Consider the following 56,735-nt stretch of genomic DNA (forward strand, 5'->3'; position numbering starts at 1 on the left):
GCCCGTGCTCGGCTCCCACGCCCAGGACCACACCTCCTGACCCGGTCCGGCCGCCCGCAGCGCCTCGACGGTCTTCGCCGCGCCCTCCGCCAGCCAGGCGTCGAGGGCGGCGGGGTCGTCACCCTCGGGCGAGGATCCCGGCACGCGTTCCGGCGGGAGCGCCTCGGTGGCCCGGGTGCGTACGATCTCGCCGACCCAGCGATGGGCTCCGCCCACGTGCACGGCGAGGTCGCGCAGGTTCCAGTCGGGGCAGGTCGGCACGGTCGCGGAGAGGTCCGCGCCGCGAAGCACGGACCTCAGCGCGTCGGTGCGGCTGATGATCTCGTCACAGTAGAGGTCGTGCGAAAGTGATCCCATGCCCCGACCCTAACGAATGGGCCGCGCCAAGCAGGAGCATGGTCCGGCGAGTTGGGATGCGCTGGGCACCTGGTCCTCGATCACGGCCCCGGCGCCGCGTCCCGTGCCCTCGACGTTGTCGATGACGTCCCGGAAGGCACCGATGTCGCCCCGGCCCGCCCGGCCCCTGCGGAGCTTCTCACCGCGTCCCTTGAGCGACTCGATGCCCGTCGTGAGCGCTGCCACCGCCTTCGACAGCAGCGGGTCGCCCGCACGCGTCTGGCCAAGTCCGTGCACGACGCCGGATGGTCGGCGTTCGTCACCATGCTGGAATACAAGGTCGCCCGGTACGGACGCACCTTCATCAGGATCGGGCGCTTCGAGCCCACCTCCCAGCTCTGCTCGCAGTGCGGCGTCAAGGACGGCCCCAAGCCCCTCCACGTCCGCGTGTGGACGTGCGGGGCCTGCGGGGCCGTCCTGGACCGGGACATCAACGCGGCGGTCAACATCGCCAAGGCGGCCGGACTGGCCGTGACAGCCCGTGGAGCGCAGGTAAGACCGGGACTCGTCCCGGCACCGCGCAGCGAAGCGGGAACCCACCCGACACCGCAGCCTTCAACGGCGCGGTAGACGGGAATCGCCCTCGTTCACGGGGGCGAGGATGTCAATTCGAAGGCTCCCGGCAGCAGTCCGGTTCCAGTCCGTGCGGCAGGCGTTCGCCGCCGAACACGGCGGTGGTGGCCTCGTCGCCGCCGAGCGCGGCGACCGCGAGCAGCAGCGAACCGGCGGTCCAGGTGGTGAGTTCCTGGGGCCAGAAGTCCCGGTTGCCCTCGAAGACGTACCCCGTCCAGTACAGGCCGCCGTCCGCGCGCAGGTGCCCGATGGCCTGGAGGATCTCCAGCGCCCGGTCGGATTCGCCCATCACCCAGAGCGCCAGGGCGAGTTCACAGCTCTCGCCGCCGGTCACCCACGGGTTGGGGAGCACGCAGCGCACTCCGAGACCGGGAACGACGAAGCGGTCCCAGCCCTCGTCGATCCGTTCCTTGGCCGCCGCTCCGGTGACCGCGCCGCCGAGGACCGGGTAGTACCAGTCCATCGAGTAGCGGCTCTTGTCCAGGAAGCGCTCGGGGTGCTCCCGGATCGCATGGCCGAGGGCCCCGGCCGCCAACTCCCAGTCGGGCTGCGGCTCCTCGCGCCGTTCGGCGATGGCCAGCGCGCAGCGCAGGGCCTGATGGATGGAGGAGCAGCCGGTCAGCAGCGCGTCGTGGACGGGGGTGCCGTCGGCCTCGCGCTTCCAGCCGATCTGGCCGCCGGGCCGCTGGAGGCGCAGCACGAACTCGACGGCGGCGTGGACGGTCGGCCACATCCGGTCGACGAACGCGTCGTCGCCGGTGGCCAGGTAGTGGTGCCAGACACCGACGGCCACGTAGGCGCAGAAGTTGGTCTCCAGGCCGCGGTCGGTCGGCTGCTCCGGATCACCGTCGTGGTAGGCGGCGTACCAGGAGCCGTCACCGTTCTGGTGCCGGGCCAGCCAGGTGTACGCACGTTCCGCGGCGGCGTGTTCGCCCGCGGCGTCGAGGGCCATGGCGGCCTCGACGTGGTCCCACGGGTCGAGGTGGTGGCCCCGGAACCACGGCAGGGCGCCGTCCTCGCGCTGCACGGCGAGCAGGGCGGAGACGGTCTCGGCGGCCTGCTCGGCGGTGAGGACCCCGGGCAGGACGAGGTGTTCGGTCTGCTCGGGAGTAGTCACGCCTCGGCCCTGGACAGATCCTCGGCGGCATCGCGAGCGGTACCGGCGGTGGCGGCCGCGTGAGCGGTCCCGGGCAGGTGCGGCTTGGTCGCGTACGCCACGAAGCTCTTGCCGACCACCGGATTGAGCAGCTGCTCGGTGATCCGGGTGAGGGCGGGCTTCTTCATGATGTCCCAGACCAGCAGCTTGTGGTACGCGCGGACGGGCAGCGCCTTGTCGTTGTCGACGCCGAACGCGCACTTGAGCCACCAGTACGGCGCGTGCAGGGCGTGGGCGTGGTGGGTGCCGTACGGCTTGAGACCGGCGCCGCGCATCCTGGCGAGCAGTTCGTCGGCCCGGTAGATGCGGATGTGGCCGCCCTCGACCTCGTGGTAGGCGTCGGAGAGCGCCCAGCAGACCTTCTCGGGGCCGTAGCGCGGAACGGTGACGGCGATCCGGCCGCCGGGCTTGAGGACCCGCACCATCTCGGCGAGCACGCCCTTGTCGTTGGGGATGTGCTCCATGACCTCGGAGATGATCACGACATCGAACGACTCGTCGGGGAAGGGCAGGTTGAGTGCGTCGCCCTCCATCGCGGTGGCGGTGGCGCCCTCGGGGGCCTCCCCCGCCTCCTTCATCGCGGCGAACCACTTCGCGACCTCGCGGATCTCCTCGCCGTTCCGGTCGAGGGCCACGACCCGGGCGCCGCGCCGGTAGCACTCGAAGGCATGGCGTCCGGCGCCGCAGCCCAGGTCGAGCACTCGGTCGCCTGCGGCGAGCGGGAAGCGGGTGAAGTCCACGGTCAGCACGGGTGCCTGCTTTCGCGGTCGGGAGACGGTCGGAGGTGATCGGGCATCGGGGTGATCAGGGATGATCGGAGGGGATTTCGGCGGGCGGGACCGCGGGGCGGGGGCGCCGGGGCGGTCGCGGGGGCGGGGTCAACGACGGCCGCCGGCGCGCGCGGTACCGGCACGGGCCGCCGCGATCGCCTCGCGGTAGCGGGCGGCGGTGCCGATGGCGGCCTGCTTCCACGTGAACCGGGACAGCACCCGGGCGCGGCCCGCCGCGCCGAGCCGGGCCCGCAGTTCCGGGTCGTCGAGCAGCCGGGCGAGCGCGTCGGCCAGCGCCCCCGCGTCGCCGGGCGGGACGGCCAGACAGGTCTCGCCGTCCGGCCCGGCGACCTCGGGGATCGCACCGCCGGTGGTGGCGACGAGGGGTGTGCCGGTGGCCATGGCCTCGGCGGCCGGCAGCGAGAAGCCTTCGTACAGCGAGGGCACGCACGCTATCTGGGCGCCGCGCACCAGGTCGACGAGTTCGGCGTCGCTGACGCCCTTGACGAACTCGACGGCGTCCTGGAGCCCGTGCCGTTCGATGGCCTGCGCGACCGGCCCGTCCTCGGCCCGTCTGCCGACGACCACGAGGTGCGCCCGCGCGTTCCCGGTACGGAGCTTGGCGAGCGCCTCGACGAGGTGGACGAGGCCCTTCAGCGGGACGTCGGCGCTGGAAGTGGTGACGATGCGGCCGGGGACCTCCGGGACGGACGGGTCGGGCGACCACAGGTCGGTGTCCGCGCCGATGTGGACGACGTGGATACGGTCCCCGCGCACCCCGAGGTGGTCGACGATCTCCTGCTTGGAGGAGCCGGAGACGGTGAGCACGGAGGGCAGTCGGCGCGCGACCCGCTTCTGCATGCGGGTGAAGCCGTACCAACGGCGTACGGAGGCACGCCGGCGACGGCTCTCGGCGGCGTCGAGCTCCAACTGACGGTCGACCGTTATGGGGTGATGGATCGTCGTGACGAGCGGCGCCCCGAGATCCGCCAACAGCCCGTAGCCCAGGGTCTGGTTGTCGTGGATGACATCGAACTCACCGCGCCGTTCGGCGAGATGACGCCGGACGCGCAGGCTGAAGGTGAGCGGCTCCGGGAAGCCGCCGGTCCACATGGTGGCGACCTCGGCCGCATCGATCCAGTCCCGGTACTCGTCGCGCTTCGGGGTACGGAACGGGTCGGGCTGACGGTAGAGGTCCAGGCTCGGCAGCTCGGTGAGCGGCACGCCCTCGTCGAGCACGGGGTACGGCTGGGCGCCGATCACCTCGACGCTGTGGCCGAGGCGGGCGAGTTCACGACTGAGGTGACGTACGTAGACGCCCTGGCCGCCGCAGAAAGGATTGCCCTTGTAGGTGAGGAGTGCGATGCGCAACGGGCGTTCGTCGGCGCTGCCCGACGGGTCGCCGCTCGCGCGGGGGCCGGTCTCTATGGCCTCGGCGGTCACACTCGGCCCCCTTCTGACTGCGTTTTCGCCGGAGCGTAACCGCTCGCGCTAATCTAGAACAAGTTTCAGACTGGATCGTTCAATGAGCTACGAATCTACCGGCAGGTAGCGTCGGGGCAACGGGCGGACCGGGTGATTCGCGCCACGACCGGCGCCCTGGCATGCTGTGCGCCGCCGGGAGACCGAGCACCTCCTTCCGGCCCTGGACGAAAGCCATGGATGGGGGACACATGACAGCGGAAGCCAGACCGGCATCGCCGCCCCTGACCGAGCGCCAGGAGGCCCGCCGCCGCCGCATCCTGCACGCCGGCGCCCGGCTCGCCGTCCGGGGCGGGTTCGAGGCGGTGCAGATGCGCGAGGTCGCGGAGGCCGCCGGGGTCGCCCTCGGCACGCTGTACCGCTATTTCCCCTCCAAGATCCATCTGCTGGTCGCCACCATGCAGGACCAGCTCCAGCAGATGCACGCGACGCTGCACAAGCGCCCGCCGTCCGGAAACGATCCGGCGCAGCGGGTGGCCGACACCCTGATGCGGGCGTTCCGCGCGCTCCAGCGCGAACCCCACCTGGCGGACGCGATGGTGCGGGCACTGACCTTCGCGGACCGTAGTGTCAGCCCGGAGGTGGACACGGTCTCGCGGATCACGACGGCGATCATCCTGGACGCGATGGGCCTGGAGGACCCGACGCCGGAGCAACTGTCCGCGGTCCGGGTCATCGAGCACACCTGGCACTCGGCGCTGATCACATGGCTGTCCGGGCGGGCATCGATCGCCCAGGTCAAGATCGACATCGAGACGGTGTGCCGGCTGATCGACCTGACGGCTCCGGAGCGCGGGAAAGGATCCTGACGGCTCCGGAGCGCGGGAACGGATCCTGACGGCTCCGGAGCGCGGGAAAGGATCCTGACGGCACCGGAGCACGGGAACGGGCCCCGTGCCGCACCGAAAGGCGGGCGCAGGGCCTGCGTGCGGGGTCCGAGAGCCTGACCGCGCACGGCTTCTGACGCCACATCAGTCCGCGTGGACGAGCGACGCACCGAAGCACCCGCACGGCCCGGCCCCGCCGTGAGCGCGGGCACGGGGCCCGCGGCACGCGTTCCCACGGCACGGGCCCGACGGCCCGGTGGCCGGATGTCCACCGGGCCGCGGGCGCGCCGCGGACCGGCCCATGTGCGACCGCCACATGTCCGCCGCGTCAGGTGGGGTGCCCTGCACCATGTCGACGGCGGCGCGGTGTTCATACGGTTCGGCGACATCCCCCGAAACTCGCCGAGGAGCCGGTCATCATGCGTCCCAGAGCCACAGGCACAGGCACTGTCCGCCGCCGTCCCAGATCCCTGTCCGCCGTCGCCGTGCTGGCCTCGGCCGGTCTCCTGCTGGCCGGGTGCACCGCCGCGGGAAAGGCGGGCGAGGAAGGTTCCGGATCCGGCGGGGACGCGAAGGACCGCAGCGTGAAGGTCGGTCTCGTGTACTCCCGCACCGGGCTGCTCGCCGACTACGGGAAGCAGTACCGCGACGGGTTCATGGCGGGCCTGGACTACGCGACGAAGGGCACCGGGAAGGTCGCCGGGCACAAGATCGAGGTCACCGAGCAGGACGACGCGGGCGACCCCGGCAAGGCGGTCTCGGCGGCCAAGAACCTGATCGGCAAGGGCCACAAGGTGCTGGCCGGCACCACCGATTCCGGCGTGGCCCTCCAGATGGCGCCGCTCGCCGCCCAGAACAAGGTCCTCTACATCAGCGGACCGGCCGCCACCGACGCCGTGACCGGGATCAACGACTACACCTTCCGCTCGGGCCGGCAGTCCTACCAGGACATCCTCACCGCCGGGGCGATGCTCGGCGGGGCCAAGGGCAAGAAGGTCACGGTACTGGCCCAGGACTCCACCTTCGGACAGGCCAACGTGGCCGCGGTGAAGGCGGTCCTCGGCGGCCGGGGCGCGAAGGTGGGATCCGTGCTGGCCCCGCCCAGCGCCACCGACCTGACGCCGTTCGCCCGGCAGGTGAAGGCGGGCGCGCCCGACCTGGTCTTCGTCGCCTGGGCGGGCTCCACGGCACCGGCGCTGTGGACCGCGCTGGACCAGCAGGGCGTGCCGGCGGCGAGCAAGGTCGTGACGGGCCTCGCCGGGACCGCCTCGTACCCGGTCTTCGGGGACGCGGGCGCCAAGGTGTCGTTCCTGGCGCACTACTTCCCCGGCGCGGGCGGCGGCAACGCCGTGGAGAAGGCCATGCTCGACGCGGTCGGCAAGGCCGGCGGCACCCCGGACCTGTTCACCCCCGACGGCTTCACCGCCGCGCAGATGGTGGTGCGGGCCGTCGAGAAGGGCGGCGCCACCGACACCGCCGCCATGGTGAAGGCCCTGGAGGACTGGACCTTCGACGGGGTGAAGGGCGAGGTGCGGGTCCGGGCCGAGGACCACGCCCTGCTCCAGCCGATGTTCGTCGCGAGGCTCGACGGGAAGGGCGCCGACGCGAAGCCGCGGCTGGTGACCACCGAGCCGATGGACGTGGTGGCGCCGCCCGCGAAGCCCTCGGCGGGCTGACCGATGCCCGTACCCCACACCACCGCGCACCACCCGGGCGGTGCCGCGGGTGGCGCCCCGGCCCCCGCCCCGGTGCTCCGGCTCACCGGCCTGGGCTGGCGCGTCGGCGGGGCGACGATCGTCGAGGACGTCTCCCTGGACGTCCGCGAGGGCGAGTTCCTGGCCTTCATCGGCCCCAACGGGGCGGGCAAGACCTCCCTGTTCAACCTGATCAGCGGGCTGGCCCCGGCCACCACGGGGACCATCGAGCTGGACGGCGCGGACATGACGGACCGTCCCGCGCACGAGCGGGCGAGGCGCGGTATCGGCCGTACCTTCCAGACGTCGAGCCTCTGGCCGGGGATCTCCGTCGCCGACCATGTGCGGCTGGCGGCGCAGGCGGCCCGCGGCGGCTCGTACCGGCTGTGGCGGCGCGCCTCCGCCTACCCCGCCGAGGTGGCCGACGTGCTGGAACGCACCGGTCTCGGCCACCGGGCACGGGCGCTGGCCTCCGAGCTGTCGCACGGCGAGAAGCGGAAGCTGGAGCTGGCGGTGCTGCTGGTCGGCGAACCGCGGCTGATGCTGCTGGACGAGCCGATGGCCGGGGTGAGCGCGGAGGAGGTCCCCGCGCTCACCGAACTCATCCGCACTCTGCACCGGGACGAGGGCCGGACCGTCCTGATGGTCGAGCACCACATGGACGTCCTGCTGGGCCTGGCCGACCGGCTCGCCGTGATGCACCACGGCAGTCTGCTGGCCCTGGACACCCCCGAGGCCGTGACGGCCGACCCGACCGTGCAGCAGGCCTACCTCGGGGAGGAGCTGTGACGAGCGGACCCCTGCTCGCCGTACGGGACCTGCGGGTCCTGATCGGCGGCCGGCACATCCTGCACGGCGTGGACCTGGACGTCGCCCGGCACGGCGTGACCGCGCTCCTGGGCCGCAACGGCGCCGGGAAGACCACCACCGTGCGCGGCGTCCTCGGCCTCGTCCCGCGCACCGGCAGCGTGCGGCTGGACGGGACGGAGACGGTGTCGATGCCCACCCACACCGTGGTGCGGCTGGGCGTCGGCTACGCCCCGGAGGACCGGGGGATCTTCGCCGGGCTGACCGTGGCGGAGAACCTGCGGCTGGCCGAGCGGCCCGGCGCGGGCGAGCCCGCCTACCCGCTCGTCCACGAGCTGTTCCCCGAACTCAAGCGCCGTGAGCGGCAGTTGGCCGGGACACTGTCCGGCGGTCAGCAGCAGATGGTGGCGATCGGGCGCACACTGCTGAACGGCAACCGGCTGATCATCGCCGACGAGCCCACCAAGGGCCTGGCGCCCAAGGTGGTGACCGAGGTCGCCCAGGTGCTGGAGCGGGCCGCTGAGGCGGTGCCGGTGCTGCTGGTGGAGCAGAACCTCGCCGTCGTACGACGCCTGGCCGCGCACTGCGCGGTGCTCGCCGACGGCCGGACGGCCCACCAGGGCCCGGCAGCCGAACTGCTCGCCGACGCGGAGGCGGCACGGCGCCTGCTGGGCGTGGGACACGGCCCGGCCCCCCACACGTCCTCCGTGGGGTCCGGTTCGCCGTCCGTGGAGGCCGATTCACCTTCCGTGGAGGCGGATTCCTGATGTCCACCGTCGTTCTGCTCACCATGACCGGACTCGGCCTGGGGGCGCTCTACTTCCTCGTCGCGTCCGGTCTCTCCCTGATCTTCGGCCTGATGGACGTGCTCAACTTCGCGCACGGGGCGCTGCTCTCCATCGGCGCGTACGGCACCTGGTGGGCGGCGTCCGGGAACCTGCCCGGCGCCGGGCCCGGCGGCGCGGGCTTCGTCCTCGCCGTGCTGTTCGGTACGGCTGTGGGCACCGCGGCCGCCGTACTGCTGGAACTCACCGTCGTCCGCCCGCTCTACACCCGCCCCCGCGAGCAGGTGCTCGCCACGGTCGGGGTGGGGCTCGCCGTCCCCGCGCTGCTGTCGGGGATCTGGGGCTCGGACGCCCGGACCTTCCCCGGACCGAAGGCGCTGTCGGGCACCTTCGAACTGCTCGGTGCCCAGGTGCCGGTCAACCGGCTGGTGCTGGTCGGGGCGGCGGTCGTGGTGCTGGTGGCGCTGCGGCTCTTCCTCGGCCGCACCCGGCACGGCCTGGTGGTACGGGCCGGGGTCGAGGACCGGGCGATGGTCACCGCGCTCGGCATCGACGTGCGTCGGGCGTTCACCCTCGTCTTCGCGATCGGCGGCTGTGCCGCCGCGCTCGGCGGGGCGCTCGGCGGCCTGTACTTCGGCTCGGTCGACCCCCGCCAGGGGACCTCGCTGCTGATCTTCGCCTTCGTCGTGGTGGTCACCGGCGGCATGGGCTCGGTGACCGGCGCCGCGGTGGCGTCCGTCGTCATCGGGCTGGTCCAGCAGTTCGCCAACTACTACACCGCAGCGGGCCTCGGCGACCTGGCCGTCGTCGTCCTGCTCGCCGCGCTGCTGCTCGTCCGGCCGCGCGGACTGACCGGGAGGCTCGCGTGAGCACCGTCACCGAGACACACGACCGCACCGCCGACGGGCGCCGCGGCCACCCCGCCGCCCCGGCCGGGTCCGGGAACGCGGCGCGGGTGCTGCGTCGCTGGTGGCCCGCCGCCGTACTGCTCGCACTGCTCGTCGCGCCGTTCAGCGCGCTCCCGCTGCCGGGCCTCCTGGACGGCCCGGTGGGCAGTCCGGGAAGTCTCCAACTCCTCGCCACCTGCCTGCTGTTCGGCGCCCTGGCGACCGGCTACGACCTGCTGCTCGGCCGCACCGGGCTGCTCTCCTTCGGGCATGCGCTGTACTTCGCGACGGGCAGCTACGCCACCAACCTGTTCCTGCTGGAGGCGGGTCTGCCGTTCGCGGTGTCCGCACTGCTCGGCCTCTGCTCCGGGATCGTGCTCGCGCTGGTCCTGGGATCGGTGAGCCTGCGGGTCACCGGTATCGGCTTCTCGATGGTGACGCTGGCGTTCGCCCAGGCGGGCTCGATCCTGGTCTCCCGCAACCCCGGCGGGCTCACGGGCGGCGAGGAGGGGCGGGCCGCCCCGGCCGAGCTGCTGCCGTCCTGGCTGGTGGGCATCGACCACACCGCGAACCTGTACTGGGTGGCGCTCGGCTATCTCGTCCTCACCCTGGCCGTCGTCCACTGGGCAGTCCGCTCCCCCACCGGGCGGGTATGGGAGGGCATCAAGGAGAACGAGCGCCGGGTGGAGGTGCTGGGGCTGAAGCCGTACGGGTTCAAGCTGACGGCGTTCGTCCTGGCCGGGGCCCTGGCCGCGCTGGGCGGTCTGGTGCACCTGCTGCTCACCGGCGGTTCGACCCCGCAGACGACCACCTCCGACTTCACCCTCTCGCTGCTGGTGATGGTGGTGCTCGGCGGATCGGGCACCCGCTGGGGCCCGATGGTCGGCGGCATCCTGTACACCTGGGCCGATCACCGGCTCGGCGATCTGGCCGGATCGGGCGCGGTCGCGGACCTGCCCGCGGTGCTGCGGGTGCCGCTGTCCCAGCCGCTGTTCCTGCTCGGTGTGGTGTTCGTCGCCGTGGTACACCTGCTGCCGGGCGGCCTGGCCAGGCTGCCCGCCCGGCTCGGCGCCGCACGCCGCGGACCGGCCGGACCCCCGTCCCCGACCCCCGCCCGGAAGGACAACGGACAGTCGTGAAGCCGTACGAAGAGATTCAGGTCCCCGTGACCGGGGGCGAGTTGGCGGTCCTGCGATGGCCGGCCCGGCAACCGGACGCCCCGGTGGTCATCGCCCTGCACGGCATCACCTCCAACGCCCTGAGCTGGGGCCCGGTGGCCCGGCTGCTGGACGGCCGCGCCACTCTGATCGCCCCGGACCTGCGGGGCCGGGCCGGGAGTTCCGGACTGCCGGGACCGTACGGAATCGCCACGCACGCCGACGACGTCGCCGCCCTGGCCGAGGCGCTGGCCCCGGGCCGGGTGGTGCTGGCAGGGCATTCGATGGGGGCGTTCGTGACGGCGCTGGCCGCCGTACGTCACCCGGACCGGTTCGGACCGCTGCTGCTGGTCGACGGCGGGATCGGCTTCCCCGCACCCACGCACCTGTCCCCGGACGAGCTGATGACCGCGGTGATCGGCCCGGCCATGGACCGGTTGTCGATGACGTTCCCGGACCGGGCCGCCTACCGCGCGTTCTGGCAGGCGCACCCGGCGTTCGCCGCCGACTGGTCGGACGAGGTGGACGCGTACATCCAGCGCGATCTGACCGGCGAGGAACCGGAACTGCGCTCCACCTGCCGGATCGAGGCGGTGCGCACCGACGGCATCGGTCTCTTCGACGAGGAGGTGCTGACGGCGGTCCGGAAGCTGCCCGCCCCGGCGACGCTGCTGTGGGCGCCGCGCGGGCTGATGGACGAGGAGCAGGGCCTGTACGACGAGACCCGCCTGGCGGCGGCGGATCTCGGGGGCACGGGGGTGGCGCCGGTGCGGGTGGCGGACGTCAACCACTACACGGTGCTGACCGGCGAGCAGGGCGGCCGGGAGGTCGTGCGGCATCTGCTGGAGCTGTGCGGCGCCCACTGACACCGAAAGCGGACGGGTCCGGCCGGGCGGGCGCACGCCACCGGCCGGATCCGCCCGCCGCCGGTCCGGGGCGGAGCCCCCGCCGGCCTGAGATGGGTCGGGGCGGTCCGGGGCTCCCCGGACTCATGGCGTTTCAGAGGAAGTCCGCCGACCCCGCCAACTGCTGCAGCTTCAGGGCGAGCTGGATCTCCAGGGCCCGTGCCGGCTCGTTCCAGTCGTGCCCCAGCAGCGCCTGGACCCGGTCGAGCCGCTGCACCACCGTGTTGACGTGCACGTGGAGTTCGTCCTTGGCGCGGACGAGGCTCCCCCCGGACCCGAAGTAGGCGCGCAGGGTCCGCACGAGGTGGGTGCCGCGCCGCTCGTCGTACTCCAGCAGCGGCCCCAGCGTCGCCGCCACGAAGCCGTCGACGTTCTGCCCGTTGCCCAGCACCACGCCCAGGAAGCCGAGTTCGTCGACGCACGCGCCCTCCCCGGCACGCCCCAGGACCCGCATGGCGCGCAGGCAGCGGGCGGCCTCCTCGTACGCGGCGGCCAGCTCCCGGACCCCGCGCGCCGGCCCGGCCGCGGCCACCGTGACCGGGGCCTGGACCAGCTGCCCGAGCTGGGACGCCGCCGCCCGTGCCACGCCACCGGCGCCCGCCCCGGTACCGTCTCCGAAGCCCGCCCCGAGGCCTTCGGCAGCGGTCAACAGCACGACCTGGCCGTGGTGTTCGGCGCTCACCCCGTGCATGTCGCCGCCGAAGAGGTAGCGCACCGCGGCCGGGGCCAGCCGCCCTCGCGCCCCTCCGTCGGCCAGCAGCAGCAGATGCGGCCGGTCGAGGTCGATACCGAGACGCCGGCCGCGTTCGACGAGCCCGGCCGGGTCGCGGTCCGCGTCCGTCAGCAGGTCGGTGATCAGTTCCCCGCGCACCCGGTTCTCGGTCTCGGCCACCGTGCGCCGCAGCAGCAGGAGCAGCCCGGTGACGACGGAGGCCCGCTCGAACAGCCGCCGGTCCGAGTCGTCGAGCGGTGCCCGCCGGTGCAGGACCAGTCCGGCCATGAGCTCCTGCCCCGCGAGGACGGCGCAGATCCACCGTCCGTCCCGGTGCACGGCGCGGGCGCCCGTGCGGGACTCCTCCGCGGTCTCGGCCAGCCATCCGGCGTCCATGCTGTCCGCGGCGAAGTCCTCGCCGCCGGGCCGGACGGCCGCGAGGGGCCGGCCGCCCGGATCGTGAATGGTGAGTGGGGAGTCCAGCAGTGCCGCGACGGCGGCGGCGACGTCCTTGACGTCCCGGCCGCGCAGCACCAGGTCCGTCAGCCGGTCGTGGGACTCCTCGGCCCTCCGCATGGCCGCCGAGTGCGCCCGTACGGCCGCGTTGGCCTCGGCCAGCTCCGCGTTGGCCTCGGCGAGTTCGTCGAGGGCGGAACGGGTGTCGGCGAGCGCGCGGGCGGTGTCGATGGCGATGGCGGCGTGCGCGGCGAGCGAGCACAGCAGGGCGACCTCGTCGGGGCTGAACACCCGGGGCGCGCGGTCGGCGGCGAACAGCACGCCGATGACCTTGCCCGTGCCGCCGCGGCTGGAGCCCAGGAGCAGGGGGACGCCCAGGATGGCGACGAGCCCCTCGTCCAGCACCCCGGCGTTGATGTTGCGGGTGTGGCGGAAGCGGTCGTCGGTGCGGTAGTCGGGGGTGGCGTACGGGCGGGCGGTCTGCGCCACCAGTCCGCCCAGCCCGTCGCCCAGTTCCAGCCGCAGCCGCTGGAAGAGCACCGACACCGAACCGTCGGTCACCCGCATGTACGTGTCCCCCGCCTCCTCGTCGGGGAGCGTGAGGTACGCGGTGTCCGTACCGAGCAGCATCCTCGCCCGCCGGACGATCGCCTTGAGCACGTCGTCCAGTTCGCGGGAGGCGGCCAGGTCGCCCGCCGTGTCGAAGAGCGCGGTGAGCTGGAGCTCACGGCGCCGGTGCTGGCGCAGGGCACCCCTGATCCGCAGGGCGGTGGCGGTGGCCCGCTCCACCTCCGCCAGATCACCGGCCCGCACCCCGGCGGCCCGCGCCCGCGAGGCGACGGCCCCCAACTCCTCGGCGGGGGCGCCGTCGGCCAGCAGGTCGAGGAGACGCCGCAGATGGGGCGCGGCGGAGGCGGCGGAGATACCGACAGCGAGGTCGGCGGGGTCGGCGGACTGGGACGGATCAGACATGGCGGCCGGAATTCATCGGGGTCGGTGGGTCAGTTGGCGGTCCAGCCGCCGTCCATGGCGAGGGAGGTGCCGGTGATGTGCCCGGTGTGCGGCCCGCAGAGCCACAGCACGGCCTCGGCGACCTCGTCGGGTTCGATCAGCCGCTTGATCGCGCTGCGTTCCAGCATCACACGTCCCACCACTTCCTCCTCCGAGATGCCGTGCGTACGGGCCTGGTCCGCGATCTGGTTCTCGACCAGCGGTGTGCGTACGTAGCCGGGGTTGACGCAGTTGCTCGTCACCCCGTGCTCCGCCGCTTCGAGCGCCACCACCTTGCTGAGCCCCTCCAGTGCGTGCTTGGCCGTCACATAGGCCGACTTGTAGGGGCTGGCCCGCAGACCGTGCACGGACGAGATGTTGACCACGCGCCCCCAGCCGCGTTCGTACATGCCCGGCAGGGTGCGGCGCAAGATGCGGAACGGCGCCTCCACCATGACGCGCTGGATCAGCGCGAACCGCTCCGGCGGGAACGCGTGCACGGGGGCGACGTGCTGGAGTCCGGCGTTGTTGACGACGATGTCCGCGTCGGCGGGCAGCGCGTCCACCTCGTCCGGGACGGAGAGGTCGGCCACCCACACCGTCCCACCGATCTCCTCGGCCAGGTCCCGGGCGGCGTCGGCGGTCCTGTCCACGACGTGCACATGGGCACCGGCGACGGCCAGGGCCCGGGCGCAGGCCTGCCCGATCCCGCTCGCGGCACCGGTCACCAGGGCGGTGCGCCCGGCGAGCGGCGGACGGTCCGCCGCTCGGGGCGCGTCCGCGGCGGCTGACGGCGTGGCGGGCGGAACGACGTGCGGGGCAGCGTGCGGGGCCGCGGTCCCGGCGGGCCCGTGGTCCTGGCTCTGAGGAGTCTCCATGGCCGTCACCGTAAGGAGACCGGAGCCCGGGTCACACGGGGCCGGTGCACACACCGTCGTACAGCGGCATGGTGGCGGCCTACATGGTGCGGTGCCGCACGGGCCCGGGGACGGCCCGGAGCCGGGGGCCGGAGCGGGTATACGGGTCCGGTGCCGCATGGGCCCGGCGCGCGGGGCCGGGGACGATCCGGAGCCGGGTGAGCCGGATACAGGTCCGCGCGGGCGTCCATAGCGCAAGAGCGCCCGCGCACACAGCGGGGACCCGGGAGTGTCCGCCGGGCCCATGGGCGGCGAGGACACCGGCTCATAGCGTCCGCCCCGCACCCGACTCGCCCAGCACCCACCCAACACCCACCGACTCGCGCCACTCACCCGGACCACCCGGACCGCCCCAACCACCTGAGACACCTGGACGAACGCCCCGCACCTCGTCCGGGGCCGAAGCGCCCGCAACCGTCCGACCGGCCGGAAGACCCCGGTCCGCCGAGCACAGGGAGGCATCCGTGCGCCCATCGATCCTGCGACGCCTGCTCCGGCGCGTCGTCCCCACCGCCGCGCTCGCGCTCGTCGCGGCGACGCTGAGCACCGCGGCGACCGCCCCGCCGGCCGGGGCTGCGGCTCCCCCGGCGGCCTCGGCCGCGGCCGCGGGCGGCCTGCAAGAGGTCACCGGCTTCGGCACCAACCCCGGCAACCTCCAGATGTTCGCGTACGTCCCGGCCGGTCTGCCCGCGAACGCGCCCGTGGTGGTGGCCCTGCACGGCTGCGCGCAGACGGCCGACGCCTACTACGCCAACTCCGGCTGGCCGAAGTACGCGGACCTGTGGGGCTTCGCCGTGGTCTTCCCGCAGACCACGGCCGCCAACAACGCGCTGTCCTGCTTCAACTGGTTCGATCCGGCCGACAGCGGCCGGGGCAGGGGCGAGGCCGCGTCGATCGCGCAGATGGTGGAGTACGCGAAGCGGCAATACGGCTCGGACGGTGGCCGGGTGTACGTGACCGGCCTGTCGGCGGGCGGCGGAATGACGGCCGACCTGCTGGCCGCGTACCCGGACGTCTTCGCGGGCGGCTCCGTGGCCTCTGGACTGCCCGCCCAGTGCGCGACGAGCCAGACGGGCGCGTCCGCCTGCCAGACGGGCACGGTGAAGCTGACGCCCGCGCAGTGGGGCGACAAGGTCCGCGCCTCCCACCCGGGCTACTCGGGCCCCTGGCCCCGGGTCGCGATCTGGCAGGGCACGGCCGACTACACGGTCAACCCGGCCAACGCCACGGCCCTGCGCGACCAGTGGACCGACGTCTGGGGCATCGGCCAGACCCCGTCGTCGACGGACACCCTCCCGGGCAACACCACGCGCAGCACGTACGACGACGCCTCCGGGCGGCCGGCCGTCCAGACGTACTCGGTCTCCGGCGTGGGTCACGGCCTGGCGGTGAGCCCCGGTTCGGGCACGGAGCAGTGCGGCTCGACGGCCGCGTACTTCCTGAACGCCATCTGCTCCACGTACCACACGGCCGTCTTCTGGGGCCTCGACCAGGGCGCTCCCGGGGGCGGCGACCACCTCCCCGCCCCGTCCGGCCTCCGGGTCACGGGCGTCACGGCGGACAGCGTCTCGCTCTCCTGGAACGCGGTCGAGGGCGCCGCCTCGTACGTGGTCCACCGCGACGGCGCGAAGGCCGCCTCCCCCACGGCGACGACGTACACGGACCCGGGTCTCACCGCCGGTACCGCCCACCGCTACACCGTGACCGCGGTCGACGCCTCGGGCACCCCCGGCGCGGCCTCGGCGCAGGTCACGGGGACCACGACCGGCTCCGCACCCGCCCGCTGCTTCACGGCGAGCAACTACGCGCACGTGGCGGCCGGAAGGGCACACACCACGCTCGGCTACGTCTACGCCAACGGCTCGAACCAGAACATGGGCCTGTACAACATCTTCATCGCCCACACCCTGCGGGAGTCACCGACGGGCCACTTCGTGCTCGCGGACACGGGCTGCACGCCCTGAGCCTGCTCGCTTCCACCCGGGGTGGCCGTGCGGGGTCCGCACGGCCACCCCCCGGGCCCCGCCGGTCTTGTCCGCACCCATCGGCCCCGGGCGTCGGCTTGGCCGGCGCTGTCGGCCGCGGGCGGCCCGGCGACGCGGCTTCCGTGATCCGGTACCGGAAGCAGGTCCCGGTGGTCGCCCTCGGCGTCACGGTGCGGACGGAACCGTCCCTCGATCCGGGTTCGTGGCGAACCCGGGGGCGGGTCGGCTACTCCTCCGGCGGGAACACCACTTCCCCCGAATCGGCGAGCGTGATCAGGATGGCCTCGACCGGGCATCCCTCGGCCGCCGCCAGGACCCGCTCGTCCGCGTCGGTCTCCGGGGAGGCGGGCCGCGACTGACGGGCGGAGTCCAGCGCGAAGGTGTCCGGGGCGTGGTTCACGCACATCGCGGAGCCGATGCAGATCCTCCGGTCGACCTCCACGGCCCAGCGGTCCCCCATCACGCGCCTCCCTCGTCAGCGGCGCCGGCCCGGTAGCCGGCCGGCAGGTGGATCATCTTGTGCTCGAAGTACTCGCCGTACCCCTCGGGCCCGAACTCCCGTCCCAGGCCGGAGTTCTTGTAACCACCGAACGGGCCGAGCATGTCCAGGCTGAAGGTGTTCACACTGTACGTGCCCGTCCTGACCCGGCGGGCGATGTCGATGCCGTGCTCGGTGTCCGCGGTCCAGACGCTGCCGCTGAGACCGTAGTCGGAGTCGTTGGCGATGCGTACCGCTTCGTCCTCGTCGCCGTACGGGATCAGGCAGATGACGGGGCCGAAGATCTCCTCGCGGGCGATGCGCATGGAGTTGTGGACGTCCCCGAACAGCGTCGGCTCGACGTACCAGCCGCGCTCCTGGGAGGCCGGACGGCCGCCGCCGGTGAGGATCTTGGCGCCCTCGTCCTGGCCGATCCGGATGTAGTCGAGCGAACGCCGTCGCTGGCGTTCGGCCACCAGGGGGCCGAGTTCGGTGGCGGGGTCGAGCGGGTCGCCGATCTTCAGCGCCGCCGCCGCGGTGGCGAACGCCTCGGCCGTCTCGTCGTAGCGGGAACGCGGGGCGAGGATGCGGGTCTGGGCCACGCAGGCCTGCCCGTTGATCATCCAGGCGAACGGGACGAGCCCGGCGACGGCCGTCTCCAGGTCGGCGTCCGGGAGGATCAAGGCGGCGGACTTCCCGCCGAGTTCCAGCGTGACCCGGGTGAGGTTGCGGGAGGCGACCTCCATCACCCGGCGCCCGGCGGCCACCGACCCGGTGAACGACACCTTGTCCACGCCAGGGTGTCCGACCAGGTACTCGCTGACCTCCCGGTCGGCCGGCAGGATCGACAACACGCCCTCGGGCAACCCGGCTTCGGCGGCGATCTCGGCCAGGACGTAGGCGTCCAGCGGGGATTCGGGCGACGTCTTGAGGATGGCGGAGCACCCGGCGAGCAGCGCGGGCGCGAGCTTGGCGGCGGCGGTGAACTGCGGAACGTTCCACGGCACCACGGCCGCGACCACCCCCACCGGCTCGCGGCGCACCAGCAGCGGCCCCAGCGCCCCGTCGCGCCGCTCCTCGTACGGGAAGGCACGGGCGACGGTGATCGCCGCGTCCCACACCATCATCGCGGACAGCGCCTGCACCATCACGCTGGACGTGTACGGGGTGCCGTTCTCCGAGCTGATGACCCGGGCGATCTCCTCGTACCGGGCGGCGAACGCGTCCTTGATCCTGGTCACGACCGCGATCCGCTCGTCCAGGCTCATACGCGGCCAGGGCCCCTCGTCGAACGCCCGCCGCGCGGCGGCGACGGCCCGGTCCACGTCCGCCTCGCAGGCGTGCGGCACCCGGCCGATGACCTGTTCGGTGTGGGGCGATACGACCTCGATGACCTCCCGGCCCAGCGGATCGACCCACTCACCGCCGATGAACAGTTTTCCGTGTTCGACAAGCTCGGTCATGGCTGCTGCCTCCCGCGAACCGGCGTTACGAGAATCCCTGATGGACCGTCAAAACTGATACCAGTTCCAGTTCCAGGAGTCCACGTGCACGGCGCTTCCGGAAGGCCACGGCCCACAGCCGGGCCCGCCGAAGGCGAGGGCCCTCCGACGTGCCCCGGCGGCCCGCCCGCGGCGCGGGCCGGGCTCATCGTGCCGGTCGGCGTCGGGGTCCGAACGCCGTGGTCACCTGCTCGACGAGAGCATCCTCGGTCGATGTGGTGTCGACCCGGACGGAGCGCAGCCCGAGACGTCCGGTCTCCTCCTGAAGGCGTCTTGTGAACATGTCGTCCCGTTCGGCGAGATTGCGGGCAGCCCTCACCGGATCACTGGTCTCCCACACGAATCCCTCCCCCGGCACGGCCCGGCTCCGGAAGGCGGCCCGGCGGAATTCAGGGGTGGGAAGGAGCCAGACGGCCTGCTCGGGAACGGTGAGCAGGGGTTTCACCAGGCGCGGCAGCAGCCGGAAGCCCTCCGCGAGGACACACGGTTCCCGCGGCAGGCGAAGAAGGTCCTCGATGATCAAGCCGAAGCCCTCACCACGAAACCAGTGGAACGTCTCCAGCATGGTCTCCGGAGACCGGGTCACCCACCGCTCGTCCATGTCCATGGCCATGAACTCATGCAGGAAGGGGGCCTCCTGGGGCGTGGTCCGTCGCGCGTGGTCCCGCATCACGTCGTCGGTGGCGTAGAGCCGCCAACCGCAGCGATCGGCGACTCGGCGGCTGATGGTCGACTTCCCCGCGCCGCTCCCGCCGCCGATCCAGTACACGTGCCGCAGCCGCGCACGAAGCTCTGCGGCATCGGCCGCTTCTTCATACTTTCCGGGAGACATTCCTCTCCTGTCCCACTCCGACAACCAGGACGAGTCTCCGGCTATCGTCGCCGCTGTCGGCCGGGCACAGTACGTACGGCCGGGTACGACAAGCGGTATACACCTCGTCCTCGCCCACGCCCGCCGCGGGCCCGGCCGGCCCGATGCACGCACCCACGGAGCAGAACGTACAACCACCACCGCTGCCACATCGCACTGGACGGACACCCGCCCATCAGCCGCGCCAACAAAGCTGCGGGTCAATACACCTAGTGCCGCGGCAGGCAACGTTTGCCCGTCAAGGAGCGTCGTCCGGTACGTGCTCTCGGTGTGCCGGCCGGAAGCCCTCGTACTGGATGTACTTGGGATTTCGGCCGGTGCGGCGAGAGGGCGTGCCGGGCGTCGCGACGGGGCGAACGTTGCCTGATGCGGCACTAGCCTCTACGCGAGGTGGGGTACGAGGCCGTCGGGGTCGAGCGGCCCTTTCCCCAGGCGCCCTGTTACCAGTCCTGTGCGTCAACTGCGGCCGGGAGACGAATAGTCGACCAGGGCTACCACTGGAACAAGTTCTCGTTACAGTGGTCAGTGGCCCCTGGGCAGCTGCCTGCGGGCGGCGCGCACCGCGCAGCCGTACGTCCGGTGAGCGGACCGGGCAGTGGGGAAGGGGAGCCCATGACGCAGGTGACCGATCTCGGCGGGGGCGTGCACAGCATCGAGGTGCCCATCCCGGACAACCCGCTCGGCCACACCCTCGTACACGTCCTCGACACCGGTCGCGGGCCGGTCCTGGTCGACACCGGGTGGGACGATCCGGAGGCGTGGGACACGCTCACCGCCGGGCTGACCGCCCTCGGCGTGGCCGTCGCGGACATCCACGGCATCGTCATCACCCACCACCACCCCGACCACCACGGCCTCTCCGGGCAGGTGCGCGAGGCGTCCGGGGCCTGGATCGCCATGCACGCGGCGGACGCCGAGATCGTGCGCCGCACCCGGGAGTCGGAGCCGGGCACCTGGCTGAACTACCTCGTCGCCAAGCTCACCGCGGTCGGCGCGCCCGAGGCGCACCTCGCGCCGTTGCGGGCCGCGGCGGCGGACCGGGGGCGTATGCGCACCCTGCCCGGGGCGCGGGCCGCGCTGCCGGACCGGGAGATCGTGCCCGGCGAGCTGCTGGACCTGGCGGGGCGACGGCTGCGGGCGGTCTGGACGCCCGGCCACACCCCCGGTCATGTCTGCCTGCATCTGGAGGAGAAGCATCCGGCCGGTCTGCCCGGCCGGGGGCGGCTGTTCTCCGGGGATCACCTGCTGCCCGGGATCAGCCCGCACATCGGGCTCTACGAGGACCCGGACGCAGACGCGGTCACCGACCCCCTGGGCGACTACCTCGGTTCCCTGGAGCGCGTGGGCCGGCTCGGGGTGGCGGAGGTACTGCCCGCCCACCAGTACGCGTTCGCGGACGCGGCCGGGCGCGTGCGGGAGCTCCTCGACCACCACGAGGAGCGGCTGACGGGGCTCCTCGGGCTGCTGTCCACCCCGCTGACCCCGTGGGAGCTGGCCGAGCGCATGGAGTGGAACCGGCCGTGGGACCGGATCCCGCACGGTTCGCGCAACATCGCGGTCTCGGAGGCCGAGGCGCATCTGCGGCGGCTGGTGAAGCTGGGCCGCGCGGAAGCCGTGGCGGGGAGCGACCCCGTGACATACATCGCGGTGTGAGTACACGTACATCGCGGTGTGAGTGACGCGACCACGACGGACGGTGGCGTACGTCGCGGCATGGGTGGCGTGCCGGGGCGGGACGAGCCCGAGCGGCGCCCCGTCCCGCCCCGGCACGCCCGCCCCGGGGCCCTTCCGGTACGCCCGGTAGAGTGAATGGGTCGTCATCATGCCCGTACAGGGGGAAGCCGGTGCGAATCCGGCACTGACCACGCAGCCGTGAGCCGTCCCGTGGGCGGTGAGTCGGAATGCCCTGGACGCGGTTGTGACCGGCTCGGACCACCGGAACCCCGGTGGTCGGCACCGTCGAGGTATACGGAGTCGGAGCCTGGTGCGCGAGCGTGCCTGTGCCCGGTTCGGTTTCCCGCACAGGAGAGGCCCCGCCCGCCATGACCGTACGCCGCAGCGCGGCAATGCTCGCCGCGACCACGGCCGCCGTGCTCTGCGCGGCTGCCCCGGTCGCGGTCGCGGCGCCGTCCCCGTCGCCCACGCCGTCCGTCGCCCTGCCCGCCGGGCTGTACGGCACGAAGGACCCCACCTACGACGGTGTCTGGCGGCAGTCGCTGGCCTTCCTCGCGCAGCGGGTCGAAGGCGTGACGCCCGCCGCGAAGTCCGTGGACTGGCTGATCGGCCAGCAGTGCGCCAACGGCGCCTACGCCGCGTACCGGCCCGACGCCTCCAAGCCGTGCGACGCGAAGACGGTGCTGGACACCAACGCCACCGCGATCGCCGTGCAGGCCCTCGCCGAGGTCGGCGGGCACGGGGAGACCGTGAACGACTCGGTCCGCTGGCTGAAGTCCGTGCAGAACGAGGACGGCGGCTGGGGCTACGCGGCCGGTGCGCCCAGCGACGCCAACTCCACCTCCCTCGTGATCGGCGCCCTCGCCCGGCAGGGCCAGCGGCTCGCGGACATCGTCACGCCCGACGGGAAGTCCCCGTACGACCCGCTGCTCGCGCTCTCCATCCCGTGCGGTGAGAAGGACGGCGGCGCGTTCGCGTACCAGCCGGACAAGGCGGGGAAGCTCGTGGCCAACGCGGACGCCACCGCCGCCGCCGTGCTCGGCAGCATGGGCAAGGCCCTGGCCACCGGCAACAACGCCGCTGCCAAGGGGACGAGCTGCCGCCCCGCGGCCTCCGGTTCCGCCCTCACCCCCGAACAGGCCGCCCAGAACGGCGCCCACTACCTCGCCGGTGCCCTCGCCGCGAAGGGACACCTCGACCTGGCCCCGATGCCGGGCGCCGAGGACTCCGCCCCGCAGCCCGACATCGGCAACACCGCGGACGCGGTCGTCGCGCTGTCCGCCTCGGGCCACCAGGACAAGGCGGCCGAGGCCGTGGCCTGGCTGAAGAAGAACTCCGGTGCCTGGGCCGAGCAGAACGGCCCCGCCGCCTACGCGCAACTGGTCCTGGCCGCGCACGCGACGGGGAACGACGCCCGGGACTTCGGTGGCGTGAACCTGGTCGACAAGCTGAACGCGACCGGTCCCAAGCCCGCGGCGATCACGACCCCGGATCCGTCCGCCGACACCGGGTACGAGGCCACGGAGAAGGACCGGGTCCACAGCGGCGACGACGTGATCGGCGGCGTGTGGTGGTTCGTCGGCATCGGCCTCGTCGTCGGTGCGGGCGTCGGCTTCCTGATCAGCGGCCGCCGGAAGAACCAGCAGCTGTGAGGCGGACGGGAGGGGCCGCCGCCGCGGTGCTGACGGTGCTGAGTGCGGTGCTGCTGGCCGTGCTGGGCGCGGGCGAGGCCCGGGCGGCCGGCTACCGGTACTGGTCGTTCTGGGAGGGCTCGGGCCAGGGCTGGGCGTACGCCACCCAGGGCCCCGCCCTGGTCCGGCCGGACGACGGTGCCGTGCAGGGCTTCCGGTTCGCGGTGAGCGAGGACTCCCAGAACGCGGCCCGGCCGCGCCACGCCCCCGGCTTCGCGAAGATCTGCGCGGACACCCCTGCCGAGAAGGGGTCCAAGCGGGTCGCGCTCGTCATCGACCCGGGCACCGCGGCGGACGCTCCGGACGGGCGGACCCCGCCCGCGCTCCGGACCGCGTGTGCCGTGGTCGCTCCGGACGCGAGCACCGCCGAGGCGCTCGCCGCGGTGGCCAAGCCGTTGCGTTACGACGGCAACGCGCTGCTGTGCGCCATCTCCGGCTACCCGGCCTCCGGCTGCGGCGAGCAGGTGTCGGGCGACGGGCACAAGAAGCCTGATGCGTCCGCCTCCGCCACGTCCGCCGCGTCCGCCGACGGTTCCGACGGCGGCGGACCGTCCGCCGGGATGCTCGTCGGGGCCGGCGCCGTTCTCGCCCTCGGCTCGGCCGCGGTCGTGCAGGCCCGCCGCCGCCGAGGATGACCACTCCCACCAGCGGCCCGGCGACCGGGGACGGGGCACCCGACCGCCCTGCCACCGGCCGTCCGGCGACCGGCCCCACCCGCACCACCGGCGTCACCCCTGCCCGTACCACTCGCGCCCCCCGCCCCGCCGACCGGCCACTGCGCGCGCTGCGCGCACCCGAGGCGAACCGCAGCAACGCCCTGCCCGCCGGGGCGTGGTGGCTGTGGGCGCTGGGCCTCGCCACCGCCGCTTCCCGCACCACCAACCCGCTGTTGCTCGGGCTCCTCGTCGGGGTCGCGGGCTATGTGGTCGCCGCGCGCCGTACGGACGCGCCCTGGGCCCGTTCGTACGGGGCGTTCATCAGGATCGGACTGTTCGTCGTCGGCGTGCGGCTGGTCTTCTCCGTCCTCCTCGGCTCACCGGTCCCCGGTACGCATCCGCTGTTCACGCTCCCCGAGGTGCCGCTGCCCGACTGGGCGCAGGGCGTCCGGATCGGTGGCCGGGTCACCGCCGAGCAGCTGGTCTTCTCGCTGTACGACGGGGCGAAGCTGGCCGCCCTGCTGATCTGTGTCGGCGCGGCCAACTCGCTCGCGAACCCGGCCCGGCTGCTGAAGTCGCTGCCGGGCGCGCTGTACGAGGCGGGGGTCGCCGTCGTCGTCGCGATGACGTTCGCGCCGAACATGGTCGCCGACGTGGCGCGGCTGCGCACCGCGCGACGGCTGCGGGGTCGCCCGACCGGCGGTGTCGCGGCGGTCCTCCAGATCGGACTGCCGGTCCTGGAGGGCGCGTTGGAGCGGTCGGTCGCGGTGGCCGCGTCGATGGACGCGCGCGGCTACGGGCGTACCGCCGAGGTCCCGCCCGCCGTCCGGCGCGCCACGAACGCGCTCACGCTCGGCGGGCTGCTCGGGGTGTGCGCGGGCACGTACGGGCTGCTGTCCGCGCAGGGCGCGGTGTACGGGCTGCCGCTGCTGATCGCCGGGCTCGTCGCGGCGGCGGCCGGGCTGCGCCTGGGCAGTGCCCGGTCGGTCCGTACCCGCTACCGGCCCGACCGCTGGGGTGCGCGGGCCTGGCTGGTGGCGGGTTCGGGGGGCGTGGTGGCGGTGGCGATGATCTGGGCGGGCGGTGTCGACCCGGAGGCGCTGCACCCGGGGGTCGTACCGCTGACCGCGCCGGTGCTCCCGTTGTGGCCCGCGGCGGCGGTGCTGGTGGGGCTGCTGCCCGCGCTGGTGGCCCCCGTTCCGCCGCCGGTGGGAGCCGGTTCGAAGACGCGGCCGAGTCCCGAGGAGGACCAGTGATCCGGTTCGAGCAGGTTTCGGTGCGGTACGAGGGGGCGGAGCGCCCCACCCTGTCCGGGGTCGATCTGACCGTTCCCGAGGGCGAACTGGTGCTGCTGGTCGGCCCGTCCGGGGTCGGCAAGTCGACGCTGCTGGGGGCCGTCTCCGGTCTCGTGCCGCACTTCACCGGTGGCAGGCTGAGCGGCCGGGTCACGGTCGCGGGGCGCGACACCCGTACCCACAAGCCGCGCGAACTCGCCGACGTGGTCGGCACGGTGGGCCAGGACCCGCTCTCCCACTTCGTCACCGACACGGTCGAGGACGAGCTGGCGTACGGGATGGAGTCGCTGGGGCTCGCCCCGGACGTGATGCGGCGGCGGGTCGAGGAGATCCTGGACCTGCTGGGTCTGGCGGGGTTGCGGGACCGGCCGATCGCCACGCTCTCGGGAGGGCAGCAGCAGCGGGTCGCGATCGGTTCGGTGCTCACCCCGCATCCGAAGGTCCTGGTCCTCGACGAGCCGACGTCCGCGCTCGACCCGGCGGCGGCCGAGGAAGTGCTGGCCGTGCTGCAACGGCTGGTGCACGACCTGGGCACCACGGTCCTGATGGCGGAGCACCGGCTGGAACGGGTGGTGCAGTACGCGGACCAGGTCGTCCTGCTGCCGTCGCCGGGCGCCGCTCCGGTCATGGGTGCCCCCGCCGATGTCATGGCCGTCTCCCCGGTCCGTCCGCCGGTCGTGGCGCTGGGCCGGCTGGCGGGGTGGGAGCCGCTGCCGCTGTCGGTCCGTGACGCCCGGCGCCGGGCCACCGGCCTGCGCGAACGGCTCGCGGACCGGCGACCGCCCGCCGCGCCCGCCCCGGCCCGGACCCTGGTGTCCCCGCTGCCCGCCGTGCCCGCCCCCGCGCGACGCGGCGCCCTGGCCCGGCTGCTGGGGCGCGGCACGCACACGGCCGCCCCCGTTCCCGGGCCCGCCGTCGACGTCCCGGCCCGGGTCGAGGACCTCGGCGTGCGGCGCGGGCGCGTCGAGGCGCTGCGCCGGGTCACGCTCTCCGTCGCCCCGGGCGAGACCGTCGCCCTGATGGGCCGCAACGGCGCGGGCAAGTCCACCCTGCTCGGCGCGCTCGTCGGCATGGTCGAACCCACGGCGGGCACCGTCCTCGTCGGTGGCCGGCCCCCGCACCGCACGTCGCCGCGCGAGATGGTGCGCCGGGTCGGGCTCGTACCGCAGGAACCGCGCGATCTGCTGTACGCGGACACGGTCGCCGCCGAGTGCGCCGCCGCCGACACCGACGCGGGCGCCGCCGCGGGCAGTTGCCGGGAGCTGGTCTCGAAGCTGCTGCCGGGTGTGCCGGACGACACCCATCCCCGCGATCTCTCCGAGGGGCAGCGGCTCGCGCTCGCCCTGGCGGTGGTGCTCACCGCGCGTCCGCCGCTGCTGCTCCTGGACGAGCCGACCCGCGGTCTGGACTACGCGGCGAAGGCCCGGCTGACGGGGGTGCTGCGGGGGCTCGCCGCCGACGGGCACGCGATCGTCCTGGCGACGCACGACGTGGAACTCGCCGCAGATCTCGCGCACCGGGTGGTGATCCTCGCCGACGGGGAGGTCGTCGCGGACGGGGAGACCCGGCAGGTGGTGGTCTCCTCCCCGGCGTTCGCCCCGCAGACCGCGAAGATCCTCGCCCCGCAGGAGTGGCTGACCGTGGCACAGGTGCGTGACGTGCTGGAGGAGCGGTGACGAGCGGGCACGAGGGACGGGCGGCGAAGGTGGCGGACGGGCGTCGCGCGCCCGCGGGCCCTGTGGAGCGAACGGACGGCCCGGCCCGGACGGAGCGCACGGCCCTCACCGGGCATGCGCGGCGGTCGGGCCGGACGGTACGGCCGGTGCGTCTGGGGCCGCGCGCGATCGCCGCGCTCGTGCTGATCAGCGCGATCGGCGTGGTCGCGTTCGGCTGGCCGCTGCTGGCCGACGCGGGCTCCGGTCTCGCGCACTCCCAGGACGCGCCGTGGCTGTTCGCCGCGCTGCTGCCGCTGCTGGTCGGCGTGGTCGTCGCGATGATCGCCGACTCCGGGCTGGACGCGAAGGCGGTGGCGATGCTGGGGGTGCTGGCCGCGGTCGGTGCCGCGCTGCGCCCGCTCGGCGCGGGCACGGCGGGCCTGGAGCCGATGTTCTTCCTGATGGTGCTGAGCGGCCGGGTGCTCGGCCCCGGCTTCGGATTCGTGCTCGGCTCGGTGACCATGTTCGCGTCGGCGCTGCTGACCGGCGGGGTGGGGCCGTGGATGCCGTTCCAGATGCTGTCGATGGGCTGGTTCACCATGGGCGCGGGTCTGCTGCCGGGCCCGGACCGGCTGCGCGGGCGGGCCGAGCTGCTGATGCTCGCCGGGTACGGGTTCCTGGCGGCGTTCGCGTACGGCACGGTGATGAACCTGTACGGATGGACGATCGTGCCCGGCGCCGGCTCGGGCATCTCGTACCACGCGGGTGATCCCCTGTCCGAGAACCTGGTCCGCTTCCTGGCCTACTGCGCGGCGACCTCGCTCGGCTGGGACCTGGGCCGGGCCGTCCTCACCGTGGTGCTGACCCTGACCCTCGGCTCGACACTGCTGAAGGCGCTGCGCCGGGCCACGCGCCGGGCCGCCTTCGACGCGCGGGGCACGTTCGACGCCCCTGACGGGTGAGGGCCCGCGCATCCGCTTGACCTCCATGACCGGGTAGGGTGACAGTCACTCCCTCTCCATTGCCTTGATTTCCCTCTACTTTTCCCCGGATTTCAGGGCTTTCGGGACTTTTCACACCGCGTCAACACCCGACAAAAGCCCGGTTTTCTCTTACTTGGACGACTTAATTACCCGTTGGGCCATATAGGCGCATTTTGCTCTGACGTCCGTTCCCGTCAGCGGCCGGAGCGTTGACACATACGTGGAACCTCGTGATTTCTGGGATCGGAACACCGTCCTGGCGGAAGCTTTCTGCGCCAGCGACGAACGCATGCGCCGAGCGCAGGCTTTGCTGGACGAGGCGCAGGCGGAGCGGAGCCGGACGCTGGCCGCGTTCGCCGTCACGGTCGGCGACGACGGATCCATCGCGGACCTGATGGGCCTGAACGAACGCGAAGTGCGATTAGCGCGACGCACGGTGGGCCGCAATGACGCGCGCTCGCTCGCCCAGGAGTTGCTGAGCCGGAAGCAGCGGGCGCCCAAGGAGGTACCCGGCGAAACCGCCGCCCCCGGCCCGGTCGCCGCCCCCGGCCCGGTTCCCGCCGCCGGCCCGGTTCCCGGCTCCGTCCCCGCTCCTGCTCCCGCTCCCGCTCCTGAGATCCCTCTGCCGCATCCGCGCAAGGAGATGACGGTGCGGACGACGGGGAGTGCGCGCATGAGCACGCCGCCCGTGATCGTGCCGCCGGTCCCGGCCACGCCCCCGACCGTGCCCCCGCCCCCCTCCTCTCCTCCCCCGGCACCCCCGGTCGAGGCGAACAGCACGGTCGTCTGGTCGCCCAGCATGGACTCCGTGCTGTTGTGGAGCTGGGAGTCCGGGCTCGACGTGCAGACGGTCGCCGCCGAACTCGGCCTGGATGTCAGGTCGTTGCTGAATCGGGTGCAGGAGCTCGCCAACGACGGGATGCTCACGCTCGCCAACCCGGACCCGGAGGTGAACCGGTCGGGCCGCCACCGCCGCCAGAACTTCGACGAGCAGGCGTACGCGGCGCTGTTCGCCCCGACCACCACCTTTCCCACGCACCTGCCGTACTGAGCGCCCGACGCCGGGGCCGGCCGGCGCCCGGTCCCTTCCTGGGCGGAGTCGGCCGGCTCCGCCCAGGAAGGGACCGTTCAGCGCCGCGCGGCGACGGCGTCGAACCAGCGCACGATCTCCGGTCCCGACTTCATGTACGTGGCGATGTGGTCCGCCGTTCCCTGGTCGACGACCTCGGCCTCAACGCCGTGCGCGGCCAGGTCGGCGGCGCAGGAGCGGGTGTTGGCGACCGGCACGTCGGTGTCTCCGGACGAGGTGTGGAGACGTACGGGGACATCCGGCCTCCAGGCGCAGCTGCCGTCCTGGGCGCGCACGGCGGCCAGCAGGGCGCCGGAGGGGTGCTGCATCTGCCGGTAGTAGTCGTCGGTGAGCAGTTCCCGCAGCGTCGTGGGCAGGGCGGGGATGATCTCCTCCTCGGTGTGGTGGGTGTCGAAGAGGTCGTCGACGATGCCCGCGTACGGTTCCCGGAAGACCTCGGAGGGGTCCTCGTAGAGCGGGTGGAGGCGGTTCTGCGCGGTGAGGAAGTACGTCATGTAGAAGACGCCGCTGATGTCGTTGACCCGGCCGTCGAACAGGGCGGGCATCTCGGCGTGCTCGATGTCGTACGGTCCCGAGACGGGAGCGAGGGCGCGGAGCCGGAAGTGCCGTTCGGCGCCCTTGTCGAGGGCCTTGGCCAGGGCCATCGCGACCTGGCCGCCCTGGGAGAAGCCGCTGACGTACAGATCGCCGGTGAGCGACCGGCCCAGGCTCCGCACGGCGGTGCGGGAGGCGCGCAGCATGTCGAGGGAGGCGGTGACGGCGGACCCGGTGTCCATGTACGGGTGGCGGCCCGGTCCCTTGCCGAGCCCCAGGTAGTCGGGGGCGGCGACGGCGCGGCCGGCGGAGGCATGGAGATACGGGGCGAAGCGGCCGAAGTCCTCGCCGACGGAGGGGGCGTAGTCCCGGTGGGCCATCGTGCCGTGGGTGTCGGAGACCAGGTCGAGGCGGTGCGGACCACCCTCGGGAAGGGCCAGGAGGCCGGTGGCGGTGGTGGGCGCGCCCTGCGGGGTGACGGTGCGGTAGGTGAGTCGATAGGCCCGCACTCCGTGGCGGACGGTGCCGGTGTTCATACCGCCGGAGCCCAGGAACCGCATGACGTCGGAACGTTCGAGACCGGCCACCGGGGTGACGTCGAGGAGGTCGCCCCGGCTGCGGTGCGCGGCGCCGGTGCGAAGCGAGTCCCCCTGCATCAGGGGCTGTTGCGCGACGGAAGCGGTGGCAGCGGGGGCCGAGACGACGGCGGAAGCAGTGACAACGGGGGCGGCGGTCGCGACGGCGGGGGCTGCGCCGAGCGTGGTCAGGACCACGACGGCGGCGGCGAGTCCCCGCCGGACGGTGCGACGACGGCGAAGGCGACCCCGAGTCGCCTTGCCCGTAAGGCTGTTCTCTTTCATTCCTCCGACGCTATACGGCCGGACACCGGACGCACATGGGTCCGGCCCCCGACCCGGGAGTGTCGCCGAACGCACCGCGGGCCGGGGGCCCTCCGCATGGACGTACGGCTCGCCGTCACAGCCGCTGGATGATCGTGCCGGTCGCCAGGGCACCGCCCGCGCACATCGTGATCAGCGCGAACTCCTTGTCCCGGCGCTCCAGTTCGTGCAGGGCGGTGGTGATCAGCCGGGCGCCGGTGGCACCGACCGGATGGCCGAGCGCGATGGCCCCGCCGTTGACGTTGACCTTGTCCAGATCCTGTTCGAAGACCTGGGCCCAGCTGAGCACCACGGACGCGAACGCCTCGTTGATCTCCACGATGTCGATGTCCTTGAGCGACATCCCGGCCTTGCCGAGCACCGCGCGCGTCGCGTCGACCGGCCCGTCGAGGTGGTAGTGCGGGTCGGCGCCCGCGAGTGCCTGCGCGACGATCCGGGCGCGCGGCCTGAGTTTGAGCGCGCGCGCCATGCGCTTGGACGCCCACATGATCGCGCAGGCCCCGTCGGAGATCTGCGAGGAGTTGCCCGCGGTGTGGATCGCGGTGGGCATGACCGGCTTGAGGCCCGCCAGCGCTTCCATACCGGTGTCCCGCAGCCCCTCGTCGCGGTCCACCAGACGCCACATGCCCTGCCCGGCGGCCTGTTCCTCCTCGGTGGTCGGCACCTGCACCGCGTAGGTCTCGCGCTTGAACCTCTCCTCGGCCCACGCGACCGCCGCCCGCTCCTGCGAGAGCACTCCTAACCGGTCGACGTCCTCCCTGGTCAGACCGCGTTTGCGGGCGATGCGTTCGGCCGCCTCGAACTGGTTGGGCAGGTCGACGTTCCACTCGTCGGGCCAGGGCTTCCCGGGCCCGTGCTTGGAACCGCTGCCCAGCGGCACCCGCGACATCGCCTCGACGCCGCAGCTGATCCCGATGTCGATCACTCCGGCCGCGACCATGTTGGCGACCATGTGGGAGGCCTGCTGCGAGGAACCGCACTGGCAGTCCACCGTGGTGGCGGCCGTCTCGTACGGAAGCCCCACGGCGAGCCAGGCGTTGCGGGCCGGGTTCATGGACTGTTCGCCGGCGTGGGTGACCGTGCCGCCGACGATCTGCTCGACGCAGTCGGCGTGGATCCCGGTGCGCCCGAGGAGCTCCCGGTAGGTCTCGCCCAGCAGATAGGCGGGGTGCAGATTGGCGAGCGCGCCTCCGCGCTTGCCGATGGGGGTGCGTACGGCTTCGACGATGACGGGTTCCGCGGCCATGAGCTCGTCCTCTCCTCGCGCCTCCGCAGAGGCGTCCCGGCGCCCGCGGAAGCAAACTAGTACGCGTTCTAGTTCTTTGGGCAGTCTTATGAGACCCGCCGCCGGTGCGCAAGGGTGTTGCACGCACCGACTGCCGCGACCGCGTGAACGCCGCCGGGAGTTGTACCGTTCCATCGCGGTCCGCCACACGGTCGCCCCACCCGCTCTTCACGCAACAGAACCGACCACCCCTCTTGCCAGTTGTAGAACCCGTTACTACCTTGCGGACAACTTCTGATGGACCGTCAGACAGCGTCGGACGGCCCTCGGACCGACCTGGAGACGCCGATGCCCTGCCCCCATCTGCCCGAAGGCTTCGACTTCACCGATCCCGACCTGCTCCAAGCCCGCGTCCCGCACCCGGAGTTCGCCGAGATGCGGCAGACCGCACCGGTCTGGTGGTGCACCCAGCCGGCCGGCATCTCCGGTTTCGACGACGAGGGCTACTGGGTCGTCACCCGGCACGCGGACGTCAAGTACGTCTCCACCCACCCGGAGCTGTTCTCGTCCCACACCAACACGGCGGTCATCCGCTTCAACGAGTCCATCGGCCGGGACCAGATCGAGGTCCAGAAGCTGATCATGCTGAACATGGACCCGCCCGAGCACACCCGGGTACGCCAGATCGTCCAGCGCGGCTTCACCCCCCGGGCGGTGCGCTCCCTGGAACAGGCCCTGCGCAGCCGGGCCCGCTCGATCGTGGAATCCGCGCTCGCCGGAGCCGGCCGCGACACCGGCCCCGGCGCCGACTCCGGTACGGCCCCCGGCCCGGACTCCGGTACGGACCCCGGGACGAGCTCCACAGCGAACCTTGAAGATGACGGTTCGTTCGACTTCGTCACCCGGGTCGCCGTCGAACTGCCGCTCCAGGCGATCGCCGAACTCATCGGCGTACCGCAGGAGGACCGGTCCAAGATCTTCGACTGGTCCAACAAGATGGCCGCGTACGACGATCCGGAGTACGCGATCACCGAGGAGGTCGGCACCGAGGCGGCCATGGAGCTGATCTCGTACGCGATGAACCTCGCGGCGGCCCGCAAGGAGTGCCCGGCCAAGGACATCGTGAGCCAGTTGGTCGCCGCCGAGGGCCAGGGGAACCTCTCCTCCGACGAGTTCGGCTTCTTCGTGATCCTGCTGGCCGTCGCCGGGAACGAGACCACCCGCAACGCCATCAGCCACGGGATGCACGCCTTCCTCACCCACCCCGACCAGTGGGAGCTCTACAAGCGCGAGCGTCCGGAGACGACCGCCGAGGAGATCGTCCGCTGGGCCACTCCGGTGGTCTCCTTCCAGCGGACCGCCACCCAGGACGTCGAACTGGGCGGGCAGTTGATCAAGAAGGGGGACCGGGTCGGGCTGTTCTACTCGTCGGCCAACAACGACCCCGAGGTCTTCGAGAACCCGGAGACCTTCGACATCACCCGCGACCCCAATCCCCACCTCGGTTTCGGGGGTGGCGGCCCGCACTTCTGCCTCGGCAAGTCCCTGGCCGTGATGGAGATCAACCTGATCTTCAACGCGATCGCCGACATGATGCCGGACCTGCGGCTGGTCGGTGAACCGCGACGGCTGCGCTCGGCCTGGCTCAACGGGATCAAGCAGCTCCAGGTCGACGCGGGGCGCCCGGGGCCGGCCTCCGGGTGAGCAAGTCCCTCCGGATGAGCAGGCCCTTCCGGATGAGCAAGCCAACGGGTGTCGTACTGCTTTGACGGTACGTCACTTCGGTTGGGGCAGCCGGCCCGGGGGCAACGGCGGGGGGCCGGCACGTGATTTCGTGGTGGCCTCGACGGTGGTGTCGATGGCCACGCTGTCACTCGTCGTATGGGCCCTGGGCACGGCTTCCTGAGCCGTTCGAGTGGCGGACCGGAGCCGATGGGCGGATGCTGGTCGAGCGGCGATCCAGGCCGAAGGGGTGCCGGGACGATGTGTTCGTCCCTGCGCCCCTTCGGCACCTCCGTACGGCGGGAGTTCGGCACGGGCCGACGCGGCGGGTGCGATCGTCCACGTACGTCCAGTGCGAGGACGACCCTCCGCCCTGCGATGCGCCGCATCCGACGCCGCACATTGATCCACCAGGGATTACGGGGCAGCCCTTACGACCTCGCCCACGATTGGCGGTGGGAGAAGGAGCGGTGTCTGGGGCCTTCGAATCCAAGGCGGAGGAGGGAGTCGGATGGGGTCTCCCCTGCTCGAAAGCAGCTGAGAGCTCGGGGAAGGAGCGTCGGCAACTGACGACAACGCCGGAGGCGGAGGTCCCGAACGCTGCGACGCCGCTGACAATCGTGGGCGAGGTCGTTAGCCGTGCCTGCCTCCCACCGCGTCGCCGACCTGTCTCGACGGCGCCCCGTCCACCAGGTCGTCCAGCGGTTTCGCCGCGGCCGGTACGGCTGGTGTCCGCAGCTTCCGGGGCCCGGACAGCGCGTAGGTGAGGCCGAAACCGAGCGCGACGACGGCCGCACCGCCCACCGCGTCCAGCACCCAATGGTTGGCCGTGGCGACGATCGCGGAGACCGTGAACAGCGGATGCAGCAGCCCCAGCGCCTTCATCCACAGCTTCGGGGCCAGCATCACGACGACCACACCGCACCAGAGCGACCACCCGAAGTGCAGCGAGGGCATCGCCGCGTACTGGTTGGTCACCGAGGTCAGCGACCCGTAGTCCGGCTTCGCGAAGTCCTGGACGCCGTGGACGGTGTCGATGAAGCCGAGTCCCGGCATCAGCCGGGGCGGCGCCAGCGGGTAGAGCCAGAAGCCGACCAGCGCGAGAACCGTGGCGAAGCCGATGGAGCTGCGGACCCAGCGGTAGTCCGCGGGGCGCCGCACGTACAGCACCCCGAGGATCGTCAGCGGCACGATGAAGTGGAACGTCGTGTAGTAGAAGTCGAAGAAGCCCCGCAGCCAGTCGATCTCGACGACGGCGTGGTTGGCCCAGTACTCGATGTCGATGTGCAGCGACTGTTCGAGGGAGTGGATCTGCGTGCCGTGGCGTTCGGCCGTGTCCCGGCCTGCCGTGGCGGCCAGCCTGACTTGCGAGTACGCGGAGTACACGACCCGGATCAGGAGCAGTTCCAGCAGCAGGTTGGGGCGGCTGAGCACCCGGCGCCAGAACGGCAGGAGCGGGATCCGGCTCCAGCGGGCGGCGACCGGGGCCGCGTGGTCGGTGGGGACCGGGTCGTGCCAGTAGGGCGAGGTGCGCGGCAGGAACGGTACGACGCAGGCCGCGCCGAGCGCCGTGATCAGCAGCACGTTGTCACGCACGGGGACGACCACCGCCATGTTCGGCAGCAGCATCTTCGCGGGCAGCGTGAGCACGAGCACCACGACCGTCGGCCACATCAGCCGGTCCGAGGCCCGCTTGCCGACCCGGCCGACGACCGCGAGCAGCACCCACAGCAGCTGGTGCTGCCAGGCGGTCGGCGAGACCGCGACGGCGACACAGCCGGTCACGGCGACGGCCAGCAGCAACTGTCCGTCGTGCGCGTACCGTACGGCGCGGCGCAGCCCGAACCAGCAGACGACGGCCGCCAGCGCCACGAACAGCGCGATCTCCAGGGGGCCGGTCAGGCCGAACCTGAGCAGCGCGCCGTGCAGCGACTGGTTGGCCAGACTGTCCGCGTTCCCGCCGAGCCCGGCGCCCGCGACATGGTGAACCCAGTACGTCCACGAGTCGTGCGGCATCGCCGCCCAGGCCAGCGCCGTGCAGGCGGCGAACGTGATCCCGCCGGTCACCGCCGCCCTCCGGCGTCCGGTGAACAGGAGCAGGACCGCGAAGAGCAGGACGGTCGGCTGGAGCGCGGCCGCGACACCGATCAGGAGGCCCGAGCCGCGTTCCCCGCGGACCGCGAAACAGGCCAGCAGCACCAGGAGCACCGGGATGATGCTCGTCTGCCCCAGGTGGAACGCGTTACGGACCGGCAGGGACAGCATCAGCAGGCTGATCGCCACCGGCGCGGCCAGCAGCGAGGTGCGGCGCGCGACCGGGCCCGGCAGCGCACGCGCGGCCACGATCCCCAGGGCGACGACGAGCAGCAAGGAACCGAAGGTCCAGACGACCCCCAGGCTCTGCTCCGCCGCCCGGGTCAGCGGCTTCAGGACCAGCCCGGCGAACGGGGTGCCGGTGAACCGGTCGCTGTCGTAGAGCGAGCCCGTCACGTGCAGGACGCCGTTGTCGCCTATCCAGGTCTCCAGGTCGGCGAGCCGCTCGCCCGGCGGACGCCGCAGCACCACCGCCACCTGCCGCACCGCCAACGCTGCCACGACCAGCCAGAGCAGGACCCGGGCAGCACCCGTCCCCGTCCCGGTCGCCGCATCCGAGCGCACACTGTGTTCCGCATTCGCCACGCTGCGCCGACCCTCCCGCCGTTCTCGCGCCCGTCCCTCGACATGGGCGCGCCGTGAAACCTTCGCATTGCACCATGAGGAAGACCCAATCAACCCCCTCGTCGCCTGGCTGTCATCCCGCCTTTTTCCGAAAGGATGACCGAGTGACCGCTCGCGACGAGACCTGAGCGCGGTGACCGGTGACGGACCGGTCACCAGTCGCCGGCCACCGACCGTCGCCAATGGATCACCTGCCGTCGCCCATCGGTCGGGGTTGGTCGGCGGTTTCGGAACCCGGAACCGGGCCCGTCGCTCCCACGTCCTCCCCCTTGTTCGTCGATCACGGTTCGTCGATCACGGGGGAGGAAGACGGATGGGGCGTGGGTGGCTGGGCCGGGCGTGGGTGGTACGCGCGCTGTCCCTGGCATTGCTGCTGGTGTCGACGCAGCTGGGATCGCTGATCAGCCCGGCGTACGCGTGCGGCTGCGGGGCGATGGTCCCGAGCAGGGCGACCGAGGTCGCCGTCGACCGGGAGACGTCGGTGGTGGCCTGGGACGGCCGTACGGAAGAGATCGTCATGCGCCTCACGGTCCGTGGCGACGCGCCGGAGGCGGCCTGGATCATGCCGGTGCCGCACCGGGCCGACGTGGAGCTCGGTGATCCGTCGCTCTTCTCCGAGCTGGACGCCCTCACCGCGCCCGTACCGACGACCCGGCACTACTTCTGGCCGCGCTCCGGCGACTGGCCGTTCACCGGCCCGGGAGGCATCGCGGACGGGGCGGGCCGCCCGTCGGCCGCCGCCCCGCCGGTAGAGGTCGTCGGCCGCGAGCGGCTCGGCCCCTTCGACGTGGCGCGGCTGGCCGCGACCGACCCGAAGGCGCTCCGGGACTGGCTGGACGACAACGGCTTCGAGCTGCCCGACCGCCTGGCGACGGCGCTGAAGCCCTACGTCGACCAGAAGTGGGAGTACGTCGCGATCCGCCTCGCGCCACGGGACGGGAACGACCCGCTGCACGGCGACCTGGACCCGCTGCGACTGCGCTTCGCCAGCGAGCGGCCGGTCTACCCCATGCGGCTGTCGCAGCTCGCCTCGACACCGCAGCGGCTCGCCCTGTACGTGCTGGCGGCCCACCGCATGGAGCCGCGCGACGCGATCGGCGGTGCCGCGCCGCGCGTGACGTACGCGGGCCGGATCGATCCCGGCCGCGACGGGTCGGCGCAGGACGGTACGGGGCAGGGTGGTTCGGCACGGGACGGGGCCGAGGCGCTGTCGGCGATGACCGGCGGCAAGCCCGTGTTCGTCACCGCGATCGAGCAGTGGTTCCCGCGTCCGGAGCGGATCGACGGCGATCACGAGCTGAGGGCGGCCGGCGCCGACACTCCGTACCAGACCCTGGTGTACCGGAACGAGCTGCTGACCGTGGGCGGGATCCCCGCCTGGTTGCTTTCGGTCCTGGGGGCCGCGCTGCTGGTCGTCATCGCGGTGGTGTGGAGGAGGCGGGCCAGGCGGCGCCGGAAGCGGCCGGGGACGCCCCCGGCGCCGGTCACGGCCGCGGTCACGCCGACGCGCTGAGCGGACCGCCATGGGCCCGCCCGTCCGGGAGAGGTGCCCGTTCGCCCCGCCCGTCCGGGAGAGGTGCCCGTTCGCCCCGCCCGTCCGCCCCCGTCTCCCCGCGCATCTCCGTCCGTCTCCCGCCCGTCCCCATTCGTTCTCGTAACGTCCGCTGATCGAGCGGATCAATCCGTTCGATCTCGCGTTCGCGCCCCGGCCACAATGACCGGCATGACCTGGACCATGGCCCACGAACCTGTCGGCTCCCCGGACGCGTCTCTGCTGCGTCGCGACTACTACGGCGAGGTCGCGGGCCGCTACTGGGGACGGCCCGCGACCGCCAAGGAGATCGACGAGGGGCTCACCGACGACGGGGCCGTCCGGCTCGTGCCGCCGACCGGACAGTTCGTCGTCGGCCGGTTCGAGGGGAGGGCCGCGGCCTGCGTCGGCCTGCTGGTGGCGGACGCGCACGCGGGGATCGCGGAGCTGACCCGGGTGTTCGTGCGCCCCGAATACCGCGGCACGGGCGGCGGCGGGCTGCTCCTGGCCGCCGCCGAGCACGCGGCGCGTGCCTTCGGCATGCGCACGATCCGGCTGGACACCCGCCACGACCTGGTCGAGGCACGAGGACTGTACGCCAAGCACGGGTACCGGGAGGTCCCGGCGTTCAACCAGGGGCTGTACGCGGAACACTGGTTCGCCAAGACGCTCGGGTAGAGCCGCCTCCGAGGCCGGGCGCTCCCCCTCCGGACAGGGGGCTCCGCCTCCGGAGCCAGGCGCTCAGGACGTGTCCGCGGGGCGGCCGACCGGACCGGCCGTGTGGTCGCGGCGCGGCTCGGGGCCGCGCGGCCATTGCCTGCGGGATCCACTCGTCTCCGCGGTCAGCTCCGCCACCAGCCTGACGAGGTCCGTGGGCCGTTCCGGGCCCCACCAGTCCCCCAGCCACTCGGCCATCATCCGCTCCCGTGCCTCCGCGAGCCTCGCGACCACCTCCGCGCCGGCGTCGGTGAGCGTCAGCTGCGCGCCCTCGCGCCGGACCAGGCGGCGCTCCTCCAGTTGCCGCGACGCGTCACCGATCACGCGCAGCGGCACGGGGGTGGTGTCGGCGAGCACGGCCGGTACGAGCGAGCCGTGATGCCTGATCCCCAACAGCATCCAGCTTGCCGCGGGCAGCAGGTCGTACCCCGCCTGCCTGGTGATCTTCTCGTAGATCTCGCGACGCCCCTGGCGGGTGGCGAGCACCGACAGGGCACGGGCGCATTCGTCGTACGAGGAGCGCTCGACCGGGTTGGTCGCCAGCGTCTCGCTGGGTTCCGGGGCGGTCACCGAGCCGCGCAAGCGGTCCTCCCTGAGGAACCAGGCGAAGACGAAGGCGATCAGGACGATCGGGGCCGCGTACAGGAACACATCGGTGATCGATGTCGCGTACGCGTGGAGCACCTGCGTCCGCAGCGCGGGCGGCAGTTGGCCGATGGCACGCGGGTCGGCGGCCAGCCGTCCGGCACTGGCGCCGGGCGGCAGGGAGTGCCCGGCGAGCGCCGCGGCCAGCTCGTCGGTCAGCCGGTTCGTGAAGATCGTGCCGAAGACGGCGACGCCGAACGAGGCGCCGATGGATCGGAAGAACGTGGCCCCGGACGTAGCGACGCCGAGGTCCCGGTACGTGACGGCGTTCTGCACGGCCAGCACGAGGACCTGCATCACCAGGCCGAGGCCGGCGCCGAACACGAAGAAGTAGACACTCATCAGCCAGGTGCCGCTGGTCTCGGTCAGCCGGTGCAGGAGCAGCAGTCCGATCGCGGTGACGCCGGTACCCGCGATCGGGAAGACCTTCCAGCGGCCGGTACGGCTGACGATCTGCCCGGAGGCGGTGGAGGTGAGCAGCAGCCCCAGCACCATGGGCAGCATGTGCACCCCGGACATGGTCGGCGTGATGTGGTGCACCACCTGGAGGAAGGTCGGCAGATAGGTCATCGCGCCGAACATCGCGAAACCGACGACGAAGCTGATGACGGCGACGAGGGTGAAGGTCCTGCCCCGGAACAACGTCAACGGGATGACGGGTTCGGTCGCGCGGCGTTCCGCGTGGACGAAGGCCACCACCAGCAGCACGCTCAGGACGGAGAGGGCGACGACCTGTGCCGAACCCCAGGCCCAGGTGGTGCCGCCGAGCGAGGCGACGAGGACCAGGCAGGTGGCGACGGAGGCGATGAGGAACGTACCGAGGTAGTCGATGGTGTGCTTCGTGCGGTGGACCGGGATGCGCAGCACGGCGGCGATCACGAGGAGCGCGACGACACCGATCGGCAGGTTGACGTAGAAGACCCAGCGCCAGCTGAGATGCTCGGTGAAGAAGCCGCCGAGCAGCGGCCCGAGAACGCTCGTCGTCCCGAAGACCGCGCCGAACAGACCCTGGTACTTGCCCCGTTCGCGCGGCGGCACGAGGTCGCCGACGATCGCCATCGAGAGCACTATGAGTCCGCCGCCGCCGAGGCCCTGAAGTGCCCGGAAGCCGATCAACTGCGGCATGTCCTGAGCGATCCCGCAGAGCGCGGAGCCGATGAGAAAGATGACGATGGCGGCCTGGAACAGCTTCTTGCGGCCGTACTGGTCACCGAGTTTGCCCCAGAGCGGGGTCACGGCGGTCGACGCCAGCAGGTAGGCGGTCACCACCCAGGAGAGGTGTTCCAGACCGCCGAGATCGCTGACGATGGTCGGCAGCGCGGTGGAGACGATGGTCTGGTCGAGCGCGGCCAGCAGCATGCCGAGAAGCAGCGCCCCGATGGCCACCAGGGCCGACCGGGGGGAGCGGTCCTCACCGGGAGCCGTTCCCGATCCGGATTCCGGTTCCGGTCCGGTTTCCGGTTCCGGTCCGGTTTCCGGTCCCGATCCGGTTTCCGGTCCCGATCCGGTTTCCGGTCCCGATCCGGTTTCCGGTTCCGGTCCTGCTTCGGACTGCTGCGCCGCCGTCCGTCGTTCCGGTTCCTTTCCCGTCCTACGTTCCGGTTCCTCTGTCGCCATCCGTTGCGGTTCCGGCTCCGGGGGGCTCGGGTGCTGCGCCATGGAAACGTCTCCTCGGGTCCGCTACATCCCTATCCTGGACGTTTCATGCGGTTATGGCCTGCCGAGCCCTCCGGGAACCGAGCGGACGCACACCGGTTGACCGCGTTTCGGACGACATTGGGCGTTCCGTGGCCGGGCTGCATAATCGCAGGCAGTTCAAAGGGGAGGGGTCCACTATGACCGGACATATATGCCCGGAGTGCGGTATGCGCATGTTCACGCCAACGAGCGGAGGCGGAGTTTCGGGCGGGAACGGCGATCCGGGCACCGGCTCTGTCTGCGCGTGCGGGGGAGGCGCCGCACGACGGCCCGGCGAGGGGCAGGAGGCCGCCGAGCGGCGACGGGCCGAGCGGTCGGCGGCCGACAGGGCGGAGGTCGCGGCCTCGGAGGACTTCGATCCGCTGCGCGTCCGGCCGTACGTCAAGCTGCGGGGCGACGTGGCGCCGGAGGCCGATGACGCGCGGCTCCCGCACCCCGGGCGGCCACACGCCCACTCTGCCGAGGACGCGGACGAGACCATGCCGCTCCTCCTCGGCCCACCAGGCCCCGGCAGCGTGACAAGCCCCGGCGGCCTGACGAGTCCCGGCGGCCCGGCAGGCCCCGGCGGCCCGAGACAACCGGGCGGCCCGGCACAGGTCGGCAGTCCGGGGCATCGCGATGGTTCGGGGCATCCGGGCGGCCCGGGGCAGTTCCGCGATCCCGCGCAGTTCGGCAGCCCGCCACCGCCGCAGGCCGCCACCGGTCCGGTCGACGACGCCACGATCCTCATACCTCGGCCATCCGCCACCGCGCCCGCCGACGCGTCCGATCGGTCACGTCGCCGCAGCCCTCTCGCCGCGTTCGCCGCGGGGGCGGCTGCGCTCGCCGTGGTGGGCACCGCCGTGTTCGCGAGCGGCCTCTTCGAATCGAACGACGACAGGCCCGCCGACCGGGAAATGGCCCTGCCCGACCTGCCGCTCAGCACCCCCGAAGTGAGCTCGACGGCGAAGGAGTCCGCTCCGGCCTCCGCGTCGCCCCCTTCGTCAGGGCGCGCCTCCGCATCGCCGTCCGCGTCCTCCTCGGCGGGCACCTCACCGTCCCCTTCGGCATCCGCCACGACCACACCGCCGGACACCGCCCCGCCGTCGGCGACGGCACCGCAGACGAGCCGCCCGACCTCGGCCGCACCGCCCGCGTCGCTGACCGGGCCCACACTGCGCCCCGGCGACCAGGGACCGGCGGTGGCCGAGCTGCAGAGACGGCTGGAAGAGGTCTGGCTGTTCCACGGGCAGGACGACGGCGACTACACGGCGAAGGTCGAGCACGCCGTGAGCGTCTACCAGTCGTACAAGTTCATCCAGGGTGACCCGCCAGGCGTGTACGGACCCCACACGCGCCGCGCCCTGGAGGCGGAGACCTCGGGCCGGGGCCGCTCCTGATTCCCGGCCCCGGCCCTCCCCCGCCTCCTCCTTCGCCTCGCCCCTGCCCCTGGCCCGCCCCGGACACGATTGGCGTTCCCGCACACGTTTTTGTATCGTGATGGAACAAAGTAGCCTCTGCCCGCCACCCCCTGACCGGCGGGCGAGGCTGCTTGTTTCTCCAACCCCGCGTCACCACCTCCCCGCGCCCTGGAGCCGCCCCATGCCGGCCACCGCCCTCACAGCCCGCGCCCTCCTTCTGGACATGGATGGCACCCTCGTGAACTCCGACGCCGTCGTGGAACGCTGCTGGCGGCGCTGGGCATCACGCGAAGGTCTCGACCCGGAGGCCGTACTGAAGGTGGTTCACGGACGACAGGGCCACGCCACCATGGCGGTGCTCCTCCCGGACCGCCCGATGGAGCAGAACCACGCGGACAACCGGGCGATGCTCGCCGAGGAGACCGCCGACACCGACGGCGTCGTCCCGGTCGCCGGAGCGCCCGCCTTCATGGACGCGATCGCCGGGCTTCCGCATGCCCTGGTCACCTCGGCCGACGAGGCACTGGCCCGTACGAGGATGGCGGCATCCGGCCTGCGGATGCCGGCGGTCCGCGTCACCGCCGAGCACGTCGGAGCCAGCAAGCCGAACCCCGAGGGCTTCCTCAAGGGCGCGGCCGAACTGGGCTTCGCCCCGGCGGACTGCGTCGTCTTCGAGGACTCCGAGGCGGGCATCGCGGCCGGCCGGGCAGCGGGCATGCGCATCGTGGGCATCGGCCCGCGGGCGGCGGCGCTCTCGCCCGACGCGCACGTCGGGGACCTGACGCGGCTGCGAGTGGAAGCGGCGCCCGACGGCTCGATCCGGCTGCACATCGACGCGAACTGACTGCCTCGCGCCCGTAGGCCGTGTCTTCGAAGTGCCGCCTGCCGTGCGACGGCACTTCGAAGACACGCGCCGGCACGCTCCCACCGCGCAACGCCCCGCTCCCGCGTGCACACATGCGTGCACGCGGGACGCATATGCGCACGCACCCACCACCGGCCGCCACCCGTGCCGGACCGCCCGGCCACACCCACGGTCACGGCCACAGCCACAGCCACAGCCACAGCCACAGAGGGCGGCCGACCGCTGCCCCACTACTCGCTACCCGCTGCCGCCGCTCACTGCCCGCCGTCCGCCGTCCGCACGGAGCTCAGTCCCGGTGCAGCTCGCCTCGTGCGACCAGTTCGAGTACGACCGTGACGGCGACCGACTGCACCGCCATCAGCGCCCCCAGCACGAAGAGTTGCACGGCACCCGCCTGGACCGGTGAGGCACCGCCCAGCAGCATGCCCACGAACGCGCCCGGGAGCGTGACGAGCCCGACGGTCCGCGTCTGGTCCAGCCCGGGAAGCAACGCGTCCGCCGCCGAGGGCCGGGCGATCTCCAGTCGCGCCTCACGATCGGACAGCCCGAGCGCCATGCCCGCCTCCACCTCCCCGCGCCGGGCCGTCAACTCGTCCAGCGCCCGCCGCCCGCCGAGCACGGTCGCGGTCAGCGCGCCCCCGATGAGGATGCCGGTCACCGGGATCAGTGCGATACCGCGCACCGGTACGAGCCCGGTGACCACCAGCAGGGCGACGACCGGCGCGGCCCCCGCCCCGATCGGCAACGCCGCCCACCACCACGTGCGATTGCGAGTGATCCGGCGCCCCGCGGTCCGGACCGCCACCGCGTACATCACCGCGACGAACGCGAGCAACGGCGGCGCCGAACCCGTCACCCAGCCGATGAGCAGGGAAACCGCGGCAAGTTGGACGGCGGCCCGCAGTCCGGCCAGCAGGATGTCGCGCGACTGCCCCAGCGAGGCCAGGGCCGCGACGACGCACGCGGCCGCCAGCAACAGGATGAGAACGACGCCGAGCGTGATGTCGACCGGGAACAACACGCCGTGCCCCTACGACCGACCGGACCCGACATGCCCGGGGCCGCCCGGATCATCAACCCTTCTCCTCCTCAGTCGACTTGCCGTGGCGTCAGCACACGAGCCAGCGCAGACAGGTACGCACGCCCCCCGCGCTCCAGTCCTGTTCATCAGACCCCTTGATGTGACGTGCCCATGTCGCCACTCTGTTACCTGGCGCCCACCCCACGGAAACCTGGCGCCGCCACGATGACCGGGTCCAACCGGTCACATGTCCAACATCCCCCCACATCAAGGGAGTTCGCATGTCAGGTGTCTACGCGCGTCGCCTCGCCGTCGCCGCAGCATCCGCAGCCCTCGCCGCAACGACCGGGCTGCTCAACGCCCCTGCCGCCCAGGCGGCCATGCCCACCCCGGTCTCCGCATCGACCGCACGTACGTATCTGAGTCAGCTCACCGTCGCGGCCGAAGGCTCGTCGGACGGCTACAGCCGGTCCAAGTTCCCGCACTGGATCACGCAGTCCGGCACCTGCAACACCCGCGAGGTCGTGCTGGAGCGCGACGGCACGAACGTGAGGCAGGACTCCAGCTGTGCGGCGGTCAGCGGCACCTGGTATTCGGAGTACGACGGCGCCACCTGGACCGCCGCCTCCGACCTGGACATCGACCACATGGTGCCGCTCGCCGAAGCGTGGCGGTCGGGCGCCAGCGGCTGGACCACGGATCAACGGCAGGGATTCGCCAATGACTTGACACGCCCTCAGCTCATCGCGGTCACGGACAACGTCAACCAGGCCAAGGGCGACAAGGACCCGGCCAACTGGCTGCCCCCGAGCACCTCGTACCGCTGCACCTACGCACGCGCCTGGGTACACGTGAAGCACTACTACGACCTGAGCGTCGACTCGGCCGAGAAGAGCGCACTGCAGGACATCCTGAACGGCTGCTGAGCACCACCGGATCGCCGGCCCCGCCGGACATCGGACCGGACACAACCGCCGAACGCGGAACAGAACGAACGAACCGCCCCGCCCGAGCGCAAAGCCGGGCGGGGCTTCCGCGTCACACTCTCCCCCCCGGACCGGCCACGCGCCCCTCCACGCGCCCCGGCCACGCCCCGTGAATCGACCATGCCCCGTAAATCGACCATGCCCCGTGAATCGACCACGCCCGCGTGACTCGGCCAGGCCCACGCCGGGCCGCCCCGCGGGCCCTCCCCGCACGGACGCACCGAGAAAGTGTCGACACTCCCAGGGACACGGGCAGCGCCGAGGCATCCGAGGACACCGACGTGTTTTCGGTCGACTACGGCGACCAACGGTGATCACCGGAGCCACCGCGCGGGCACGGCCCGGCGCCGTCCGGCGCGGGTCGGCCACGGAGCGCGCCGGACAAGCGCGAAGCCCCCCACGGAACGCGGTTCGCACGCGCGTTCAACGACCCGACTCCATGCGCCCCCCGAGCGAAGCGCGCGGCGCGACACCGCGCCACCGACGATCACGGCGACCGTCGACAGGCGGGACGGGCCCCGGATATCGGGCGGCGAACCCCGACCACCGGACGACCGGGCCGGACACCGAGCACCCGACACCGGGCCACCGGCAAGACCCCCACAGCCCCGCGGAGGCACCCCACGCCACCCCGCGACGCCTCTGAGCACGCATCCCTTCACCGGCCGCCCCGCCGCACGCGCCTCACCCCACTCCCCCGACGGCGACCCCACCCCGAGAGCGCCGACCCGGGAGCTTTGAGCGAGGAACCGGCTCCCGCATCGGCCGGATCCGGACACGACGGCAGCCCGGCCGGGCGTCACCGACTCGCCACCACGGCGTAAATCCCCCATACCGACCAGCGCGGATCCGGCACGCCACGCCCCGGCGTACCGACTTACGCCGCATACCGCACATGGCCGGAAAGCTGCGTCGCCATTGGTTCAGGCCAAGCGGTCGACCGGAAGGGGCGCAGATGAAAAGCGGCATCCGATCAAAGTCCGACCGAACGGCACGGGTCGAGTTTCAGCCAGTCGACATAATGTTGAACTTGCAAGCATTGGTGAGGTCTCCCTAATCTGGATCGCCCGATCGGTTCACGTCCCCACCCCGACCGAAGGAGCCCCCCATGCACACACGCCTGAATCAGGCCCATCCGTACGCGCTCGGCCTGTTCCGGATCGTCGTCGGCCTCCTCTTCGCCTGTCACGGCGCGGCCGCGCTCTTCGGCCTCTTCGGCGACAGCTCTGTAGCCGCCGGCACCTGGCCCAAGTGGTACGCGGCGGCCATCCAGCTGATCGGCGGCGGCCTGGTGGCCCTCGGCCTGGGCACCAGGATCGCCGCCCTGATCTCCTCCGGATCCATGGCGTACGCGTACTTCACTGTCCACCAGGCCGACGGCCTGTTCCCGATACAGAACGGCGGCGAGGCCGCGGCCATCTTCTGCTGGGTCTTCCTGCTGCTGGTCTTCAGCGGCCCCGGAGCGCTGTCCCTGGACAGGCTGTTCCGCCGCGATGACACGGAGAGCGGTGCGGACCGCGTACGCGAGCAGGTCCCGGCAGTAAGGGCCTGAGCATCCGGAAGGGCTCCATGAGCCGCTGCTCACGGACCGACCACGAGCAGCGGCCCACGGGCCACACCGGCGCCCACGGGCCCGCTCGTCCCGCTTTCGTTCACCGTTCGCCGCGCGCACCGCTCACGTACGCCTGGAACCCGTTCCTCCTGTTTTCCGTGCGTACGTGAGCTTCCCAACATCGTCCATATTTATGGATCATCGGATGGGTGTCGGGCGTACGCTGTACAGCTGGCCGTGCCGCTCCTGCCGCTCCCCTGCGACGTCGCGGCGTTGTTCCGGATCGGGGAGTAGTACTTGCTTGAGAGTGTGGCTGCGTTGACCGGCAGCCCCTGGATATACGCGGTGGTCGCCGTCTCAGTGCTGCTGGACGTCTTCCTGCCCGTACTGCCCAGTGGGGTCCTGGTCATCACTGCCGCCACCGCGGCCGCCGCGGGCTCGACGACCGTGGCCTCCGCCGCCACCGCGGCGCGGGCGGCGGAGCAGGTGTCCGAGGTCCCGTCACTCCTCGCACTGGTGCTCTGCGCGACCGCCGCCTCGGTCCTCGGCGACCTCGTCGCCTACCGGCTGGCCTGGCGCGGCGGCGACCGTCTGGACCGGGCCATCGCCCGCTCCCGCCGCCTCACATCGGCCCAGGAACGCCTGGGCGGGGCCCTTGCCCGGGGCGGCGGCATCCTCGTCATCGTCGCGCGCTTCGCACCGGCCGGCCGGTCGGTCGTCTCGCTGGGCGCGGGCGCCGCGCACCGCAAGGTGAAGGAGTTCCTGCCCTGGTCCGCCCTGGCGGGAGCGGCCTGGGCCGGTTACAGCGTGGGGCTCGGCTACTTCGGCGGGCAGTGGCTCGGCGCGACCTGGGTGGGCACGGCCGTCTCGGTCCTCGCCCTGTTCGTGGCGGGCGCCCTGGCCGCGTACTTCATGCGCCGACCGGCCGCGGAGGCGGCCGCGACGGCGACTACGGCGTCCTGACGGCGCCCCGTATCTCCAGGCCGTCCAGCAGCTTGGCGGTCGCCTCCGCGATCTCGTCGACGGCCCGGTCGAAGACCGCCCGGTTGTGCGCCGCCGGAGCGCGGAAGCCGGACACCTTGCGTACGAATTGCAGTGCGGCGGCCCGGATCTCCTCCTCGGTGGCCTCTTCGGGCAGGGCGGGCGGTCGTAGCGTCTTGATACTGCGGCACATGAATCCAGTGTGACCCGAGCCACTGACAACGGCCGGGACACGTACGCGTCCCGGCCACCTGTCCGTCCCCGCTCGCCCCACCCAGCCCGACCGTCCCCGCTCGGGCGCGCGGGCGATCAGGCGAGCACCTTCGACCGGTCCGTGCACAGCGCCCAGATGACGAATGTGTCGATGGCGATGGAGACGATCGCCCAGAGCGGCTGGTACGGAAGCCACGCGAAGTTGACGATCAGGCTGACGGCGGCGAGCGCCACACCCGCCGCGCGCGCCCACATCGCCCCTCTGAGAATGCCCAAGCCGATGATCGCGAGCACGATGCCGAGGACGAGGTGGATCCAGCCCCACGCGGTCACGTCGAACCTGAACGTGTAGTTGTTGATGCGCGTGTACACCTGGTCGGAGGCGATGCCCGTGATGCCTTTGATCACTCCGAAGACACCGTCGACGAGGAGCAGGACACCGGCGAACATGGTCCCGCCGGTCGCCCAGGCGCTGGTTTGCCCGTGATCCACGCCACGGGCCGGGCCGGAAGCGGACGCTGAGTGTGCCATGGGGGACTCCTTGGCCGGAGCGGGGTGGGCGGACCGCACGCGTATGAGCCACGGTATGAGCGGACCGCACACGATGAGCGGCTCGGACGGGCCGGGCGGACCCGCGGAACAGAACCGACCTTGCGCCGCGCGTTCCGCCGCGACCACCCGTGCGCGTCCGTGCGGGTGACGGCTCCCGGAGCACCGGGGACGGCGGGCGGCTCACGAGGGCGGGGGCGAAGCACGGCTCGCGGTGGCCGGGCCGCGCTCCTGACAAGGGTGACTTTCGGCAGTGCCGGGACACCCGCCGGGCTGCGTACCGTCGTGCGGGTGAAGAAAGTGATGACCGGTGACGCGGGCCGACGTGGTGCCCGGGACCACGCCCCGGGCAGGGAAACCCCGCCCGCCGTTGTCCCGCGGTCCCGGCGTGTCCTCGCCCCATGGGCCCCGCCCTCCCCCGCCCTGGGCGGTCTGCTGACCGTCACCGCGGCGGTCTGCGTCGGGCTGAGCGCCGTCAGCATGTGGTGGGCCCTGCCCGCCGCCGGGGCGGCCTTCTTCGCCGGTCGGGAACCGGGGAGGACCGGACCCACGCTCCTCGTGCTCGTCGCGGTCGTCGCGGGCGGGGTCGTCGCGGTGGCGCTGGTGCCGTCCTGGCTGCTCATGGCCGGGCGCTACGCCGCCGTGGTGTCGGTGGCGGCGATGCTGCCCTGGTTCGCCGGGCGGTTCTGGCGCCAGTACCAGGAGCTCGTCCGGGCGGGCTGGGAACGGGCCGACCGTCTGGAACGCGAACAGCGGCTCGTCGCCGAGCAGGCGCGGTCCCGGGAACGGGCCCGGATCGCCCAGGACATGCACGATGTCCTCGGCCACGACCTGAGTCTCATCGCCCTGTCGGCGGGCGCGCTCAAGCTCGCGCCCGGTCTGGACGAGGCCCAGCGGGCGGCGGCCGGTGAGATCCGGGCACGGGCAGCGGCATCGGTGGAACGGCTCGGCGAGGTGATCGGCATCCTGCGGGAAGAGGCGGACGACGAACCGCCGTCGGGGTCCGGTACCGGCATCCCCCGCCTGGTCGAGGACGCCGCGTCCGCCGGTCTCACGGTCGATCTGAGGATCGACGGCGACGCCGACGGCGCCGGGGCGCCGCCGGCCGCGACCCGGGCCGCCCACCGCGTCGTCCAGGAAGCCCTGACCAACGCCGCCAAGCACGCACCGCTGACCCCGGTGGGCGTACGGGTGACGTACACCGCCGAGGAGACCGTGGTCCGCGTCAGGAACGGCCCCTCGCCCGCGCGGGGCGGCCCGGAGACCGTGCCGGGCACCGGGCGGGGCCTGATCGGGCTGGACGAACGGGTACGGCTGGCGGGCGGCACCTTCGCGTACGGTCCCCGCGAGGGCGGCTTCGAGGTCACCGCCCGGCTGCCGCACGCCCCGTCCGCCCGCCGCCCCGCGACGGCGCCCCGCGAGTCGGCCCCGACGCTGCCCCAGGAGCACCGCCGCGCCCGCAGCCGGGTCCGGCGGGCGCTGGTGACCGCGATCGTGCTGCCGCTGGTGGCCTGGGCGATGCTGAGTGCCGCCCTCATGGCCTGGGACATCCGCTCGGCCCAGCAGTCCGTACTGGACCCGGGCGACTACGCCCGGCTGAAGGTCGGACAGGAACGGGACGCGGTACGCCGCCTGCTGCCCGAACGCGAGACCATCCAGCGCCGGGTGACCGGGGAGCCGCAGGAGAGAGGCACCACGTGCGAGTACTACGCGATGACGGCGGACCGCTTCGACGACCGGTCCGGGGACGCGTACCGGCTCTGCTTCCGCGACGGAAGGCTGATGTCGAAGGAGGCCCTGACACCATGACCCGGCACACACGCCGCACGCAGCACACCCACCACGAGCAACCCACCCCGTGCACCGCGCTCGCCCGCCACACCCGGCTCACCCGCCCTGCGCAGGACATGCACCGCACACGCCGCACGCACGACACACGCCCCATCCGGAAAGGACGGTGACCGGCCGATGATCCGGGTACTGATCGCCGACGACGAGCCGATGATCCGCATGGGCGTGCGCTCCGTGCTGTCCATCGATCCGGAGATCGACGTCGTGGCCGAGGCGGGCGACGGGCACGAGGCGGTGGAGCTGGTCCGCCGCCACCGTCCGGCCGTGGCCGTGCTCGACATCCGGATGCCGGGGACGAACGGTATCGAGGCGGCGGCCGAGATCCGGCGCACCGTACCGGAGACCGGAGTCGTGATGCTCACGACCTTCGGCGAGGACGACTACATCCTCCAGGCGCTCGGGGGCGGCGCCACCGGCTTCCTGATCAAGTCGGGCGAACCCGAGGAGCTCATCGCGGGCGTACGCGCGGTGGCCGAGGGCGCCGCCTATCTGTCACCGAAGGTCGCGGCGCGGGTCGTCGCCCATCTGTCGGAGACCGACGCCGGCGTCCGGGCCGGACGCCGCAGCGCCGCCCGGGAACGGGTCCGCGCCCTCACCGCCCGGGAACGCGATGTGCTGGCCCTGCTCGGCAGCGGGCTGTCCAACGGGCAGATCGCCCGGCGCCTCCATGTGGTGGAAGGAACGGTCAAGGCGCATGTGAGTTCCATCCTGGCCCGGCTGGGGGTGGACAACCGCGCCGCCGCGGCGGTCGTCGCCCACGAGGCCGGAATCGTCGCGCCCCTCCCGCTTCCGGAACCGTCGCCCGAGCGCTGACGCCGCCGCCCGACCGAGCGGCAGGAACGCGAGCAGCACGGCCCCGACGGTCGCGGCCGCGAGGAGCGCGCCGGCCAGCACGTCGTGCGGGTAGTGCACACCCACCATGACCCGCAGCAGTGCCGCGGCCCCGGCCAGTGGCAGAACGACGGCCGCCAGGCGGGGCCGCAGGGCGGCCAGACCGACCGCGAGACCGGTGGCGAGCGTGGCGTGGTTGCTCGGGAACGACCAGTCGCCGGGCGGCGGGCACTCGGCGACCGCCTCCGCAGCGCCGTGCAGGACCCGGCAGGGCCTTGCCTCGTCCACCACCAGCTTCACGGCCTCGCTGACCGCGTAGGCCAGTACGGTGCCGACGCCGGTGAGCACCGTGCCGGCGGACAGCCGGGTCTCCCCGCGCCGCACCGCGCCCCACCACACCCACACCAGCAGCAACCCGAGCACCACCAGGGTGCCCTCGGTGGCCGCCTCCAGCAGCGGCCCCGCCCACGACGGACCGTCCGCCACCGCTCCGGTCACCGACCGGTACAGGGACGCCGAGGCGCCGCCCGTCACCTCCACCGGGCCGGCCGTGCCCCCTCCGCCGGGCGCGAGCCATGCCACGCCGAGCGCCCCCACTCCCAGGACGGCGCAGGCGAGCAACGGCCGCGCCCCGCTCCCGGCGCCGTTCCGGGCCCTGCCTCGGGCCCCGCTCCGGGCCTCGTTTCCACTCAACGTCTGCTTCATGCGAGCGAACGTAGGTGCCGGGAGGAAAGTGAATCCTGGCCGAACGGAAGGTCACGACCATGACTTTCGTCGGGGCCGGGGCGGGGCCGCGCGCCCGTGCCGAGCGACCGGGCACAGGTTCCCCGCCCCACCCCGGCCCTCCCGAGCCCCATTTGCCGGGTCTCACCAAGGGTGTCACCATCGATGTCACCATTGGTTCAAAATTGTCTGCGGATCACGAGGAGCGCGCGATGGCGAGTGGGATGCGGTGGGCGGCCGCGACGGCGGGGGTCGCGGCGGGGGCCGGACTGGCGTGGGTGTGGCGGCACCAGGACGAACTGGCGATGCGGCGACCGGTGAACGAATGGACGTTCACGCACATGTCGCTCGTGCTGCCCACGGAAACGGTCGCGCGTTCCGGCCCGGTGTACGAACTGCCGAACCGTCCGCGCCCGCTCGCGGACTTCCGCTACGACTTCGGCGGCACCCCGCGCACGCTGGCGGACCTGCACGAGCGGACCCGCACGACCGGCTTCGCGGTGCTGCACCGGGGCGACCTCGTGCACGAGGACTATCCGGGACGGTTCGCCGCGCCCGGACGACGCTTCCAACTGTTCTCGCTGTCGAAGTCGGTGACGTCGATGCTGATCGGCATCGCCCTGGCGGAGGGCGCGATCGGCTCGCTCGCGGACAAGGTGGTGACGTACTGCCCCGAACTGGCGGGCTCGGCGTTCGACGGGCCGACCGTCGAGGACCTGCTCCACATGACCAGCGGAGCGGGCGGGATCGAGGACTACGAGGACCCCGACGCCCCGGTCAACCGGCTGATGCGCGCGGTGACGGGGCGCGGCACCGTGCTGGAGGCGGTCCGCTCGGTGGAGACCGCCGCGGCACCGGGGACGTGGTTCAACTACTCCACGCTCGACACCCAGGTCCTGGGCTGGGTGCTGGAGGCGGCGACCGGCACGTCGCTGGCGCGGTACGCGACCGAGCGGCTGTGGAGCAGGATCGGCGCGGAGCACGACGCCTTCTACGCGCTGTCACGCAGCAGGCCGCGTACGGCCGTCGGTGGTGGAACGTTCAACGCGGCCGTGCGGGACCTGGCGCGCGTGGGGCTGCTGATGGCGCGCGGCGGCCGGCTCGGTGACGTCCAGGTGGTGCCGGAGGCATGGGTCGAGCGCGGCCGTGGCGCCGGGCTGCCCCACCTGGAGGTGGGCGCGCTGGGCGACCACCCCGGCCATTACGGGTACGCGAACCAGTGGTGGACCCTGGGCGGCCCGCACCGGGCGTTCACGGGCATCGGGATCCACGGCCAGTACCTGTGGGTGGACCCGGTGGCGGACGTGGTGGTGATCAAGACCAGCGCGTGGCCCACGGCGGACGACCCGGATCGGGACGCCGAGACCGTGGCGGCCGTGTCGGCACTGGTGACGCATCTGGAGGCCACGTCGAACTGATCACGCTCCCGGCCGGTCGCCGCCGACCGGAAGGCACGCCCCGAGGGCTGTCCCGATAGTCCGTGGCGGTCGGCGCGCGGCCACGGACGTGGTGCATCGCGAGACGGAGGGACGCCCGCATACGGCACGCATGCGGGTGTTCCGACAACGCGGCGAGGTGCCGCGGCCGTCGATGTGCGCCCGCCGGGGGTCACGGGACAGCCCTTAGGATGACGGCATGAAAGATCCCGGGACCACGGACGCCCCGGAGCCCAGGTCCCGACGCGGCAGACCGCCCAAGGCGGCCCTGTCCCAGGACCGGATCCTGGACGCCGCGGCGTCAGTGATCGAGCGCGAGGGTCCGGACGCGCTGACCCTGCGCCGCCTGGGTGCGGACCTCGGTTCCAACCACACGGCGGTGCTGCGCCACTTCTCCAGCAAGGACGACATCCTCCTCGGTCTGGCCGAACGGCTGATCGCCGAGGCGATCGACGGCTTCGAGGCGAGCGAGGACTGGCGCGACACCCTGGCCTCCCTCGCGCGGCGGATGCGGCGCGTGTGTCTGGCGCATCCCCGTATCGCCGTTCTGGTCACCTCCCGGGTCTCGCGCCGCGGAGCCGAGTTCCGGGGCGCGGACACGGTCATCGGCGCGCTCCGGCGGGCCGGCTTCGACGACCGGGACGCCGCCCGCTACTACCGCGCTCTCGTCGACACGTCCCTGGCAATGGGCGCGTTCGAGGCATCCTTCGCCGCGCTGGACCCCGAGGCCCGGGAGGGCGACCGGATGGCCTGGCGGCGCGAGTACCTCGTGGCCTCCCCCGCCCGCTACCCGCATCTGGCGTCCGCCGCCCCCTACCTGGCCGAGGCCGACGAGGACGACCACTTCGAGACCACTCTGGCCCTGTTGCTGGACGCGGTCGAACTGCGCGCCCGGCGCACGCGGGAGCCCGGCCCCGACCCGGCGCGGGACCAGGGCGTGTTTCGGAAGTAGCGTCGTCCGCCCGAAGGGCGGGGCCCGCGGCGCTTTCGAAACACGCCCCAACCGGAACCACGGGGACGAGTCCGGCCGTCACGGCAGGGGTATGCAACTCGTACCAGCCGCTCGTCCCGCCGGGAACGGACCATGTCCGTACGGATGTCGACGAACGGCACGAAGTACAGGGTGAGGGCGGCGGATTCCACATGCTGCGGCCCGTGTTCCGGGCAAGTACCGAGCGGAGGAGTGGAGTCGGTGAACAGAACGGCCGACGGATGCGCGGGCCGGTTCCGGAATGCCGCGTACACCGCAGGGCGAAAGGAGATTCCGTGGCAAAGCCTCTGAGTGCGGCACAGGTCGTATCCGCGCTTCGGGCCGAGGGCGTCCGTGTCGTCGAGGTCGGCAACTGGCGTACGCACAACCGAAATTCAAAGGGTGCGTGGGGCCCCGTCAACGGGTCGATCGTGCACCACACGGTCACCAAGGGCACCGCGTCCACCGTGGCCATGGTCCGTGACGGGTACTCGTCCCTGCCGGGCCCGCTCTGCCACGGGATGATCGCGAAGGACGGCCGGGTCCACATGGTCGGCTGGGGCCGCGCGAACCACGCGGGGGGCGGCGACCCGCGGGTCCTGGACCAGGTGATCGCCGAGTCGTACGGCAGCCGTCCGACCGCGCCGACGAAGGGCAACGCGAACGGGGTCGACGGCAACGCGCGGTTCTACGGCTGGGAGTGCGAGAACCTCGGCGACGGCAAGGACCCCTGGCCCAAGGCGCAGTACGACGCGATCGTCCGCGTCCAGGCGGCCCTGTGCCGGGCGCATGGCTGGTCGGCGAAGTCCGTCATCGGCCACTTGGAATGGAGCTCCGACAAGGTCGACCCCCGCGGCTTCACCATGGTCAAGCTCCGCGCCGACGTGGCCGAGCGGCTGAAGCACCCAGCGAACTGGAACCCGAACGAGGAGGACCCCATGGCGGGGATCACCAAGAAGGACATCTTCGACGCCGTGTGGAAGACCGACGCGATCGCCGGCCCGACCGACGCGGCGGACCACAAGACGAACCCGACGTGGCAGGCACAGTCGATCCTCAAGGACATGCAGGCCCGCATCCGTTCCATGGACAAACGGCTGGCCGCCCAGACCGCCGCGATCGCGGCCCTCGCCGGACAACTCGGCAAGGGCACGGACACCGCCACCGTCGTCGCCGCGGTCGAGAACGCAATCGAACGGGCCGTGGCCGACGAGCCGTGACGGTCACGCCGACACGCACGCCCGCGTCCCCGATGTCGCCCGGTCCCGTGGCCCGGGCGTACAGGTGAGGGGCGAAGCCTGTCAGGCAGTGTGGACTCCAGAGGCATCCATGTGGCCTCGATCATGAAAAAGGTCCCCCGGCCGCAATCGTCCGGGGGACCGGTTCAGGCTCTCACTTGTGACTTCTCACTGTGGTCGCGGACGGTTCCGAACCACCGGCATCCGCTTTGTGAGGCCCGCGGTGACGGCCGGTCAACTCTTCTCTGTCGGCGACGTACCGACTGCTGGTCCTGGTCCCGGCCGCGTTCACCGGCACCCGGTGCGCGTCGCGTACCAGGTGATCTCAAGCTGATCGAGCGTCGGCACGCGTACTCGCATGCTGCTTCCGGATTCCCGGCGGCGGCCTCCACCGCGGCGAGATCGCCGTAGATCACGGTGCGCTGTTCGTCCTCGGTACGGGGCAGGTCGTCGAGCACGCCGAGGAGAGTCGTGCGCGCCTGTGGCAGGTGCCCGGCCGTCAGCTGGGTTTTCCCCTTGAAGGCCGCCGGCCGGACAGCGCTGAACCAGTCGAGCCACTCAGGGGTCGCATGCTCGGCGCCTGTCGCGAGGACGCCCTCGGCGTGCCCGATCGGGTGCAGGGCAGTGCGGACGTTTCCGCATCGGGTCTCGCAATCGGCCTCGACGGCGTCGAGCCAGGCCAGGTGGGTGGCGGAGGCGGGACGGCGGGAAGCCGTGAGCCACATGGATCGGCTGCTCAGGAGCCCCCCGGGCGTGAGTGACCGCCCCCGTTGATGTCAGAAGTAGACGTCAAAGGCCCCCAGCCATGATCGGCTGAGGGCCTTTGTGCTGGTGGGCGCGGGACGCCGTGAGTTCGATCCGCGATATCAGCGGCCCTGGATCGCTACAACTGTATGACTGCATCTGGTCCGCAGAGAACCGCGGCGACCGTTGGTGGCCGCTGTCGTTGATGTCAGCTTGCCCCTCGATGCCTGTGGTCGCTCGTATTGCTCGTCCGGGTGCATATCTCGTGCAGGTTCTAGCCCAGATGTCCAGGCTTGGCCTCACGATGTGTCTCCTCGTGAAGGTGAAAGAACATGCCGACGTACGTCACCTTGCTGAGCTGGACCGATCAAGGTGTCCGAAACTACAAGGACACCGCAAAGCGCTCCGAGGCCTTCGGGTCAGCGGTACAGAAGCTCGGGGCGAAGCTCCTGAGTATCTACTGGACCGTCGGTCCGTACGACCTCGTGGCCATCGTCGAGGCGCCCGACGACGAAACTGCCACGGCAGCACTCCTGCAGCTCGGTGGGGTGGGCAACGTCCGTTCCACGACTCTGCGGGCCTTCGGCCCAGAGGAGATGGAGCGCATCATCGCCAAGGCGGCTGGCTGACGACCCACGTCGTCCAGGACACCCAGCGCGAGGCAGTGAGTCACCTGGACAGCATGCTCAAGCGGCGTCCCGGCTGTGAGCGACCACGCCCATGGCTGACCGCCCCCGTTGATGAAGAAGTAGACGTCAAAGGCCCCCAGCCATGATCGGCTGAGGGCCTTTGTGCTGGTGGGCGCGGACGGTTTCGAACCGCCGACATCTGCTTTGTAAGAGCAGCGCTCTACCCCTGAGCTACGCACCCGTGGATGAACCAACAGGGTACATGGCCGATCGACCACGGTCACAAGCGGTCCCGGGCCGACCGGACGCGGGGCCTGAGCGGTCGCCCCGTCGGCGGTGGCGGCGCGGGGACGGTGAATGGGGCTTCGGGCCGGAGGCCGGGTGGTGGGGGGTTATCCCCACCCCGATCATGGTGGCCGACCGGATTCCGGCGGGCCGGGTCGCCTACGTACGGTGAGGTCACACCGTTGGGGACCACCCGGCGTAACCGTGGGGGAATGGATCATCGTGACAGTCCGCACTCGTGCTCTCATCGCGTCCGGCGGGGCCCTGCTCCTGGGGCTGGCCGTCAGTGGCTGCGGAAGCTCGGACCCCGGTGACGCGCCCGCCGAGCACAAGTCGTTCGCCCTCGGCGGGGAAACCGGGAAGGCACTGACCATCGAC

General features: G+C 72.4%; 48 protein-coding genes, 1 tRNA gene, 3 pseudogenes and 1 riboswitch (2 of these 53 only partly in view). Of the genes and pseudogenes, 32 read left to right on the plus strand and 20 right to left on the minus strand.

Annotated features, from left to right (window positions below; genetic code table 11):
* Both ACFYY6_RS09855 and ACFYY6_RS09860 read right to left on the minus strand, forming a co-directional pair.
* On the minus strand, positions 1–357 hold the beginning of the coding sequence (locus ACFYY6_RS09855; RefSeq protein WP_351520252.1) for a maleylpyruvate isomerase family mycothiol-dependent enzyme. Its footprint begins 423 nt before the window's first position; the window shows 357 of its 780 coding nt (coding positions 1–357); its start codon is at positions 355–357; its stop codon lies off the left edge, out of view.
* Between the two features lie 9 nt (positions 358–366).
* On the minus strand, positions 367–633 hold the full coding sequence (locus tag ACFYY6_RS09860) for a hypothetical protein (protein WP_389192570.1): 267 nt from the start codon (positions 631–633) through the stop codon (positions 367–369).
* Between ACFYY6_RS09860 and ACFYY6_RS09865 the strand changes: the two are divergent.
* Positions 601–966 (plus strand): annotated as a pseudogene (locus tag ACFYY6_RS09865) (RNA-guided endonuclease InsQ/TnpB family protein); the annotation flags it as partial. The gene ACFYY6_RS09860 and the pseudogene ACFYY6_RS09865 overlap by 33 nt on opposite strands.
* Positions 967–1,000: 34 nt before the next feature.
* Here ACFYY6_RS09865 and ACFYY6_RS09870 read toward each other — a convergent pair.
* From ACFYY6_RS09870 to ACFYY6_RS09880, 3 genes are all read right to left on the minus strand, one after another.
* The gene (locus ACFYY6_RS09870; RefSeq protein ID WP_351520253.1) at positions 1,001–2,086 is read right to left on the minus strand and encodes a prenyltransferase; all 1,086 of its coding nucleotides are present in this window, start codon (positions 2,084–2,086) and stop codon (positions 1,001–1,003) included.
* Positions 2,083–2,874 carry a methyltransferase domain-containing protein gene (locus tag ACFYY6_RS09875; RefSeq protein ID WP_389192468.1) on the minus strand — a complete coding sequence of 264 codons (792 nt, stop codon included), beginning with the start codon at positions 2,872–2,874 and terminating at the stop codon, positions 2,083–2,085. The genes ACFYY6_RS09870 and ACFYY6_RS09875 overlap by 4 nt, the downstream gene beginning before the upstream one ends.
* Before the next feature lie 129 nt (positions 2,875–3,003).
* Positions 3,004–4,338 carry a glycosyltransferase family 4 protein gene (locus tag ACFYY6_RS09880; RefSeq protein WP_351520256.1) on the minus strand — a complete coding sequence of 445 codons (1,335 nt, stop codon included), beginning with the start codon at positions 4,336–4,338 and terminating at the stop codon, positions 3,004–3,006.
* A gap of 230 nt (positions 4,339–4,568) precedes the next feature.
* Between ACFYY6_RS09880 and ACFYY6_RS09885 the strand changes: the two genes are divergently transcribed.
* From ACFYY6_RS09885 to ACFYY6_RS09915, 7 genes are all read left to right on the plus strand, one after another.
* Positions 4,569–5,186 (plus strand): TetR family transcriptional regulator, encoded by a 618-nt coding sequence (locus ACFYY6_RS09885; protein ID WP_389192471.1) that lies wholly within the window; start codon positions 4,569–4,571, stop codon positions 5,184–5,186.
* Positions 5,187–5,623: 437 nt separating this feature from the next.
* A complete protein-coding gene (locus ACFYY6_RS09890) occupies positions 5,624–6,880 on the plus strand; it encodes a substrate-binding domain-containing protein (RefSeq protein ID WP_351627766.1) in 1,257 nt (418 codons plus the stop codon).
* A gap of 3 nt (positions 6,881–6,883) precedes the next feature.
* Complete coding sequence (locus tag ACFYY6_RS09895; RefSeq protein WP_389192474.1) at positions 6,884–7,687, plus strand: ABC transporter ATP-binding protein; 804 nt, start codon at positions 6,884–6,886, stop codon at positions 7,685–7,687.
* Positions 7,684–8,472: an ABC transporter ATP-binding protein gene (locus ACFYY6_RS09900; RefSeq protein ID WP_351520261.1), complete on the plus strand. Its 789-nt coding sequence runs from the start codon at positions 7,684–7,686 to the stop codon at positions 8,470–8,472. The genes ACFYY6_RS09895 and ACFYY6_RS09900 overlap by 4 nt, the downstream gene beginning before the upstream one ends.
* Positions 8,472–9,359: a branched-chain amino acid ABC transporter permease gene (locus ACFYY6_RS09905; RefSeq protein WP_351520262.1), complete on the plus strand. Its 888-nt coding sequence runs from the start codon at positions 8,472–8,474 to the stop codon at positions 9,357–9,359. The genes ACFYY6_RS09900 and ACFYY6_RS09905 overlap by 1 nt, the downstream gene beginning before the upstream one ends.
* Positions 9,356–10,516, plus strand: coding sequence for a branched-chain amino acid ABC transporter permease (locus tag ACFYY6_RS09910; RefSeq protein ID WP_388650837.1), 1,161 nt, complete (start codon positions 9,356–9,358; stop codon positions 10,514–10,516). The genes ACFYY6_RS09905 and ACFYY6_RS09910 overlap by 4 nt, the downstream gene beginning before the upstream one ends.
* Positions 10,513–11,400, plus strand: a complete 888-nt coding sequence (locus ACFYY6_RS09915) for an alpha/beta hydrolase (protein WP_351627775.1) — start codon at positions 10,513–10,515, stop codon at positions 11,398–11,400. Before ACFYY6_RS09910 ends, ACFYY6_RS09915 begins: the two co-directional genes overlap by 4 nt.
* Before the next feature lie 133 nt (positions 11,401–11,533).
* Here ACFYY6_RS09915 and ACFYY6_RS09920 read toward each other — a convergent pair whose 3' ends face one another.
* On the minus strand, positions 11,534–13,579 hold the full coding sequence (locus tag ACFYY6_RS09920) for a GAF domain-containing protein (protein WP_351520267.1): 2,046 nt from the start codon (positions 13,577–13,579) through the stop codon (positions 11,534–11,536).
* A gap of 29 nt (positions 13,580–13,608) precedes the next feature.
* Positions 13,609–14,475, minus strand: coding sequence for a 3-hydroxybutyrate dehydrogenase (locus ACFYY6_RS09925; protein ID WP_351520268.1), 867 nt, complete (start codon positions 14,473–14,475; stop codon positions 13,609–13,611).
* 503 nt (positions 14,476–14,978) lie between these two features.
* On the opposite strand from ACFYY6_RS09925, the gene ACFYY6_RS09930 reads away from it, so the two are divergent.
* Positions 14,979–16,478, plus strand: a complete 1,500-nt coding sequence (locus tag ACFYY6_RS09930; protein ID WP_389192479.1) for a PHB depolymerase family esterase — start codon at positions 14,979–14,981, stop codon at positions 16,476–16,478.
* Between the two features lie 247 nt (positions 16,479–16,725).
* On the opposite strand, the gene ACFYY6_RS09935 is transcribed toward ACFYY6_RS09930, so the two are convergent.
* The 3 genes from ACFYY6_RS09935 to ACFYY6_RS09945 all read right to left on the minus strand — a co-directional run bounded on the left by ACFYY6_RS09935 (position 16,726) and on the right by ACFYY6_RS09945 (position 19,311).
* Positions 16,726–16,959: a ferredoxin gene (locus ACFYY6_RS09935; RefSeq protein ID WP_351520270.1), complete on the minus strand. Its 234-nt coding sequence runs from the start codon at positions 16,957–16,959 to the stop codon at positions 16,726–16,728.
* Positions 16,959–18,440 carry an aldehyde dehydrogenase gene (locus ACFYY6_RS09940; RefSeq protein WP_389192482.1) on the minus strand — a complete coding sequence of 494 codons (1,482 nt, stop codon included), beginning with the start codon at positions 18,438–18,440 and terminating at the stop codon, positions 16,959–16,961. The genes ACFYY6_RS09935 and ACFYY6_RS09940 overlap by 1 nt, the downstream gene beginning before the upstream one ends.
* A gap of 184 nt (positions 18,441–18,624) precedes the next feature.
* A complete protein-coding gene (locus ACFYY6_RS09945) occupies positions 18,625–19,311 on the minus strand; it encodes a hypothetical protein (protein WP_389192485.1) in 687 nt (228 codons plus the stop codon).
* A 651-nt stretch (positions 19,312–19,962) separates the two neighbouring features.
* Between ACFYY6_RS09945 and ACFYY6_RS09950 the strand changes: the two genes are divergently transcribed.
* The 7 genes from ACFYY6_RS09950 (at position 19,963) to ACFYY6_RS09980 (ending at position 28,355) form a co-directional block, all read left to right on the plus strand.
* Entirely contained in the window at positions 19,963–21,003 is a 1,041-nt protein-coding gene (locus ACFYY6_RS09950) for an MBL fold metallo-hydrolase (RefSeq protein ID WP_389192488.1), read from the plus strand.
* Between the two features lie 147 nt (positions 21,004–21,150).
* Positions 21,151–21,278: riboswitch (cobalamin riboswitch) on the plus strand.
* A 114-nt stretch (positions 21,279–21,392) separates the two neighbouring features.
* Entirely contained in the window at positions 21,393–22,676 is a 1,284-nt protein-coding gene (locus tag ACFYY6_RS09955) for a prenyltransferase/squalene oxidase repeat-containing protein (RefSeq protein WP_389192491.1), read from the plus strand.
* On the plus strand, positions 22,673–23,350 hold the full coding sequence (locus tag ACFYY6_RS09960; RefSeq protein WP_351525018.1) for an SCO2322 family protein: 678 nt from the start codon (positions 22,673–22,675) through the stop codon (positions 23,348–23,350). The genes ACFYY6_RS09955 and ACFYY6_RS09960 overlap by 4 nt, the downstream gene beginning before the upstream one ends.
* The gene (locus ACFYY6_RS09965) at positions 23,347–24,627 is read left to right on the plus strand and encodes an energy-coupling factor transporter transmembrane protein EcfT (RefSeq protein ID WP_389192494.1); all 1,281 of its coding nucleotides are present in this window, start codon (positions 23,347–23,349) and stop codon (positions 24,625–24,627) included. Before ACFYY6_RS09960 ends, ACFYY6_RS09965 begins: the two co-directional genes overlap by 4 nt.
* Positions 24,624–26,342: an ATP-binding cassette domain-containing protein gene (locus tag ACFYY6_RS09970; protein ID WP_351627792.1), complete on the plus strand. Its 1,719-nt coding sequence runs from the start codon at positions 24,624–24,626 to the stop codon at positions 26,340–26,342. Before ACFYY6_RS09965 ends, ACFYY6_RS09970 begins: the two co-directional genes overlap by 4 nt.
* A gap of 146 nt (positions 26,343–26,488) precedes the next feature.
* The gene (locus ACFYY6_RS09975) at positions 26,489–27,283 is read left to right on the plus strand and encodes an ECF transporter S component (RefSeq protein WP_351525021.1); all 795 of its coding nucleotides are present in this window, start codon (positions 26,489–26,491) and stop codon (positions 27,281–27,283) included.
* Positions 27,284–27,593: 310 nt separating this feature from the next.
* The gene (locus tag ACFYY6_RS09980) at positions 27,594–28,355 is read left to right on the plus strand and encodes a hypothetical protein (RefSeq protein ID WP_351525022.1); all 762 of its coding nucleotides are present in this window, start codon (positions 27,594–27,596) and stop codon (positions 28,353–28,355) included.
* A gap of 77 nt (positions 28,356–28,432) precedes the next feature.
* Here ACFYY6_RS09980 and ACFYY6_RS09985 read toward each other — a convergent pair whose 3' ends face one another.
* Both ACFYY6_RS09985 and ACFYY6_RS09990 read right to left on the minus strand, forming a co-directional pair.
* A complete protein-coding gene (locus ACFYY6_RS09985) occupies positions 28,433–29,788 on the minus strand; it encodes an alpha/beta hydrolase (protein WP_389192499.1) in 1,356 nt (451 codons plus the stop codon).
* A 115-nt stretch (positions 29,789–29,903) separates the two neighbouring features.
* Positions 29,904–31,073, minus strand: a complete 1,170-nt coding sequence (locus ACFYY6_RS09990; protein ID WP_351525024.1) for a steroid 3-ketoacyl-CoA thiolase — start codon at positions 31,071–31,073, stop codon at positions 29,904–29,906.
* Positions 31,074–31,400: 327 nt separating this feature from the next.
* On the opposite strand from ACFYY6_RS09990, the gene ACFYY6_RS09995 reads away from it, so the two are divergent.
* Positions 31,401–32,756 (plus strand): cytochrome P450, encoded by a 1,356-nt coding sequence (locus tag ACFYY6_RS09995; protein ID WP_389192564.1) that lies wholly within the window; start codon positions 31,401–31,403, stop codon positions 32,754–32,756.
* Between the two features lie 651 nt (positions 32,757–33,407).
* Here ACFYY6_RS09995 and ACFYY6_RS10000 read toward each other — a convergent pair.
* Positions 33,408–35,432, minus strand: coding sequence for a bifunctional glycosyltransferase 87/phosphatase PAP2 family protein (locus tag ACFYY6_RS10000; RefSeq protein ID WP_351525972.1), 2,025 nt, complete (start codon positions 35,430–35,432; stop codon positions 33,408–33,410).
* A gap of 373 nt (positions 35,433–35,805) precedes the next feature.
* On the opposite strand from ACFYY6_RS10000, the gene ACFYY6_RS10005 reads away from it, so the two are divergent.
* On the plus strand, positions 35,806–37,005 hold the full coding sequence (locus ACFYY6_RS10005) for a DUF2330 domain-containing protein (RefSeq protein ID WP_389192502.1): 1,200 nt from the start codon (positions 35,806–35,808) through the stop codon (positions 37,003–37,005).
* Positions 37,006–37,215: 210 nt separating this feature from the next.
* Positions 37,216–37,701, plus strand: a complete 486-nt coding sequence (locus ACFYY6_RS10010) for a GNAT family N-acetyltransferase (protein ID WP_389192505.1) — start codon at positions 37,216–37,218, stop codon at positions 37,699–37,701.
* 63 nt (positions 37,702–37,764) lie between these two features.
* Here ACFYY6_RS10010 and ACFYY6_RS10015 read toward each other — a convergent pair whose 3' ends face one another.
* Complete coding sequence (locus ACFYY6_RS10015; protein ID WP_389192508.1) at positions 37,765–40,002, minus strand: DHA2 family efflux MFS transporter permease subunit; 2,238 nt, start codon at positions 40,000–40,002, stop codon at positions 37,765–37,767.
* A 254-nt stretch (positions 40,003–40,256) separates the two neighbouring features.
* On the opposite strand from ACFYY6_RS10015, the gene ACFYY6_RS10020 reads away from it, so the two are divergent.
* Both ACFYY6_RS10020 and ACFYY6_RS10025 read left to right on the plus strand, forming a co-directional pair.
* Positions 40,257–41,462 carry a peptidoglycan-binding protein gene (locus ACFYY6_RS10020; RefSeq protein ID WP_389192511.1) on the plus strand — a complete coding sequence of 402 codons (1,206 nt, stop codon included), beginning with the start codon at positions 40,257–40,259 and terminating at the stop codon, positions 41,460–41,462.
* Positions 41,463–41,664: 202 nt separating this feature from the next.
* On the plus strand, positions 41,665–42,327 hold the full coding sequence (locus ACFYY6_RS10025) for an HAD-IA family hydrolase (protein ID WP_351524173.1): 663 nt from the start codon (positions 41,665–41,667) through the stop codon (positions 42,325–42,327).
* Positions 42,328–42,634: 307 nt separating this feature from the next.
* Here the strand turns inward: ACFYY6_RS10025 and ACFYY6_RS10030 are convergent, their stop codons facing one another.
* Positions 42,635–43,369, minus strand: a complete 735-nt coding sequence (locus ACFYY6_RS10030) for an ABC transporter permease (protein WP_389192514.1) — start codon at positions 43,367–43,369, stop codon at positions 42,635–42,637.
* A gap of 281 nt (positions 43,370–43,650) precedes the next feature.
* On the opposite strand from ACFYY6_RS10030, the gene ACFYY6_RS10035 reads away from it, so the two are divergent.
* The 3 genes from ACFYY6_RS10035 (at position 43,651) to ACFYY6_RS10045 (ending at position 46,870) form a co-directional block, all read left to right on the plus strand.
* Positions 43,651–44,295, plus strand: coding sequence for an HNH endonuclease family protein (locus tag ACFYY6_RS10035; RefSeq protein ID WP_351524171.1), 645 nt, complete (start codon positions 43,651–43,653; stop codon positions 44,293–44,295).
* Between the two features lie 1,168 nt (positions 44,296–45,463).
* Complete coding sequence (locus ACFYY6_RS10040) at positions 45,464–45,907, plus strand: DoxX family protein (RefSeq protein ID WP_351524170.1); 444 nt, start codon at positions 45,464–45,466, stop codon at positions 45,905–45,907.
* 297 nt (positions 45,908–46,204) lie between these two features.
* The gene (locus ACFYY6_RS10045; RefSeq protein ID WP_351524169.1) at positions 46,205–46,870 is read left to right on the plus strand and encodes a VTT domain-containing protein; all 666 of its coding nucleotides are present in this window, start codon (positions 46,205–46,207) and stop codon (positions 46,868–46,870) included.
* Here ACFYY6_RS10045 and ACFYY6_RS10050 read toward each other — a convergent pair.
* Positions 46,857–47,081 (minus strand): DUF2277 domain-containing protein, encoded by a 225-nt coding sequence (locus ACFYY6_RS10050; protein ID WP_351524168.1) that lies wholly within the window; start codon positions 47,079–47,081, stop codon positions 46,857–46,859. The two genes, ACFYY6_RS10045 and ACFYY6_RS10050, sit on opposite strands and share 14 nt — an antisense overlap.
* Before the next feature lie 116 nt (positions 47,082–47,197).
* Positions 47,198–47,632, minus strand: a complete 435-nt coding sequence (locus ACFYY6_RS10055) for a hypothetical protein (RefSeq protein ID WP_351524167.1) — start codon at positions 47,630–47,632, stop codon at positions 47,198–47,200.
* 309 nt (positions 47,633–47,941) lie between these two features.
* Between ACFYY6_RS10055 and ACFYY6_RS10060 the strand changes: the two genes are divergently transcribed.
* From ACFYY6_RS10060 to ACFYY6_RS10070, 3 genes are read left to right on the plus strand one after another with little or no spacing between them, the layout of a single operon-like run.
* The gene (locus ACFYY6_RS10060) at positions 47,942–49,459 is read left to right on the plus strand and encodes a sensor histidine kinase (RefSeq protein ID WP_389192517.1); all 1,518 of its coding nucleotides are present in this window, start codon (positions 47,942–47,944) and stop codon (positions 49,457–49,459) included.
* The gene (locus ACFYY6_RS10065; protein ID WP_351627822.1) at positions 49,456–49,611 is read left to right on the plus strand and encodes a hypothetical protein; all 156 of its coding nucleotides are present in this window, start codon (positions 49,456–49,458) and stop codon (positions 49,609–49,611) included. The genes ACFYY6_RS10060 and ACFYY6_RS10065 overlap by 4 nt, the downstream gene beginning before the upstream one ends.
* A gap of 7 nt (positions 49,612–49,618) precedes the next feature.
* Positions 49,619–50,314, plus strand: a complete 696-nt coding sequence (locus tag ACFYY6_RS10070) for a response regulator transcription factor (protein ID WP_351524176.1) — start codon at positions 49,619–49,621, stop codon at positions 50,312–50,314.
* A gap of 39 nt (positions 50,315–50,353) precedes the next feature.
* Here the strand turns inward: ACFYY6_RS10070 and ACFYY6_RS10075 are convergent.
* Positions 50,354–51,037: pseudogene (locus ACFYY6_RS10075) on the minus strand (phosphatase PAP2 family protein); the annotation flags it as partial.
* Positions 51,038–51,267: 230 nt separating this feature from the next.
* Between ACFYY6_RS10075 and ACFYY6_RS10080 the strand changes: the two are divergent.
* The 3 genes from ACFYY6_RS10080 to ACFYY6_RS10090 all read left to right on the plus strand — a co-directional run bounded on the left by ACFYY6_RS10080 (position 51,268) and on the right by ACFYY6_RS10090 (position 54,681).
* Entirely contained in the window at positions 51,268–52,473 is a 1,206-nt protein-coding gene (locus tag ACFYY6_RS10080; RefSeq protein ID WP_351524166.1) for a serine hydrolase, read from the plus strand.
* A gap of 217 nt (positions 52,474–52,690) precedes the next feature.
* Positions 52,691–53,443, plus strand: a complete 753-nt coding sequence (locus ACFYY6_RS10085) for a TetR/AcrR family transcriptional regulator (protein ID WP_389192521.1) — start codon at positions 52,691–52,693, stop codon at positions 53,441–53,443.
* A 314-nt stretch (positions 53,444–53,757) separates the two neighbouring features.
* Positions 53,758–54,681, plus strand: a complete 924-nt coding sequence (locus ACFYY6_RS10090; RefSeq protein WP_351524164.1) for a peptidoglycan recognition family protein — start codon at positions 53,758–53,760, stop codon at positions 54,679–54,681.
* 327 nt (positions 54,682–55,008) lie between these two features.
* Here ACFYY6_RS10090 and ACFYY6_RS10095 read toward each other — a convergent pair.
* Positions 55,009–55,412, minus strand: a pseudogene (locus ACFYY6_RS10095) (transcriptional regulator); the annotation flags it as partial.
* A gap of 363 nt (positions 55,413–55,775) precedes the next feature.
* On the opposite strand from ACFYY6_RS10095, the gene ACFYY6_RS10100 reads away from it, so the two are divergent.
* On the plus strand, positions 55,776–56,072 hold the full coding sequence (locus ACFYY6_RS10100; RefSeq protein ID WP_266737179.1) for a GYD domain-containing protein: 297 nt from the start codon (positions 55,776–55,778) through the stop codon (positions 56,070–56,072).
* Positions 56,073–56,238: 166 nt separating this feature from the next.
* Here the strand turns inward: ACFYY6_RS10100 and ACFYY6_RS10105 are convergent.
* A tRNA-Val gene (locus tag ACFYY6_RS10105) sits at positions 56,239–56,313 on the minus strand.
* Between the two features lie 266 nt (positions 56,314–56,579).
* Here ACFYY6_RS10105 and ACFYY6_RS10110 point away from each other — a divergent pair.
* Positions 56,580–56,735, plus strand: the 5' end (the start) of a protein-coding gene (locus ACFYY6_RS10110) for a DUF4097 family beta strand repeat-containing protein (protein ID WP_351524163.1). It continues 618 nt past the right edge of the window; the window shows 156 of its 774 coding nt (coding positions 1–156); the start codon lies at positions 56,580–56,582; its stop codon lies off the right edge, out of view.

Origin of the sequence: Streptomyces sp. NPDC001750, assembly GCF_042892615.1 — a bacterium.
In the GTDB taxonomy this organism is placed as follows: Bacteria; Actinomycetota; Actinomycetes; order Streptomycetales; family Streptomycetaceae; genus Streptomyces.

What these genes read in the sequence shown, in the direction of transcription:
- ACFYY6_RS09885 (WP_389192471.1), top strand. Translation starts at nt 4,569, where the DNA reads ATGACAGCGGAAGCCAGACCGGCATCGCCGCCCCTGACCGAGCGCCAG.
- ACFYY6_RS09905 (WP_351520262.1), top strand. Translation starts at nt 8,472, where the DNA reads ATGTCCACCGTCGTTCTGCTCACCATGACCGGACTCGGCCTGGGGGCG.
- ACFYY6_RS09925 (WP_351520268.1), bottom strand. Translation starts at nt 14,475, where the DNA reads ATGGAGACTCCTCAGAGCCAGGACCACGGGCCCGCCGGGACCGCGGCC.
- ACFYY6_RS10010 (WP_389192505.1), top strand. Translation starts at nt 37,216, where the DNA reads ATGACCTGGACCATGGCCCACGAACCTGTCGGCTCCCCGGACGCGTCT.
- ACFYY6_RS09890 (WP_351627766.1), top strand. Translation starts at nt 5,624, where the DNA reads ATGCGTCCCAGAGCCACAGGCACAGGCACTGTCCGCCGCCGTCCCAGA.
- ACFYY6_RS10055 (WP_351524167.1), bottom strand. Translation starts at nt 47,632, where the DNA reads ATGGCACACTCAGCGTCCGCTTCCGGCCCGGCCCGTGGCGTGGATCAC.
- ACFYY6_RS09980 (WP_351525022.1), top strand. Translation starts at nt 27,594, where the DNA reads ATGCGCCGAGCGCAGGCTTTGCTGGACGAGGCGCAGGCGGAGCGGAGC.
- ACFYY6_RS09945 (WP_389192485.1), bottom strand. Translation starts at nt 19,311, where the DNA reads ATGTCTCCCGGAAAGTATGAAGAAGCGGCCGATGCCGCAGAGCTTCGT.
- ACFYY6_RS10005 (WP_389192502.1), top strand. Translation starts at nt 35,806, where the DNA reads ATGGGGCGTGGGTGGCTGGGCCGGGCGTGGGTGGTACGCGCGCTGTCC.
- ACFYY6_RS10085 (WP_389192521.1), top strand. Translation starts at nt 52,691, where the DNA reads ATGAAAGATCCCGGGACCACGGACGCCCCGGAGCCCAGGTCCCGACGC.
- ACFYY6_RS10020 (WP_389192511.1), top strand. Translation starts at nt 40,257, where the DNA reads ATGTTCACGCCAACGAGCGGAGGCGGAGTTTCGGGCGGGAACGGCGAT.
- ACFYY6_RS09990 (WP_351525024.1), bottom strand. Translation starts at nt 31,073, where the DNA reads ATGGCCGCGGAACCCGTCATCGTCGAAGCCGTACGCACCCCCATCGGC.
- ACFYY6_RS09985 (WP_389192499.1), bottom strand. Translation starts at nt 29,788, where the DNA reads ATGAAAGAGAACAGCCTTACGGGCAAGGCGACTCGGGGTCGCCTTCGC.
- ACFYY6_RS10065 (WP_351627822.1), top strand. Translation starts at nt 49,456, where the DNA reads ATGACCCGGCACACACGCCGCACGCAGCACACCCACCACGAGCAACCC.
- ACFYY6_RS09950 (WP_389192488.1), top strand. Translation starts at nt 19,963, where the DNA reads ATGACGCAGGTGACCGATCTCGGCGGGGGCGTGCACAGCATCGAGGTG.
- ACFYY6_RS10035 (WP_351524171.1), top strand. Translation starts at nt 43,651, where the DNA reads ATGTCAGGTGTCTACGCGCGTCGCCTCGCCGTCGCCGCAGCATCCGCA.
- ACFYY6_RS10040 (WP_351524170.1), top strand. Translation starts at nt 45,464, where the DNA reads ATGCACACACGCCTGAATCAGGCCCATCCGTACGCGCTCGGCCTGTTC.
- ACFYY6_RS09935 (WP_351520270.1), bottom strand. Translation starts at nt 16,959, where the DNA reads ATGGGGGACCGCTGGGCCGTGGAGGTCGACCGGAGGATCTGCATCGGC.
- ACFYY6_RS09955 (WP_389192491.1), top strand. Translation starts at nt 21,393, where the DNA reads ATGACCGTACGCCGCAGCGCGGCAATGCTCGCCGCGACCACGGCCGCC.
- ACFYY6_RS10100 (WP_266737179.1), top strand. Translation starts at nt 55,776, where the DNA reads ATGCCGACGTACGTCACCTTGCTGAGCTGGACCGATCAAGGTGTCCGA.
- ACFYY6_RS10015 (WP_389192508.1), bottom strand. Translation starts at nt 40,002, where the DNA reads ATGGCGACAGAGGAACCGGAACGTAGGACGGGAAAGGAACCGGAACGA.
- ACFYY6_RS09995 (WP_389192564.1), top strand. Translation starts at nt 31,401, where the DNA reads ATGCCCTGCCCCCATCTGCCCGAAGGCTTCGACTTCACCGATCCCGAC.
- ACFYY6_RS09965 (WP_389192494.1), top strand. Translation starts at nt 23,347, where the DNA reads ATGACCACTCCCACCAGCGGCCCGGCGACCGGGGACGGGGCACCCGAC.
- ACFYY6_RS09895 (WP_389192474.1), top strand. Translation starts at nt 6,884, where the DNA reads ATGCCCGTACCCCACACCACCGCGCACCACCCGGGCGGTGCCGCGGGT.
- ACFYY6_RS10080 (WP_351524166.1), top strand. Translation starts at nt 51,268, where the DNA reads ATGGCGAGTGGGATGCGGTGGGCGGCCGCGACGGCGGGGGTCGCGGCG.
- ACFYY6_RS10025 (WP_351524173.1), top strand. Translation starts at nt 41,665, where the DNA reads ATGCCGGCCACCGCCCTCACAGCCCGCGCCCTCCTTCTGGACATGGAT.
- ACFYY6_RS09940 (WP_389192482.1), bottom strand. Translation starts at nt 18,440, where the DNA reads ATGACCGAGCTTGTCGAACACGGAAAACTGTTCATCGGCGGTGAGTGG.
- ACFYY6_RS09920 (WP_351520267.1), bottom strand. Translation starts at nt 13,579, where the DNA reads ATGTCTGATCCGTCCCAGTCCGCCGACCCCGCCGACCTCGCTGTCGGT.
- ACFYY6_RS10070 (WP_351524176.1), top strand. Translation starts at nt 49,619, where the DNA reads ATGATCCGGGTACTGATCGCCGACGACGAGCCGATGATCCGCATGGGC.
- ACFYY6_RS10050 (WP_351524168.1), bottom strand. Translation starts at nt 47,081, where the DNA reads ATGTGCCGCAGTATCAAGACGCTACGACCGCCCGCCCTGCCCGAAGAG.